General features: G+C 72.1%; 50 protein-coding genes (2 of these 50 only partly in view). 24 read left to right on the plus strand and 26 right to left on the minus strand.

The features are described 5' to 3' along the window. Positions 1–37, minus strand: the beginning of a protein-coding gene (locus tag ACH4VO_RS06520; RefSeq protein ID WP_360989254.1) for an ACT domain-containing protein. It extends 365 nt beyond the left edge of the window; the window shows 37 of its 402 coding nt (coding positions 1–37); the start codon lies at positions 35–37; the stop codon falls past the left edge of the window. A gap of 153 nt (positions 38–190) precedes the next feature. Here ACH4VO_RS06520 and ACH4VO_RS06525 point away from each other — a divergent pair, with 153 nt between their 5' ends. Both ACH4VO_RS06525 and ACH4VO_RS06530 read left to right on the plus strand, forming a co-directional pair. Then, positions 191–1,273, plus strand: coding sequence for a right-handed parallel beta-helix repeat-containing protein (locus ACH4VO_RS06525; protein ID WP_360989251.1), 1,083 nt, complete (start codon positions 191–193; stop codon positions 1,271–1,273). A gap of 34 nt (positions 1,274–1,307) precedes the next feature. Then, a complete protein-coding gene (locus ACH4VO_RS06530) occupies positions 1,308–2,396 on the plus strand; it encodes a methyltransferase (protein ID WP_360989248.1) in 1,089 nt (362 codons plus the stop codon). Positions 2,397–2,469: 73 nt separating this feature from the next. Here the strand turns inward: ACH4VO_RS06530 and ACH4VO_RS06535 are convergent, their stop codons facing one another. From ACH4VO_RS06535 to ACH4VO_RS06565, 7 genes are all read right to left on the minus strand, one after another. Beyond that, on the minus strand, positions 2,470–2,802 hold the full coding sequence (locus tag ACH4VO_RS06535) for a TcmI family type II polyketide cyclase (protein ID WP_360989246.1): 333 nt from the start codon (positions 2,800–2,802) through the stop codon (positions 2,470–2,472). 19 nt (positions 2,803–2,821) lie between these two features. Then, a complete protein-coding gene (locus ACH4VO_RS06540; RefSeq protein WP_360989243.1) occupies positions 2,822–3,301 on the minus strand; it encodes an SRPBCC family protein in 480 nt (159 codons plus the stop codon). Position 3,302: 1 nt separating this feature from the next. Next, positions 3,303–3,560, minus strand: a complete 258-nt coding sequence (locus ACH4VO_RS06545; RefSeq protein ID WP_360989241.1) for an acyl carrier protein — start codon at positions 3,558–3,560, stop codon at positions 3,303–3,305. Positions 3,561–3,576: 16 nt separating this feature from the next. Then, complete coding sequence (locus tag ACH4VO_RS06550; protein ID WP_360989239.1) at positions 3,577–4,827, minus strand: ketosynthase chain-length factor; 1,251 nt, start codon at positions 4,825–4,827, stop codon at positions 3,577–3,579. Then, the gene (locus ACH4VO_RS06555) at positions 4,824–6,092 is read right to left on the minus strand and encodes a beta-ketoacyl-[acyl-carrier-protein] synthase family protein (RefSeq protein WP_360989236.1); all 1,269 of its coding nucleotides are present in this window, start codon (positions 6,090–6,092) and stop codon (positions 4,824–4,826) included. Before ACH4VO_RS06555 ends, ACH4VO_RS06550 begins: the two co-directional genes overlap by 4 nt. After that, positions 6,089–6,523, minus strand: coding sequence for a cupin domain-containing protein (locus ACH4VO_RS06560; protein WP_360989234.1), 435 nt, complete (start codon positions 6,521–6,523; stop codon positions 6,089–6,091). Before ACH4VO_RS06560 ends, ACH4VO_RS06555 begins: the two co-directional genes overlap by 4 nt. A gap of 75 nt (positions 6,524–6,598) precedes the next feature. Continuing rightward, positions 6,599–7,708, minus strand: a complete 1,110-nt coding sequence (locus tag ACH4VO_RS06565) for a SchA/CurD-like domain-containing protein (RefSeq protein ID WP_360989231.1) — start codon at positions 7,706–7,708, stop codon at positions 6,599–6,601. A gap of 260 nt (positions 7,709–7,968) precedes the next feature. Between ACH4VO_RS06565 and ACH4VO_RS06570 the strand changes: the two genes are divergently transcribed. From ACH4VO_RS06570 to ACH4VO_RS06585, 4 genes are all read left to right on the plus strand, one after another. Further along, on the plus strand, positions 7,969–9,603 hold the full coding sequence (locus ACH4VO_RS06570; RefSeq protein ID WP_360989229.1) for an FAD-dependent monooxygenase: 1,635 nt from the start codon (positions 7,969–7,971) through the stop codon (positions 9,601–9,603). A 598-nt stretch (positions 9,604–10,201) separates the two neighbouring features. Next, entirely contained in the window at positions 10,202–11,491 is a 1,290-nt protein-coding gene (gene paaK / locus ACH4VO_RS06575) for a phenylacetate--CoA ligase PaaK (protein WP_360989226.1), read from the plus strand. 314 nt (positions 11,492–11,805) lie between these two features. After that, positions 11,806–12,390: a TetR family transcriptional regulator C-terminal domain-containing protein gene (locus ACH4VO_RS06580; RefSeq protein WP_360989223.1), complete on the plus strand. Its 585-nt coding sequence runs from the start codon at positions 11,806–11,808 to the stop codon at positions 12,388–12,390. A gap of 235 nt (positions 12,391–12,625) precedes the next feature. Further along, positions 12,626–13,390, plus strand: a complete 765-nt coding sequence (locus tag ACH4VO_RS06585) for a glucose 1-dehydrogenase (RefSeq protein ID WP_360989406.1) — start codon at positions 12,626–12,628, stop codon at positions 13,388–13,390. Between the two features lie 684 nt (positions 13,391–14,074). On the opposite strand, the gene ACH4VO_RS06590 is transcribed toward ACH4VO_RS06585, so the two are convergent. After that, positions 14,075–15,586, minus strand: coding sequence for an acyl-CoA synthetase (locus ACH4VO_RS06590; protein WP_360989220.1), 1,512 nt, complete (start codon positions 15,584–15,586; stop codon positions 14,075–14,077). A gap of 276 nt (positions 15,587–15,862) precedes the next feature. Between ACH4VO_RS06590 and ACH4VO_RS06595 the strand changes: the two genes are divergently transcribed. Further along, complete coding sequence (locus ACH4VO_RS06595) at positions 15,863–17,716, plus strand: serine hydrolase (RefSeq protein WP_360989218.1); 1,854 nt, start codon at positions 15,863–15,865, stop codon at positions 17,714–17,716. 82 nt (positions 17,717–17,798) lie between these two features. Here the strand turns inward: ACH4VO_RS06595 and ACH4VO_RS06600 are convergent, their stop codons facing one another. Then, positions 17,799–18,893, minus strand: a complete 1,095-nt coding sequence (locus ACH4VO_RS06600) for a LacI family DNA-binding transcriptional regulator (RefSeq protein ID WP_360989216.1) — start codon at positions 18,891–18,893, stop codon at positions 17,799–17,801. 223 nt (positions 18,894–19,116) lie between these two features. Between ACH4VO_RS06600 and ACH4VO_RS06605 the strand changes: the two genes are divergently transcribed. From ACH4VO_RS06605 to ACH4VO_RS06655, 11 genes are read left to right on the plus strand one after another with little or no spacing between them, the layout of a single operon-like run. Further along, on the plus strand, positions 19,117–20,385 hold the full coding sequence (locus tag ACH4VO_RS06605) for an ABC transporter substrate-binding protein (RefSeq protein ID WP_360989213.1): 1,269 nt from the start codon (positions 19,117–19,119) through the stop codon (positions 20,383–20,385). Between the two features lie 12 nt (positions 20,386–20,397). Then, positions 20,398–21,363, plus strand: coding sequence for a sugar ABC transporter permease (locus tag ACH4VO_RS06610; RefSeq protein WP_360989211.1), 966 nt, complete (start codon positions 20,398–20,400; stop codon positions 21,361–21,363). Further along, positions 21,350–22,267, plus strand: a complete 918-nt coding sequence (locus tag ACH4VO_RS06615; RefSeq protein WP_360989208.1) for a carbohydrate ABC transporter permease — start codon at positions 21,350–21,352, stop codon at positions 22,265–22,267. Before ACH4VO_RS06610 ends, ACH4VO_RS06615 begins: the two co-directional genes overlap by 14 nt. Positions 22,268–22,312: 45 nt before the next feature. After that, positions 22,313–23,077: an SDR family NAD(P)-dependent oxidoreductase gene (locus ACH4VO_RS06620; protein ID WP_360989205.1), complete on the plus strand. Its 765-nt coding sequence runs from the start codon at positions 22,313–22,315 to the stop codon at positions 23,075–23,077. Then, a complete protein-coding gene (locus ACH4VO_RS06625; RefSeq protein ID WP_360989202.1) occupies positions 23,065–24,852 on the plus strand; it encodes a heparinase II/III family protein in 1,788 nt (595 codons plus the stop codon). Before ACH4VO_RS06620 ends, ACH4VO_RS06625 begins: the two co-directional genes overlap by 13 nt. A 3-nt stretch (positions 24,853–24,855) precedes the next feature. Further along, positions 24,856–26,841: a hypothetical protein gene (locus tag ACH4VO_RS06630; protein ID WP_360989200.1), complete on the plus strand. Its 1,986-nt coding sequence runs from the start codon at positions 24,856–24,858 to the stop codon at positions 26,839–26,841. Positions 26,842–26,843: 2 nt separating this feature from the next. Then, positions 26,844–27,449, plus strand: coding sequence for a hypothetical protein (locus ACH4VO_RS06635; RefSeq protein WP_360989197.1), 606 nt, complete (start codon positions 26,844–26,846; stop codon positions 27,447–27,449). Further along, the gene (locus ACH4VO_RS06640; RefSeq protein WP_360989194.1) at positions 27,446–28,525 is read left to right on the plus strand and encodes a right-handed parallel beta-helix repeat-containing protein; all 1,080 of its coding nucleotides are present in this window, start codon (positions 27,446–27,448) and stop codon (positions 28,523–28,525) included. The genes ACH4VO_RS06635 and ACH4VO_RS06640 overlap by 4 nt, the downstream gene beginning before the upstream one ends. Further along, a complete protein-coding gene (locus tag ACH4VO_RS06645; protein WP_360989192.1) occupies positions 28,522–29,670 on the plus strand; it encodes an SGNH/GDSL hydrolase family protein in 1,149 nt (382 codons plus the stop codon). The genes ACH4VO_RS06640 and ACH4VO_RS06645 overlap by 4 nt, the downstream gene beginning before the upstream one ends. Positions 29,671–29,680: 10 nt before the next feature. Further along, positions 29,681–32,092, plus strand: a complete 2,412-nt coding sequence (locus ACH4VO_RS06650; protein ID WP_360989189.1) for a polysaccharide lyase 8 family protein — start codon at positions 29,681–29,683, stop codon at positions 32,090–32,092. A gap of 4 nt (positions 32,093–32,096) precedes the next feature. Continuing rightward, positions 32,097–33,071 (plus strand): alpha/beta fold hydrolase, encoded by a 975-nt coding sequence (locus ACH4VO_RS06655; RefSeq protein WP_360989186.1) that lies wholly within the window; start codon positions 32,097–32,099, stop codon positions 33,069–33,071. A 10-nt stretch (positions 33,072–33,081) separates the two neighbouring features. Here the strand turns inward: ACH4VO_RS06655 and ACH4VO_RS06660 are convergent, their stop codons facing one another. The 4 genes from ACH4VO_RS06660 to ACH4VO_RS06675 form a co-directional block, all read right to left on the minus strand. Next, positions 33,082–34,665: an NAD(P)/FAD-dependent oxidoreductase gene (locus tag ACH4VO_RS06660; RefSeq protein ID WP_360989184.1), complete on the minus strand. Its 1,584-nt coding sequence runs from the start codon at positions 34,663–34,665 to the stop codon at positions 33,082–33,084. Positions 34,666–34,776: 111 nt separating this feature from the next. Next, positions 34,777–37,053: a serine/threonine-protein kinase gene (locus tag ACH4VO_RS06665; protein ID WP_360989181.1), complete on the minus strand. Its 2,277-nt coding sequence runs from the start codon at positions 37,051–37,053 to the stop codon at positions 34,777–34,779. A gap of 162 nt (positions 37,054–37,215) precedes the next feature. Continuing rightward, a complete protein-coding gene (locus ACH4VO_RS06670) occupies positions 37,216–38,373 on the minus strand; it encodes a methyltransferase (protein WP_360989179.1) in 1,158 nt (385 codons plus the stop codon). Positions 38,374–38,432: 59 nt separating this feature from the next. Further along, positions 38,433–38,645 carry a hypothetical protein gene (locus tag ACH4VO_RS06675; RefSeq protein ID WP_360989177.1) on the minus strand — a complete coding sequence of 71 codons (213 nt, stop codon included), beginning with the start codon at positions 38,643–38,645 and terminating at the stop codon, positions 38,433–38,435. 243 nt (positions 38,646–38,888) lie between these two features. Between ACH4VO_RS06675 and ACH4VO_RS06680 the strand changes: the two genes are divergently transcribed. Further along, positions 38,889–39,713, plus strand: coding sequence for an endonuclease (locus ACH4VO_RS06680; RefSeq protein ID WP_360989174.1), 825 nt, complete (start codon positions 38,889–38,891; stop codon positions 39,711–39,713). Between the two features lie 274 nt (positions 39,714–39,987). Further along, on the plus strand, positions 39,988–41,103 hold the full coding sequence (locus tag ACH4VO_RS06685; RefSeq protein ID WP_360989171.1) for a chemotaxis protein: 1,116 nt from the start codon (positions 39,988–39,990) through the stop codon (positions 41,101–41,103). Between the two features lie 87 nt (positions 41,104–41,190). Here the strand turns inward: ACH4VO_RS06685 and ACH4VO_RS06690 are convergent, their stop codons facing one another. From ACH4VO_RS06690 to ACH4VO_RS06725, 8 genes are all read right to left on the minus strand, one after another. Continuing rightward, complete coding sequence (locus tag ACH4VO_RS06690; protein ID WP_360989168.1) at positions 41,191–43,605, minus strand: phosphoketolase family protein; 2,415 nt, start codon at positions 43,603–43,605, stop codon at positions 41,191–41,193. An 11-nt stretch (positions 43,606–43,616) separates the two neighbouring features. Further along, positions 43,617–45,035 (minus strand): NADP-dependent succinic semialdehyde dehydrogenase, encoded by a 1,419-nt coding sequence (locus ACH4VO_RS06695; RefSeq protein ID WP_360989165.1) that lies wholly within the window; start codon positions 45,033–45,035, stop codon positions 43,617–43,619. 147 nt (positions 45,036–45,182) lie between these two features. Next, entirely contained in the window at positions 45,183–45,644 is a 462-nt protein-coding gene (locus tag ACH4VO_RS06700; RefSeq protein ID WP_360989162.1) for an ATP-binding protein, read from the minus strand. A 152-nt stretch (positions 45,645–45,796) separates the two neighbouring features. Then, positions 45,797–47,893, minus strand: coding sequence for a xanthine dehydrogenase family protein molybdopterin-binding subunit (locus ACH4VO_RS06705; RefSeq protein ID WP_360989160.1), 2,097 nt, complete (start codon positions 47,891–47,893; stop codon positions 45,797–45,799). Between the two features lie 38 nt (positions 47,894–47,931). Then, positions 47,932–48,930 carry a xanthine dehydrogenase family protein subunit M gene (locus ACH4VO_RS06710; protein WP_360989158.1) on the minus strand — a complete coding sequence of 333 codons (999 nt, stop codon included), beginning with the start codon at positions 48,928–48,930 and terminating at the stop codon, positions 47,932–47,934. After that, entirely contained in the window at positions 48,927–49,493 is a 567-nt protein-coding gene (locus ACH4VO_RS06715; protein ID WP_360989156.1) for a 2Fe-2S iron-sulfur cluster-binding protein, read from the minus strand. The genes ACH4VO_RS06710 and ACH4VO_RS06715 overlap by 4 nt, the downstream gene beginning before the upstream one ends. Positions 49,494–49,528: 35 nt before the next feature. Continuing rightward, positions 49,529–49,924 (minus strand): hypothetical protein, encoded by a 396-nt coding sequence (locus ACH4VO_RS06720; RefSeq protein ID WP_360989154.1) that lies wholly within the window; start codon positions 49,922–49,924, stop codon positions 49,529–49,531. A gap of 404 nt (positions 49,925–50,328) precedes the next feature. Next, a complete protein-coding gene (locus tag ACH4VO_RS06725; RefSeq protein ID WP_360989151.1) occupies positions 50,329–51,294 on the minus strand; it encodes an LLM class F420-dependent oxidoreductase in 966 nt (321 codons plus the stop codon). A gap of 88 nt (positions 51,295–51,382) precedes the next feature. Between ACH4VO_RS06725 and ACH4VO_RS06730 the strand changes: the two genes are divergently transcribed. The 3 genes from ACH4VO_RS06730 to ACH4VO_RS06740 all read left to right on the plus strand — a co-directional run bounded on the left by ACH4VO_RS06730 (position 51,383) and on the right by ACH4VO_RS06740 (position 53,721). After that, a complete protein-coding gene (locus tag ACH4VO_RS06730; protein WP_360989148.1) occupies positions 51,383–51,724 on the plus strand; it encodes a DUF6479 family protein in 342 nt (113 codons plus the stop codon). Then, positions 51,717–52,790 (plus strand): cation diffusion facilitator family transporter, encoded by a 1,074-nt coding sequence (locus ACH4VO_RS06735; RefSeq protein ID WP_360989145.1) that lies wholly within the window; start codon positions 51,717–51,719, stop codon positions 52,788–52,790. The genes ACH4VO_RS06730 and ACH4VO_RS06735 overlap by 8 nt, the downstream gene beginning before the upstream one ends. Positions 52,791–52,896: 106 nt before the next feature. Next, positions 52,897–53,721 carry a VOC family protein gene (locus ACH4VO_RS06740; protein ID WP_360989143.1) on the plus strand — a complete coding sequence of 275 codons (825 nt, stop codon included), beginning with the start codon at positions 52,897–52,899 and terminating at the stop codon, positions 53,719–53,721. A 73-nt stretch (positions 53,722–53,794) separates the two neighbouring features. Here the strand turns inward: ACH4VO_RS06740 and ACH4VO_RS06745 are convergent, their stop codons facing one another. Then, a complete protein-coding gene (locus ACH4VO_RS06745) occupies positions 53,795–54,379 on the minus strand; it encodes a DUF6328 family protein (protein ID WP_360989141.1) in 585 nt (194 codons plus the stop codon). A gap of 70 nt (positions 54,380–54,449) precedes the next feature. Then, positions 54,450–54,986, minus strand: coding sequence for an isochorismatase family cysteine hydrolase (locus tag ACH4VO_RS06750; RefSeq protein WP_360989403.1), 537 nt, complete (start codon positions 54,984–54,986; stop codon positions 54,450–54,452). Positions 54,987–55,200: 214 nt separating this feature from the next. Here ACH4VO_RS06750 and ACH4VO_RS06755 point away from each other — a divergent pair, with 214 nt between their 5' ends. Then, positions 55,201–55,587 (plus strand): VOC family protein, encoded by a 387-nt coding sequence (locus ACH4VO_RS06755; RefSeq protein ID WP_360989138.1) that lies wholly within the window; start codon positions 55,201–55,203, stop codon positions 55,585–55,587. 57 nt (positions 55,588–55,644) lie between these two features. On the opposite strand, the gene ACH4VO_RS06760 is transcribed toward ACH4VO_RS06755, so the two are convergent. Together ACH4VO_RS06760 and ACH4VO_RS06765 are read right to left on the minus strand one after the other, a co-directional pair. Continuing rightward, positions 55,645–56,136 carry a GNAT family N-acetyltransferase gene (locus ACH4VO_RS06760; RefSeq protein ID WP_360989135.1) on the minus strand — a complete coding sequence of 164 codons (492 nt, stop codon included), beginning with the start codon at positions 56,134–56,136 and terminating at the stop codon, positions 55,645–55,647. 69 nt (positions 56,137–56,205) lie between these two features. Continuing rightward, positions 56,206–56,360 carry the 3' portion of a DUF1992 domain-containing protein gene (locus tag ACH4VO_RS06765; protein WP_360989132.1) on the minus strand. 250 nt of this gene lie beyond the right edge of the window, so the window shows 155 of its 405 coding nt (coding positions 251–405); its start codon lies off the right edge, out of view — the gene reads right to left on this strand; it ends in the stop codon at positions 56,206–56,208.

Genomic DNA, 56,360 nt, shown 5'->3' on the forward strand with positions numbered 1-56,360 from the left:
TGTGCAGCAGTCCTCGAAGGTCGCGCTCACCCGTCATGGGGCCACGCTACGGCCACCGGGAGTGGGGGCGCCCCTCGTCGCGGCCCCCTCTCCGGGTCACGGGCGGGGCGAGTAAGCCATTCAGGCACGCCATGTACCCGTACGCTCACCTTCCGTGGCAGTGGGCGGTGATCGCCCCTAGCTTCGGCTCATGAGGAAAAAACACATCACCTGCCTGGCGGGTATGACGGTCGCACTGGCCACGGCGCTGGGCGGGACGGCCGTCCCCTCCACCGCGGCCGGAACCGGTGGCCTCGTGGTGCGCCCGGGAGATTCGATCCAGAGCGCGGTGGACGCGGCCCGCCCCGGAGACACCGTCGTCGTCCTGCCGGGCACGTACCGCGAAAGCGTCCGGATCACCAAACCGGGCCTGACCCTGCTCGGCACGGGCGGCCGGACCGTGATCGTGCCGGCGGCCACGGGCACGAAGGCCGCCGGCACCTGTGCGGCGGCCGGCAACGGTATCTGTGTCGTCGGCACCAAGGGCCACACAGTCGACGGCGTCACCGTCCGCTCGCTCACCGTCTCCGGCTTCGCCAAGAGCGGCATCTGGGCGTCGTGGACCGACGGGCTCTCCGTGCACCGGGTGAACGCCCGGACCAACGGCGTCTGGGGCATCGCCCAGGAACGGTCCACGCGCGGTGACTTCCGGCACAACACCGCGACCGGCAACGGCGACGCGGGCATCTTCGTCGCCAACTCCGTGACTGAGGAGGGCGGGGCGACCGACACGCAGGGAACGAAGATCCGGGACAACGAGCTGAGCGGCAACCGCATCGGTGTCACGGCCCGGCGGGTCAGGAACCTGCTGATCGACGGCAACCACATGACCGGCAACTGCAGCGGGGTCTTCGTCGTGGGTGACGAGTCCAGGCCCGCGGCCGGGGCGATGACCGTCAGCAACAACCGGATCGTGGAGAACAACAGGTTCTGCGCGGCGACCCCCCGGCTGTCGGCCATCCAGGGCTCCGGCATCGTGCTCACCGGCAGCGAGCGTACGGTCGTGCGTTCCAACGTGATCCGGGGCAATGTCGGCTCCACCCCGCTCTCCGGCGGAATCCTGCTGTTCAAGAGCTTCGTGGGCGCGCTCAACACCGACAACACGATCAGCCGGAACCTCGTGCGGGACAACCAGCCGGCCGACCTCGCCAACCGGGACACCTCCGGTACGGGCAATACCTTCACCGGCAACGCGTGCGGGACGTCCGTACCGGCCGGACTGTGTGCCGAATAGCGGCTCACCGCCGCACGACGAGAAAAGAGACGGTATGACCACTGTGAGTCCCACCCCCGAGACCACTCCCGCCACCCCGACGTCCTCCTCGGCTTCGGCCGCCAGCGCCGGCCAGTCCCCTCCGCCGTCCATGCGGCTGAGGGAGCTCGCGTTCGGCGCGGCCTGCGCCGCGGCCGTGCGCGCGGCGGCGCGGCTGGGTGTCGCGGACGCGCTGGGCGATGTCCCCGCCTCGGCCGCGGAGCTCGCCCGGGCCGTCGGCACCGAGCCCGTCCCGCTGCGGCGGCTGCTGCGCGCGCTGTGCTGCTACGGGATCTTCGCCGAGAGGGAGGACGGCACCTTCGTCCACACCGAGATGTCCCGGCTGCTGCGCGAGGACGATCCCCACAGCCTGCGCTACATCTCCCTGTGGTGCACCGAGCCGTGGACCTGGGAGGTGTGGCCGCGGCTCGAGGACGCGGTGCGCACCGGTTCGAGCGTCTTCCCGGAGACGTTCGGCAAGGGCTTCTTCGACTATCTCCACGAGGACGCGGGCGAGTCCGCCCAGGTGTTCAACCGGGCCATGACCACGTCGAGCATGCAGTCCGCGCGGGACGTGGCCGAGCTCCTCGACCTCACCGGGGTGTCCTCGGTCGCCGACATCGGCGGCGGTCAGGGCCACGTCCTCGCCAGTCTCCTGGAGAAGTACCCGTCGCTCCACGGGACCCTCATGGACCTGCCCGGTGTAGTGGCCAGGGCGGACGCCCGGCTGCGGGACGAGGGCGCGCTCGCGGACCGGGTACGGATCGTGGCCGGGGACTGCCGTGAGGACATCCCCGTCGACGTGGATCTCTACATCATCAAGAACATCCTCGAGTGGGACGACGAGAGCACGCGCCGAGCCCTGGGCAACATCGTCGCCGCGGCACGTCCGGGCGCCCGCGTCGTGGTCATCGAGAATCTCGTCGACGACACCCCGTCGATGCGGTTCACCACCGCGATGGACCTGCTGCTGCTCCTCAACGTCGGGGGCGCGAAGCACACCAGGGAGAGCCTGCTCGGCCGGGTGTCGGAGGCCGGCCTGCGCGTCGGCGAGGTCAGGCCGGTCAACGCGTATCTGCACGCCTTCGAGTGCCTCGTGCCCTGACCGCGCTCCCTCACGCACCACGATCGCCCCGGGTCCGGCACGCAGGTGCCGGACCCGGGGCGATCGTACGGTGTCAGACGGAGGCGTCCCGCTCCCACCGGTAGAACTGCTGGGCCATCGCGTCCTTCGGACCGCGCCAGGTCTGCGGATCGTACGGGCTGACGAACGCGGTGAGCCGGTCGCTGATGGCCTTGAACTCCGGGTGCTCGGTCACCTTGGCGATCTCCGGGCCCGGGGGCCGGTCCGACTCGATCAGGTGCAGGTACACGTCCCCGAACTGGAAGAGTGTGCGCCTGTTGACTCCGACGAGGTGGGGCAGATCGGTGTTGTCGGACTGCGCGAACAGGTCCGCGATGTCCGGCGCGGACCCGGGCGCCATCCGGGCGACGATCAGTGCGTGGTGCATCTGGCTGCCTTTCGGTCCATCAGTTGGCGGGAACCGAGGCGGAGCGGCGTTCCCGGTCGCGCTGCTCGATCTTGTCGCGGATCAGCTCCATCTGGACGCGGGAGTTGCGGTTGATGTTGTCGGTCATCCACGCGTCGTCGACCGGCGCGTCGGGCCGCATCGCGAAGTCCTGCTTCCAGCGCATCCGGGTGCCGCCGGGGACCTCCGTGTACTCCCACCGGATGTCCATGTGCTGGAAGGGGCCCGGCTCGACACGCCGGGCCCGGACGGTCCTGCCCGGGCGGTCGGTGGTGCGCTCCGACACCCAGCTCCACACCTTGCCGTTGTCGTCGGGGTGCATGGTGAGGCGGAAGGTCGTCGTCTCGCCCTGGCGCTCGATCACTTCGACGGCCGCGTACTCGCTGAACAGCTGAGGCCAGTTCTCGAGGTCGTTCGTCATGTCCCAGACGAGATCCAGGGGCGCGGCGATGGTGATCTCGTTCTCGGTGTGGCCGGTCATGTCAGACTCCTGTCACGAGGTTGCTGTTCACGAGGTCGAGGAACTCGGCGGGCGTCCTGCAGCGGTCGGCCTCGGTCGGCAGGGGGCGGCCGTACCGGTTCTCCAGCGCGGCGACGATGCCGAGCAGGCCGAGCGAGTCGAGGCCGTACTCGTCGAATGTGGAGCCGGGACGGCTCTCCATCTGCGAGGGGTCGACGGTGAGTCCTGCGCCGTTCTTCATGAGCACGGCCAGTTCCGCATACGTCAGTCGATCGGTCATGAGGGACTGCTCCTTCTCATCCGGGGGTGTCGGTCGGCCGCCTCAGCACCAGGGCCGAATTGGAGCCCATGAGTCCTCGGCTCAGCACCAGGGCCGTCCGCAGCTCCGCGGGGCGTGCGCGGCCGGTGACCACGTCGATGTCGTGGCAGACGTCGAAGACGTTGGGCGTCGGGGGGATCAGGCCGTGTTCCATGGCCAGCACCGCGGCGGACGTGTCCAGAACGGGTGCTCCGCAGTAAGCGCGGCCGGTTCCGGTCTTGGGCGCCGTCACCGGGACGCGCCGACCGTGAGCGCCCAGGGCGTCGGCGATCGCCAGCGCCTCGGCCCGGTCCGCGGAAGGGACGCCGAGCGCGTCGGCGAAGACGACGTCGATCTCCTCCGGTGCGCACTCCGCCTCGCGCAGCGCCCCTTCGATGGCCCGGGCCAGTCCGCCGCGGGACTGCTCCCACCGGGAGGCTCCGGTGAAGGTGGCGGCGTGGCCGGCCAGTTCGGCACGGACCCGTGCTCCGCGGTCACGGGCCGCCGTCTCCTCCTCGACCACCAGCATGGCGCCACCCTCGGCAGGGGCGAAGCCACAGGCGTCCGCGGTGAACGGCCGGTAGGCACGGGTGGGTTCCTCGCAGGTGCTGAGGTCCTCGTAACCGAGCTGGCAGACCACGGAGTACGGGGCGAGTGGTGCCTCGGCCGCGCCGACGACGACGGCGCCCGTGCCGCGCCGGATGGAGCGCGCGGCGTGCATGATCGCGTCCAGTCCGCCGGCCTCGTCGCTGGCCACGACGGCGCACGGCCCCTTGAAGCCGCCGCGGATGGAGATCTGGCCGGTGCTGGCGGCGTAGAACCAGGCGATGGACTGGTACGGGCCGACGAAGCGGGATCCCTGTCCCCACAGCCGCTGCAGCTCGCGCTGCCCGAACTCGCCGCCGCCGGAACCGGCGGCGGTGACCACGCCGACGCTGAACGGCGCGTCCTCGTAGTCGGCCCGGCCGAGCCGGGCGTCGTCCAGGGCGAGATCGGCCGCGGCCATCGCGAAGTGCGTGAACCGGTCGGTCTGGACGAGGTAGCGCTCCTCGATGAGGGCGACCGGGTCGAACTCCCGGACCTCGCCCGCCACCCGCAGCGGAAGGTTCTCGCAGCCTTCCCGGGTCACCAGGTCGAGGACGCTGACGCCCTCCTGCGTCTGCTTCCAGAAGGCACCGGCGCCCGTCCCGTTGGGGGCGACGACGCCGATCCCGGTGATGACGGATCGCCGGTGTGTCCGGGTGTTCATGGGGTCCTCCCGCCTGATCGGGTCAGGGCGACGGCGGACTGGAATCCGCCGAAGCCGCTGCCGACCGAGAGCACGGTGCGCAGCTTCAGGGGCCGTGCGGTGCGCGGCACGTAGTCGAGGTCGCACTCGGGGTCGGCGGTCTCGTAGTTGGCCGTCGGGGGCACCGTCTGGTGGTCGAGGGCCAGGACGCACGCGGCGATCTCTATCGCTCCGATGGCTCCGAGCGAGTGGCCGACCATGGACTTGATGGAACTCATCGGCACCTTGTAGGCGTGGGAGCCGAGGGCCCGCTTCACGGCCGCCGTCTCGTGCCGGTCGTTCTGCTTGGTGCCCGAGCCGTGAGCGTTGACGTAGTCGACCTGCGAGCCGTCGATCCGGGCGTGGGCGAGAGCCGTGTTGATGGCCTCGGCCATCTCGAGCCCCTCGCCGGTCAGCCCGGTCATGTGGTAGGCGTTGCCGAAGGTGGCGTAGCCCGCTATCTCGCAGTACACCGTGGCGCCGCGGGCGCGGGCGTGTTCCAGCTCCTCCAGGACGAGCACGGCCCCGCCCTCGCCCATGACGAATCCGTCCCTGCGGGCGTCGAACGGCCGGGAGGCGTGCTCCGGGTCGTCGTTGTTCGCCGAGGTCGCCTTGATCGCGTCGAAGCAGGCCACCGTGATCGGGGTGATCGGCGTGTCGGACGCGCCCGCCACACAGATGTCGACACGGCCCTCCTCGATGGAGTGGAAGGCGTAGCCGATCGCGTCGAGGCCGGAGGTGCAGCCGGTCGACACGGTCTGTACGGGGCCGTGCGCGCCGACCTCCTCGGCGACCGCGGAAGCCAGGGTGCTGGGTGCGAACGCCCGCTCGAGGTGCGGGCCGGCCGGGCGGTGGTCGACGTCCCAGCGCGATCCGCTGCCGCTGACGGCGACGTAGTCGTGCTCGAGACGGGTGGTGCCGCCGACCGCGGTGCCGAGGGACACCCCGATGCGCCAGGGGTCCACTGTCTCCGTGTCGAGTCCGGCGTCTCCCAGAGCCTCCCTGGCTGCCACCAGGGCGAACTGTATGTACCGGTCGGAGCGTGCGATCAGTTCCGCGTCCAGGCCGTGCGCCACGGGGTCGAAGTCGCACTCCGCGGCGATGCGCGAACGAAAGGCCGCCGGGTCGAACAGGGTGATACCCCGTGTCGCGGTACGGCCGTTGGAGAGCAGGTCCCAGAACGCCGGGGCGCCTATGCCACCGGGGGCGACGACGCCGACCCCGGTGACGGCCACACGTCGGGTCATGACGCGGCCCCCGTTCGTTCCGGCGGCGCGCCGCGCTCGGCCACGTCGGTGATCTCTGTGTCGACGTGGCCGAGTTCGGGCCGCGGGGCGAGCGGACCGAGGTGGAAGACCATCCGCGCCTCCACGTCGCCCACGTTGCGGAAGCGGTGGCGTACGTGCGGGGGGATGAGCAGGCCCTGGTCGGGCCGCATCGGGTGCGTCTCGCCGTCCAGGTCGACTTCGAGGAGTCCGTTCACGACGTACACGAACTCTTCGGAGTACGGGTGGTAGTGCTCACCGATACGCTCACCGGGGCCGACGATGGCCAGTCCCATGAAGCCGCTGGTGGCACCCACCGCCGTGGGTGTGAGCATGGCGCGCAGGTCTCCTCCGCGCCTGCGGTTGGGCTGAGTCTCGCTGAGGTCCACGATGCGAGGCCGGTGCGTGGTCATGACTGCTCTCCTCGAGGCGCGTTGTGCGGTGTGCCGGCAGCCCGGGGCGGACCCGTCGTGCCGGAGTGAGGCGGTTCAGGACTCGGTGGCCCGGCGGTCGGTGATGAGGTCCATCTCGGCCCGGGCGAGGAAGCGCGCGGCCTCCTGGTCGGTGCTCGGCAGGCCGTTCGCACCGCCGTCGAGCAACCGGCCGAGCATGGCCGCCTTGCGGGCGCCGCCGATACCGAGGGCCAGTGCGGGCTCCGCGTCGAGCGGGCCGCTCATCTCGAGGAGCCGCACCACGACGTCGTCACGCTGGAAGATGGTGCTGCTGGCGATGCGAGTGGCGGGGTCGTCCGCCGTCTCCTCGTCCTGGCCGGCGAGCAGCCTGGCGAGCGCCATGCCGCAGCCTTCCTTGGCCTGGTAGAAGAGCGCGTGCCGCTGTACGTCCTCCGGGACGCGGCCGGATGTCACGTGATGGACGGTCGGAAGCGCCGCCCGGGTGAAGAACATGCGGGCGGAGTCCGGGTCGCTGAGGTCCCGGTCCTGCTCCAGATAGGGGTTGATGGCCTCCTCGACGGCCCTGACCTCGGGCTGGCGTGCCACGTGGCGCAGGGCTGCCAGCAGGTCGCCCTCGACCTCGACCGCCCGCACGACCCGGTTTCCGTGCATGAAGAGCGAGGTGCGGCGCAGCCGGGTGTTCTCGTCGACCCGGGCTTTCGGGGAGTCGTAGTCCGCGAGGATCTTCGCGACGATGTCCTCGGTGCCGGGCTTGACGGTGAACGTGAGGGCGTGCCGCACCACTCCGTCGCCCAGGCGCGGGGCCGGCTGGAGGCCGTTCTCCTGCGGGGTGGCGGCGTCGTTGTTGGCCGTCTCGCGCAGGACGCTGAACCGCAGCGAGCGGGTGTCGCGCACGCAGCTGTGCAGGGGCTGGACGGTCGCGACGTGCTCCTCGCTGTTCACCCAGGCGAGGAAGGGCGGCGCGCTCTCCCACTCGCTGGTGATGAGCCACTGCGAGGGGTTCTCGATGGACTGGCACAGCTGGTCGCTGATGTGCCCGGGGATGGACGCCACCTGGTTGCGCATGTGCTCGTACGCCTCGAGGAACTGCTTCTGGGCACCGTCGTGCAGGTCGAGCAGCAGGACGACCCGGAGCCTTGAACCGTCGAAGGCGGACTGCGATACCCGTTCCGATATGGTTGTCATCTTTGTCTCCTTCAAGACGGTGCGGCGACCGCGTCGAGTGGTCGCTCGTCATCCGTCAGCTTTTCGGGGAACCGGAGCGGCCTTCCCTCGCGGACGCGTGTGGTCCACCCCCGCATCGCGAGCATCGCTCCCGCGACTGATCGTGGAACGCCGCTACGTGCTGCGCGAGATTTATGAACCGTTCAGGTGAGGCGGTGGCCGAAGCCCTCGCAGAAGGGCATGGACACTGCATCCGTCGTGCGTCCGAGTTGGAGCAACTGATGAACGAGAACGTCGACCACCACGTACCCGTCCTTGTCGTGGGCGGCTCCCTTGTGGGCCTGTCCACCTCCCTCTTCCTGAGCCGGCTCGGCATCCGCCACCTGTTGGTGGAGAAACACGCAGGAACGTCGACACACCCGCGCGGCCGCGGCAACAACGTCCGCACGATGGAACTGTTCCGCACCGCGGGCGCCGAACAGCTGATCCGGGACGCGGCCTCGGTGCTGGCGGACAATCACGGGATCCTGCAGGCCGGGTCGCTCACCGGTGACGACCAGGAGTGGCTGTTCAAGGAGATCGACCCGGGTGGCGGGCTCGCCCGCTTCAGTCCCAGCGGGTGGTGTCTGTGCAGCCAGAACGACCTGGAGCCCGTGCTGGTCGAGCACGCCCGGTCCCAGGGAAGCGACCTGCGCTTCTCGGCCGAGCTGCTCTCGTTCGAGCAGGACGGGGAAGGTGTCACCGCCCTGGTCAAGGATCGGGGCACCGGGAAGCACACGACGGTCCGCGCGGACTACCTCGTCGCGGCCGACGGACCCCGCAGCCCGATCCGCGAGCAGTTGCGGATCGGGCAGTCGGGCCCGGGCGACCTGTTCCACAACGTGAGCATCACCTTCCGGTCCGAGCGGCTCGCCGCCGTGGTGGGCGACCGGCGCTTCATCGTCTGCTACCTCACCCACCCGGAGGCGGACGGAGCGCTGCTGCCGGTGGACAACGAGAAGCAGTGGGTCTTCCACGCGCCGTGGCAGCCCGAACGGGGTGAGACGCTGGAGGACTTCACCGACGAGCGGTGCGTGCAGCACATCCGCAAGGCGGTCGGTTCCCCCGATCTCGATGTCGAGATCACGGGCAAGGCACCCTGGCACGCCGCCGAGCGGGTCGCGGAGCGCTACGGGTCGGGCCGGGTCTTCCTGGCGGGCGACTCGGCGCACGAGATGTCCCCGACCGGCGCGTTCGGTTCTAACACCGGTATCCAGGACGCCCACAATCTCGCGTGGAAGCTCGCCGCCGTGATCAACGGCGAGGCCGGGCCGGGGCTGCTGGACACCTACGAGGCGGAGCGTCTGCCGGTGGCGAAGGCGACGAGCGAGCGGGCGTCCGCCCGGTCGGCGGAGCACAGCCACCCGGGTTACGCCGGCACGCCCGGACCGGGCGGCGGCCCGAAGGGCGGGATGCTCACGATCGCACTGGGGTACCGCTACGTCCGGGGCGCCGTGCTCGGCGTGGAGCCGGGTCTTCCGGTGGTCCCCGAGCGCATGGCCCTGACGGGTGACCCCGGCACCCGGGCGCCCCACCTGTGGATCCGGCGGCAGGGCACCCGCCTCTCGACCCTCGACCTCTACGAGCAGGCGTTCGTCCTGCTGTACGACGCACGGCATTCCGAATGGCGTGATGCGGCGTCCCGGGCGGCGGAGCGGCTGGCGGTACGGCTGGACGCCTATGGCATCGGTTCGGGCGAGGGCGCCGACCTGGTGCCCGAGGACGGGGCCGACTGGACCGCGGCCCACGGCACGAGCACCGAGGGAGCCGTCCTCGTACGCCCCGACGGCTTCGTGGCCTGGCGGGCGGCGGGTTCGGTGGCGGACCCGGGGGCCACGCTGGACGAGGCTCTGACGGCGCTGCTCCACCGGGGCTGACGGCCGGCACCGGACGCCCCGCGGGCCGACGTACCTGACGGTGCGACGGTTCGCGGGGCGTCCGTCGGTGAGGCGTCCGTCGGCGTGCCTCGGCCGGGGCCTCGGGGGCGGGTCTGTACCTGCTCCCGTCCGCCGGCCGAACGTGACCTGCCGATGTACCGCTTCACCGGCGGGCGTGCGGCCGGCGGGGTGCGGGTCCGCGATCCCGTCGCGGGTGCGAAGGACCGGGCCGGGCGCCGGGCAGCGACTCGGGCGGGGGCGGTGCGGCCCGGCAGCCGCGCGGCCGCTTCTCCGGCCTGCCGGGCCGGCTCGGGCGTCCCGGAGAGGGCCGCCATGACGATCGCCCCCTCGGCGGGCAGCACGTAGGCGATCGCCGTCCCCGCCGGCTGTCGCGCGGCGACGGTGAGACCCGCCGCTGCCAGTGGCCGCTGGACGGCGGCCCGACGGAGCCCGGGACCGAGCAAACTCGGCTTCTGATCCGGTATGCGCCCGTCCACGGGCGTCCGGCCTCTTGCCACAGCGCCCGGCGTGCTGCGTTACTGCTCCCAGGAATGTCGACCGAATGATCGGTCGACCGTTCGGGGAGAGGAGCACCCGCATGACGGCGCTGCTGGACGCGGCCGAGCGGCTCGGCCGCGACGAGCTGGGAACACTGCAGTTGCAACGGCTCCGGGCCACGCTGCGGCACGCGTACGACAACGTCGCGTTCTACCGGACGGCGTTCGACGCGGCGGGCGTGCGGCCCGAGGACTGCCGTACGCTCGCTGATCTCGCCCGGTTCCCGTTCACCGTCAAGGCCGACCTGCGCGACAACTACCCGTTCGGGATGTTCGCCGTCCCCGAGGACCGGGTCCGCCGGATCCACGCCTCCAGCGGCACCACCGGCCGGCCCACGGTGGTCGGATACACCGAGCGCGATCTGGACACCTGGGCCGACGTCGTGGCCCGGTCCATCCGGGCGGCGGGCGGACGCCCCGGCCACAAGGTCCATGTGGCCTACGGCTACGGACTGTTCACCGGCGGGCTGGGGGCGCACTACGGGGCGGAGCGCCTGGGCTGCACCGTCATCCCCGCGTCCGGTGGGATGACCGCCCGTCAGGTGCGTCTGATCCAGGACCTCCGGCCCGAGATCATCATGATCACGCCTTCGTACATGCTCACGCTGCTGGACGAGTTCGAGCGCCAGGGAGTCGATCCCCGTACGACGTCGCTGAAGGTCGGCATCTTCGGTGCCGAGCCCTGGACCGAGCGGATGCGCACCGAGATCGAGGAGCGCTTCGCCATCGACGCGGTCGACATCTACGGGCTGTCCGAGGTGATGGGGCCGGGCGTGGCCCAGGAATGCGTGGAGACCAAGGACGGACTGCACATCTGGGAGGACCACTTCTACCCGGAGGTCGTCGATCCGTTGACGGGTGAACTCCTGCCGGAAGGCGAGGAGGGCGAGCTGGTCCTCACCTCGCTCACCAAGGAGGCCATGCCGGTGATCCGCTACCGGACCCGGGATCTGACGCGGCTGCTGCCGGGTACGGCACGCGCCTTCCGGCGGATGGCGAAGGTCACCGGGCGGAGCGACGACATGGTGATCCTGCGCGGGGTGAACCTCTTTCCCACCCAGGTCGAGGAGATCGTGCTGCGGACGGCGGGAGTGGCGCCGCACTTCCAACTGCTGCTGACCCGCCAGGGACGTCTGGACTCACTGACCGTACGGGCGGAGGCCCGGACCGGAGCGACTGCGGAGGAGCGCGAGGCGGCGGCCCGGGCGATCGCGGGGGCCGTGAAGGACGGGGTCGGCGTCAGCGTCGGCGTCGAGATCGTCGATCCGGAGACTCTTGAGCGGTCGGTCGGAAAGATCAAGCGGATCGTGGACCTCAGAGGGGCCGTCTGAGGGGACCGGGACGCGCTCACCGGGCCGGGACCGGTGGGCGCGGTCCCGTCGTTCCGGGGCCACGGTACCCGTACAGCAGGTTCGGGCCGGACGTGAGCAGCCGTCCGGTTCCCGGCCCGGGCCCCGAACCACCCGGTCCGCAGGGCGAGTCGGCCTCGGCGCCGGCGCGAGGCGGGGGCATCCCTGCCCCTGGCCGCCGCTGCGGAGATCCCCCTTGCCCGAGCAGGCCCGGGACGATTATGCCGACAGCGTCCCCGTGAGCTGCTTCACCACAGTTCTTTACCGATCGTTCTGTTATCGCCTAGAGTTCACGCGTGGCCAGAAACAAGGAATTCGACCCGGAAGCCGCGCTGCAGTCCGCCCTGGAACTGTTCTGGCGGCGGGGCTACGAGGCGACGTCGATGGCGGACCTCGTCGGACACCTCGGCATCGGGCGCGCCAGCATCTACGCCACCTTCGGCAACAAGCACGAGCTGTACCTGAAGGCGCTGGACCGGTACAACGAGACCCGCGACGCGGGCCTGCTGAACGAACTGTCCCAGCCGGGCCCCGCACTGCCCGCCGTACGGACGGTGATGCGGCGCTTCGCAGCCGAGGCGAGCTCCGAGGACCAGCGCGCCAGAGGATGCTTCGTCACCAACACCGCCGCCGAACGGGGGGCGCACGACACAGCGGCGGCTCGCCGGGTCGAGGCGAGCTGGGACCACCTCGAGACGCTGCTGCGCTCAGCACTGACGCGGGCCCGCGCACAGGGTGAGCTGCCGGCGGACCGCGATCCGCGCGCGCTCGCACGGATGCTGCTGGTCCTGATGCAGGGCCTGCGGGTGGCCGGCAAGGCGTCGAACGACCCGGGCCGGGTGCGGGACGCCGCCGAGCAGGCGCTGAGACTGCTGGACTGAGCGACATCCTCCGCCAGGAGGGGCCTCACGCGGGCGCCCTCCTGGCGGAGCCAGGACGTAATTATGGAATGATCAGTCAAATATCAAGGACGGAAGGGACGGGAAGTAGTGACGGGCAGGCGGAGCCGGAACAGAACACCACCGCGGTCGCCTCGACCGGGCCCACGCCCGCGCTTTCGCCATCGCCACGCTTCTCGACACCTGCGCCCCGGTTCCGACCAAGGGATTCATGACCATGACCGCACGCTTCACCGGCAGCACCGTCCTCGTCACCGGCGGGGGCTCCGGCATCGGCCGGGCCACGGCACTCGCCTTCGCCGCCGAGGGGGCGTCGGTGGTCGTGGCCGGACGTACCGCCGTACCACTCGACGAGACGGTCGCCCTGATCGAGAAGGAGGGCGGTTCGGCGGCCGCGGTCACCGCGGACGTGACCCGCTCCCAGGACGTCAGGGCCTTGGTCCGCCGCACCGTGGACCACTTCGGCAGTCTCGATGTCGCCGTCAACAACGCGGGCGTCTTCCGGGGCGGCACGCCCGTGGCCGACCTTTCCGAGCAGGACTGGCGCACTCTGCTCGACATCAACGTCACCGGTGTGCTGCTCAGCCTCCAGGCCGAAGTCGCCCAGATGCGCGACCAGCCCACCGGCGGCGCGATCGTCAACATCGCCTCCAACCTCGGTGCGCACAGCCGTGTCCCGGGCGTGGCCGGCTACGTCGCGACCAAGGCGGCCGTCTCCGCCCTGACCCGGGCGGCCGCGCTGGACCACATCGCCGACGGGGTACGCATCAACGCCGTCAGCCCCGGCCCGTCCGCCACCGCCATGTCCCTGCGGCCGGGCGAGACGGACGCCGGCCGTGCCGCCCGGATGAAGGGCGCCGTGCCGCTGGGCCGGGTCTCCTCCACCGCCGAGGTCGCGGCGGCCGTGCTGTATCTGGCCTCGCCGGATGCCGCGTCCGTGGTCGGCAGCGACCTGGTCGTGGACGGCGGCGCCTCCGCCTGACCGCCGGCCCGGTCGTACACCGGTTCCACCCGGGTACGGGCCGGGTACGGGCCCGGAAGGCTTCCCAGGGAAGGAGGGCAGCGGCACCGGCGTGGAGTTGCCGTTCCCGTGGTGTGCGAAAGCGCGGTGCCGGAGCGGGTGCGGGTCCGGTTCCCTGAGTGCCGAGACCGCGGACCGGAGTGGGGGCGGGCGATTGACTTCGCCGGTGCGTGAATCGTCATGATCTCGGTGTTGATCCCGGTGCGCCCTGCGATGCCAAGCTGAAGCCCCGTCCGGCCCGGTGCGTAACGAGAGGCGGTCTCCCCGTGGTCATCTTCGGGACGAGGAGCGGTTCGGTCCAGGGTTTCCGGGCCTCCGCCGACGTCATTGCCGTCCTTGGTATCCCCTACGCCGCTCCACCGTTCAGTGCCAACCGCTTCCGGGCACCCTTTCCGGTCCTGCGTCCGTGAGCCGGACGGGCGCCTCGGCAGCCTCGAACGCTTCTGCCAGTGGCTCGGCGCCGGTGCGGCCGGGCCGGGTCCGCCACACGAGCCGGCTCTGTCCCGTGGCGCCGGCCCCGGGCGTGGTCCGGTCGGGGTGCACGGGTACGGGAATGCCACCAAGTAGGCGATCCCGAGCGGCCGGCGCACGCGGTCTCCGCGGACGGAGCGGACGCTGCCGGCGGTCGTGCTCGCGCCCGCGCCCTCAGGACCCGGTGTGCGAGAACCGGTCCCGTAGCTCCCGCTTGAGGATCTTGCCGCTGGCGTTGCGCGGCAGCCGGTCGACGAACAGGACCTTCTTCGGAGCCTTGAAGGGGGCGAGCCCCTCGCGGGCGTGGGCGATGAGTTCGGCCTCCGTGACCTCGCCGCGCAGCACGACGATCGCGGTGACGGCCTCGATCCAGTGGTCGTCGGGCAGTCCGACGACCGCCGCCTCGGCCACTGCGGGGTGGGTGTACAGCGCGTCCTCCACCTGCCGGGAGGCGATCAGCACGCCCCCCGAGTTGATGACGTCCTTCACCCGGTCGACGACCGTGAAGTAGCCCTCGGAGTCGCGCACCGCGAGGTCCCCGGAGTGGAACCAGCCGTCGCGGAACGCCTCCGCGCTCTCCTGCGGCTTGTCCCAGTAGCCCTGGCACAGCTGCGGGGAGCGGTAGACCACTTCGCCCGCCGTCCCGTCGGGCACCTCCTTACCCTGCTCGTCCACGACCTTCGCCTCCACGAAGAGCACGGGCCGGCCGCAGGAGTCCATCCGGCCCTCGTGCTCGTCGGGGCCGAGGACGGTGGCGAGGGGGCCGATCTCGCTCTGCCCGAAGCAGTTGTAGAAGGCCAGCCCGGGCAGCCGCTCACGCAGCCGCTCCAGCACGGGCACCGGCATGACCGACGCTCCGTAGTAGGCCTTGCGCAGTGCTCCGAGGTCACGGGTGGCGAAGTCCGGGTGACCGGCGAAGGCGATCCAGACGGTGGGCGGGGCGAAGAGGCTGTCCGCCCTGCCCGCCTCGACCAGGTCGAAGACTCGGTCCGCGTCCGGGGAGTCAAGGATCGTGTTCTCGGCGCCCACCGCGAGGTACGGCAGCAGGAACACGTGCGTCTGCGCGGAGTGGTAGAGCGGCAGCGCGTGCACGGGGCGGTCGGTGGCGCGCAGGTCGAGGGCGGTGATCGCGCTGACGTACTCGTGGACCAGGGCGGCGTGGGTCATCATCGCCCCCTTGGGCTGGGCGGTGGTGCCGGAGGTGTACAGCAGCTGCACCAGGTCGTCGGCGCCGGGGGCGCGTTCCGGAGTGAAAGGCCGGGGGGTGCCCAGCTCGCCGAGGAGCGAGTCCGGGGCGTCGCGCAGGGGGCGTACGGCGTGGCCCGGGGGCACCCGCCCGGCGAGGCCGGGGTCGGTGAGGACGAGGGAGCTGCCGGACTGCCGGAGGATGTAGGCGAGATCGTCGCCGGTGAGGTTCTGATTGACCGGCACATGGACCAGCCCGGCGCGCGCGCAGGCCAGGAAGGCGATGAGGTACGCGTCGGAGTTGTGGGCGTAGCAGGCGACCCTGTCCCCGGGGCGCAGCCCGTCGGTGCCGGTCAGGACGGCCGCCGCCGTGCTGACGGCCGCGTCCAGGGCCGCGTAGCTCCAGGACCGGTCCGCGTACCGCACGGCGGTGCGCTCGGGGGTGCGCCGTGCGCTGCGCGCCACGACTCCGTCGACTGTGCTGCTGCGTACACCTGTCATGACGTGATCCTGTGCGTCGGGGCGCCGGGGGTCAAGGGACCGGGGGGGCGACAGCTCCGGCGCCCGGACAGGAAACACCTTTTCGCAGCCGCGAACGCTCACCCGCGCCGGCGGCCGATAGGACTGACGCTTCGTCAGATCCTTTGTTGTGCAAGGGAAGCACGCAGGGGCGGTGGCGACAGTAATCTCTGCTTCGGCAGGAAGTTTCACTGTCGGGCGAGATCTCGAAAGTTACTTTCGCGCTGGTGCTGTCGACCTGAGGGGAAGGGATTTCGGATGGCCGGGAACGTGTCGGACCGGGGAATGAGCCGTCGGAGGATGGGCGGCGGGATACTGGCGCTGGGCGGAGCGCTCGCGCTGGCGCCGCTCCCCTTCGCGGGGGCGGCGGGAGCGGCTGCCGGCGCCGAGCGGGGCACGGAAGCGGCGGGTACGGGAGCCGGGACGGGTATGGGATCTGGGTCGGGCGGACCGACGCTGCGGCGGGGCTCGGCCGCGCGTGCCGGGCTGCTGGCCGGCCCTCTCGAGGAGCTCGTGGCGGACGCGGAGAAGTACCTCGCCGACTCCCCCGCGCACCCCTGGTACGCCGGCGCGGTGCTCCTCGCAGGACGCGGGGGGACCGTGGCCCTGCACCGGCCGATCGGGAAGGCGGTGCGCTACGCGGCCTACGACGAGAAGACCGACACGGGCGTGGAGTTCCCGGCGGACCAGCAGATCGCGATGGCCGAGGACACGGTCTTCGACCTGGCGTCGGTCTCCAAGCTGTTCACCTCGATCCTCGCGGTGCAGCAGATCGAGCGGGGCACTCTGACGCTGGAGGCACCGGTCGCCTCGTACCTTCCGGACTTCGCGGGCGGGGGCAAGCAGGACATCACCGTCCGGCAGTTGCTCACCCACACCTCCGGGTTCCGGGCGTGGATCCCGCTCTACAAGGAAGCGACCCGGGAAGGCAGACTCCGCCTGCTGTGGAACGAGGTGCCGGCCTCCGCCCCCGGGACCGCGTACCGCTACTCCGACCTCAACCTCATCTCGCTGCAGCTGGTCCTGGAGGAGATCACCGGTCGCACTCAGGATGTCCTGCTCCGCGAGGAGATCACCGCTCCACTCGGGATGCACCGCACGCGGTACAACCCGCCCGCCTCGTGGAAGCCGAAGATCGCCGCCACGGAGGACGCCCGGCTGCCCTGGTCGGGCCTGGAGCGGGGGCTGGTCTGGGGCGAGGTGCACGATGAGAACGCGTACAGCCTGGACGGGGTGGCCGGCCACGCGGGCGTCTTCTCCTGCGCCTGGGACCTGGCGGTCCTGGCCCGTACGCTGCTGAACGGGGGTGTCTACGGGCGGTCCCGAATCCTGTCCGAGGAGTCGGTGGACCTCCTGTTCACCGACTTCAACACCGCGTTCCCCGGTGACGAGCACGGTCTGGGCTTCGAGCTGTACCAGCACTGGTACATGGGGGCGATGGCCACCCCGCGCACAGCCGGCCACACGGGCTTCACCGGTACCAGCCTGGTGGTCGATCCGACGACGGACTCGTTCCTGATCGTGCTGGGGAACTCCGTCCATCCGGTAAGGAGTTGGCGGTCGGGCAGTGCGCCGCGGGTGGCCACGGCCAACCGGATGGCCCGCGCGGTACCGGTCCGCCCCGCGCACGGCCGTACCGCCTGGTTCTCCGGCATGGCGAGCTCCGCCGAGGCCACACTCGCGCTGCCGTCGCTGCGGCCGGCCTCCCCGCGCCCGGTGCTGAGCTGTGCGCTGTGGTGGGACACCGAGCCGGGCTCCGACTTCCTGCGCCTGGAGGCCTCCTCGGACGCCGGGGTGTCGTGGCGGCCGGTGCCGTTCAGCACCGTCCCGGGCGAGGGGGACGACGCGGGGGAACCCGTGTCGCACACCACCGGCTCGGTGTCCGGGTGGTCCGGGCGCGTCTGGCACCGGCTGGAGGCGGACCTGGCCGCCTGGCGCGGGAAGGACGTCCTGCTGCGCTGGCGGTACTCCACCGACCGGTTGTACGTGGGACGCGGCGCGTACGTGGACGGCCTCCGGGTCCGGGACGGGAGCCGTGCGCTCTTCGACGAGACCAGGCCGGGCGACGCGCGGCGCGTCGAGGCGACGGGATGGACCGTGTCGAACGACTGACCGCTGGCTACCGGCCGGTGGGCCGGGCTCGACGGCCCCCGTCCGGTCCTCCGGCCTGGCGGGGGCGGTCCGTCGTCCGCCGTCAGCGCGCGGCGGGGAGGGCCGCTCCCGTCGCGGCGAGGGCCGGACCGGCGGCGGGTGCCTGCGCCGTCGATTCCCGCACCACCAGCCGAGGCCTGATCAGCAGGGACCGACCGGCCGAGGGTGCGGAGTCGATCCGGGCCCTGAGCTGCTGGAAGGTCTCGGCGGCCATCTCCGGGAGCGGCTGGCGGACGGTGGTGAGCGGCGGTTCGAAGAGATCGGCGAGCAGGATGTCGTCGAAGCCCACCACCGAGACGTCCCGGCCGGCGGTGAGACCGGCGTCCCTGACGCCCCGGCAGATGCCGATCGCGCACATGTCGTTGATCGCGACGAATCCCGTGGGCGGGTGCGGCCGCGCCAGAAGCTCCCGGGCCGCGTTCCGACCCAGCTCCGCCGCGTCCTTGTCCCCGAACTCGGTGGTGTCCGCACCGGGCCAGACGATCGCGTCCGCGGGATCCAGGCCCGCCGCCTCCAGGGCCGCCCGGAATCCGCGCAGCCGCTCCCGGCGGTTGACACTGTTGACGGAGCCGGAGACGAACGCGAGTCTGCGGTGGCCCAGACCGACGAGATGACGGGTGGCCAGCTCGGCTCCCATCGCGTTGTCCACGCTGATGCTGGCCAGTGACGAGGGGTCCCCCGCCTGCGCGGTGCGGTCGAAGGCCACCATTCTGAGCCCGCGGCTCAGCAGCGGCGTCATGTGCTCCAGCGAGGGCAGCGAGGAGCACAGGACCACGCCGCTGACCCCGTCCGCGAGCAGTTCCTCACCGTACTTCAGCTCCCGGGCCGGATCGCGCTCGCTGTTGCAGAGCAGTACGTGGTAGCCCTCGGCCAGCGCGATGGCCTCCAGTTCCCGTGCCAGCGCGCCCCAGAAGGGGTTGGCCACGGACGGCACGATGAGGCCGATGACCTTGATCCGGCCGGTCCGCAGCATGCGGGCCGCCCGGTTGGGACGGTAGCTGAGCTCCTCTATCGCCCGCTCGACGCGAGCCAGGGTGGCCGCCTGCATACGGTCGGTCCGTCCGTTGAGGACGTTGGAGACCGTGCTCGCGGAGACTCCTGCGGCCTCCGCGACCTGATGGATCGTTACCCCGCTCATGCCACCTCCGGTTCGGAACCACTGCCAGCCTAGTGTACCGATTTACTGAACTCACTCCACCGGTACACCCGTTAATCTCCCTGAAAATTCTTGTGCATCAGCTGTTGACGCCGCTCTCGGCTCGTTCTTAGTCTCAGTGCATCGATTTACCAGCACTTCCCAGCCAGATGCGGGACGTCCTAGCTGGATCGATCCACTGACTCCACCTCAAAAGGGGTGTCCCATGGAACTCAACAGACGATCCGTGCTCGCCGCCATCGGCGCGGGTACCGCAGCCGCCGCACTCTCCGGCTGCGGCGGCGGCTCGGCGACGGCCGGTTCGGCCGACGGCCCCGCCGAGGGCGAGATCACTCTGCTCACCCCGATCTACGAAGGTTCCGACGGCAAGACGCTGCTGGAACAGAAGATCATCGGCGGTTTCCGGAAGAAGTACCCGGACGTCAAGGTGAACGTGGACTACACCACGTACGCCCAGCTCAACGAGAAGATCACCACCGGTCTCGCGGGCGGGATACTGCCCGACGTGCTGATGATGGGCGTCGGCTGGATCCCCCCGTTCGCCGCGAAGAAGGCCATCGCCGAACTGCCGGAGAAGCTGGCCACCGCGCACGACTACGAGAAGCGCGTGCTGGAGCCCTCGCGTTACGACGGCCGGCTGTACGCACTGCCCGTCGTCCTCGACACCCGCATCGTCGTGTACCGCAAGGACCACTTCGCCGAGGCGGGTGTGCGCAAGCCCCCTGCCGACTGGGCCGAGCTGCGGGCGGTCGCCAAGCAGCTGACGGGCGGCGGGCGCATCGGTTTCGATCCGTTCTCCATCGATCTGCGCCAGTGCTGGGAGACGTTCCTCTTCGCCAACGGCGGTCAGCTGTTCAGCGCGGACGGCAGGAAGGTGCTGTTCACCGACGGACGGGGTGTCGAGGCGCTGCAGTTCTTCAAGGACCTGATCAGGGACGGCTCCGCCGACTACGCGAAGAAGACGGACGCCGGTGCCCCGTCGAACGTACAGACCGGCAAGGCCTCCATGATGATGACCACCAGTGCCCTGTGGAAGCAGGTCACGGAGCAGAACCCGGAGCTGATCGAGAACGACAGGCTCGGCTCGTTCGTCCTGGCCAACCGCAGGCCGGCGATGCTCCAGGGCGGCACACTGGTCACCCGGTCCGCACGGTCCCGGCACCCGGCGGCGGCGCTCGCCCTGGTGGAGTACCTGGCGTCGCCGGACTCCATCCTCGGAGCGGCGCGGCAGCGTGGTTCAGTGCCCGGTCTGCGCGACCTGAACGAGACGGGTTACGTCAAGGAGAACCAGTTCGTCGACCTCTCCCTGCGGAACCTGGAGCACGCCGTCTCGGAGGGCGGCACCGCGGCCTGGATGGAGATCCGCGAGAAGATCAAGCCGACGCTGGAGCCCGCGATCGTGGGCGGTCAGTCCGCGAAGGACGCCATCGCGGAGCTCGGCCGTCTCGCCGAGGCCGCCATCGGCCGGATGTGAGGAAGCGTCACTGTGGGAACGACAACCGTGGTGAAGGCCCGGCCGTCCCGGCCGCCTTCCCCCGCTGAGAAGACGGAGTCCGCGCGTCCGCGCCGTGCACCCACCGGTCCGGGGCGCCGCCGCCGCCGGGCTGGCATGCTCATGGTGGCGCCCGCGCTGCTGCACGCCTCGCTGTGGATAGGCCTTCCGGTCCTGGTCTCGGTGGCGCTGGCCTTCACGAAGTACGACGTGCTGACCGCTCCGGAGTTCGTGGGCCTGGCCAACTTCCGGGACATGCTGGACGACGCGGTCTTCCGGAAGTCCGTCGTCAACACCCTGCTGTACACCTTCTTCACCGTGCCGTTCGGCATGGCGCTGGGCCTGCTGGTCGCGCTCGCCCTGCACACGGGGCTGAAGGCACGCGGCCTCTTCCGTACCGCCGTGTTCCTTCCGCAGGTCACCGCCACCGTCGCGATCGCGCTGGTCTGGCTCTGGATCTACAACCCGGGCAACGGTCTGCTGAACGCGCTGCTGTCGTTCGTGGGCATCGACGGGCCCGCCTGGCTCTCCTCCACCACATGGGCGCTGCCGTCGGTGATCGTGGTCGGCATCTGGCAGGGCATCGGCATGAAGATGCTCATCTACCTGGCCGCGTTGCAGTCCTTGCCGAAGGAGCTGTACGAGGCGGCCTCGGTGGACGGGGCGTCCAAGGTCAGGCAGTTCTTCTCCATCACGCTGCCGCTGCTGAAGCCCGCGACGTTCTTCGTGCTCATCACCTCGATGATCAGCGCGTTCCAGTCCTTCGACCAGATCTACATCCTGACCGACGGCGGGCCCGCCAACAGCACCACGATGATGACGTACGAGATCTACAAATCCGCCTTCCGGGAGTTCCGCGTCGGTTACGCCAGCGCGCAGTCACTGGTGCTCTTCGTGCTGCTGATGGGCTTCACCCTGGTCAACCGGCGGATCATGGGAGGCAGTCGTGGCCACAGCTGAGCTGCGCGAGCCGGCCGCCGCGCCCAAGGTCCGGTCCGCTCGCGGACCGGTGCCCGCCGGACGGATCGCGCTGTACCTGACGTTGTCCGCGGTCTCCCTGCTGATGGTGGTGCCGTTCGTCTGGATGGTCCTCACCTCGCTCAGGAGCCCGGTGGAGATCGCCTCGCCGGACGCCGGACTGCTGCCGGAACACTGGGAATTCGGCAACTACGTGGACGCGCTGAAGGCGGCGCCGTTCGCCACGTACGCCCGTAACAGCTTCGTCATCGCGGTCAGTCACACCGTGCTCAACGTGCTGGTCGCCTCCATGGCCGGATACGCGCTGGCGCGCATCAGGTTCCGCGGCAGCGAGGTGATCTTCCTCCTCTTCATCGCGGCCCTGATGATCCCGACGTACACCAAGGTGCTGCCCGAGTTCCTCATCGTCCGCTTCATGCCGCTGGCCGGCGGCAACGACATCCTCGGGCAGGGGGGCAGCGGCTGGCTGGACAGCTGGTGGGCGCTCATCGTCCCGGGGGCCGTCACCCCGTTCGCGGTGTTCCTCTTCCGGCAGTTCTACCTGGACCTGCCGGTGGAGCTGGAGGAAGCGGCCCGGCTCGACGGTCTCGGCGAGTTCCGGATCTACTCCCGGATCATGTCTCCACAGGTCAAGCCCGCCTTCATCACGGTGGCGCTGCTGACCTTCGAAACCTCCTGGAACAACTTCCTCTGGCCGCTGCTGGTGACCCACTCGGACAGCATGCGGGTGATCCAGGTGGGTCTGTCCGTCTTCAAGACGGAGAACGGCACCCAGTGGCACTTCCTGATGGCGGGCACCACACTCGCCACCCTGCCCATGGTCGTCCTCTTCCTCATCGGCCAGCGGTACTTCGTCCAGGGCTTCGCAACCGCCGGTCTCAAGTGACCGGTCCCGGCTCACCGCGAGCCGGTCACCGAAAGGGCTACACCCATGTCTGCTGATCTCAACGGCTCCCGCGCGCTCGTGACGGGGGCGGGGCACGGAATCGGCCGTGCCATCGCCGTCGCGCTCGCCGAGGCCGGCGCCGACGTCGCCGTCCACTACCACTCCTCCGCCGACGAGGCGGCCCGCACGGTCTCCGCGATCGAGGCGCTGGGCCGCAGGGCCAAGGCTTTCCAGGCGGACGCGACCGTCACGGCGGAGGTCGACCGGATGGTCGAGGAGGCCACCGGCTTCCTCGGCGGCCTGGACGTCCTGGTCTGCAACGCCGGACATCTGATCGGCCGCGAGACGATCGCGGAGATGTCCGACGACCACTTCGAGCAGGTCATCTCGGTCAATCTCACCTCGACGTTCCGCACGGTGCGGGCCGCGCTGCCGCATCTCACGCGGTCGGCCGCCGGGCGCGTCATCACCATGTCCTCACTCGCGGCCCACAACGGCGGCGGCCCGGGGTCGGTGGCCTACGCCGCCGCCAAGGCCGGGGTCCGGGGCTTCACCAAGGGGCTGGCGAAGGAACTCGCCGGCACGGGTGTCACCGTCAACACGGTCGCCCCCGGCTTCATCAAGGGCACCGCCTTCCACGACACGTTCACCGCGCCCCAGGCGCAGGAGGCGATGGAGGCCGGCATCCCGGTCGGCCGGGCGGGCACGCCCGAGGACGTGGCCCACGCCGTCGTCCACCTGGCGTCGCCCGCCTCGGGGTTCCTGACCGCCACCACGGTGGACATCGACGGTGGCGTATGGCCGCGTTGAGGCGGATCGCCCGGGAGCGGGGCGGCTGGTGGCACGCGTACGTCTGCCCGGCGCACGGGGTCGAGCTCGACCACGGTGACCTGCTCGGCGGGGTCTTCCCCGACGGCGGCGCACGGTGTGCGCACGGCTGCCGGGTGGACACGGAGGCGGTGCGCGCCGCCTGGCTGGTGCTCTCCCACCAGGCGTGGGCCCGGCACCTGCGGGTGCTCGCCCACCGGGGCGACCGCGCGGAGGCCGTCGCCCGGCTCGTCGAGTACGCCGAGGTGTACGCGGGCCTCGCAGCGGAGCAGCACGCCGAGGCGCAGACGTGGATGCTGCGGGGCCGCCTCTTCCACCAGGCGCTGACCGACGCCATCTGGGCGGTGAACATCGGGCACACCGTGATCACCCTCGCCGGGACCGGCACCGACGACCTCGCCGTGCTGGTGCCGTTCCTGGAGGACCTGGAACGGGCGGCGCTGGACGCCCGCTCGGTACTGACCGGCCAGGGGCAGCTCGCGTCGAACTACACGGCGTGGCTGAACGCGGCCGGTGCGACGGCGAGCCGGGCGGCCGCGGCGGCCCGCGGCCGTGCGTGGAACGGCGCGAAGGAGTGGCTGGAGGGCGAGCACGGGCTGTACGCGCATCTGCGGTCGGCGGTCGCCGGGGACGGCTGGGAGTGGGAGGGCAGCACCTATTACCACGGGTTCGTGCTGCGGGCGGCCCTGCTGGCGCTGCGCACCGCCGATCCGGCGGCGCTGCCGGCCGATGTGGTGGCGGTGCTGACCGGGATGACGGACGTACTCGCGGTGATCGCGACGCCCGGCGGGATCCTGCCCGCCCTGCACGACGGCCCGTACCTGCGCCGTCCGCTCGCGCTCGAGTGGCTGGAACTGGTGGCACTCGCCCAGCAGTTGGTGCCCTCCTGCGCGCTGGACGCGGTGGCCTCCCGGGCCCGGGAGGAGCTCGGCGCGTACGACGACGGGCTGGACCGGGAGCTCGGCGGCTGGTTCGCCGGGCCGCCGCTGCCCGAACGGCCGGCGTCCGGCTCCGTCAGCGTCTTCCCGGCGGCCGGTTACGGGGTGGTGCGCGGGGGCGGCGTCCACGCCCTGCTGGACTTCGGCCCGCACGGCGGTTCGCACGGGCACCGGGACAAGCTGTCGCTGTATCTGTACGGGGACACCACGCCCTGGCAGCCGGACCCGGGCCAGGTGCCGTACGCGCATGCCGAGTTCCGCGAGCTGTACACGTCGACGCGGGCGCATCCGGCGTTCCGGGTGGACGGCGCCGAGCAGGCCGAGTGCGCGGGAGCCCTCCTCTCCTCGGACGCCCGCTCGGTGACCGCCGAGGTCACCACGGCGTACGACGGGGTCAGGGCGGTGCGGCGGGTGGCCGCCGGTCCCTGCTACCTCGTCGATCTGCTGACGGTGTCGGGCCGGGAGGCGCACCGCGTCACGGCCCAGCTGCGCCCGGGTACGGCGCTGGACATCCAGGCGCAGAGCGCCGGACCCGTGCGCACCACGTGGTACGGCGAGGAGACCCTGCACGGCTGGCACGCCCACACCCCGGGCGTGCCGGTGCGTCCGGTGGCGCGGCCGGCTCCCGGGCCGGCCGACGATCCGCAGCGCACGCGCACCTGGGTGGACTTCACCGGGGAGGGGGACCGGCTGGCCTTCGCCTCGGTGTACCAGGCCGCGTCGGCGCAGCCCGCCGTGGCCCGCGTCCGGTTCGACGGCGAGGAGCTGACCGTGGAGCTGGCGGACGGCACGAGCGCCTGTTTCGGGACGGAGGGCTGACCGTTGCTGCTCTCTGCCACCCCGCCGCCCGGACCGCGCCCCGCACAGGAGGTACGGCTGCGGGAGGAGGCCGCCCGCCACCGCGGCCTCACCCCGCCCCGTACGCACCCCCTGGCCAGCATCACCTGGCTCGGCCCGGCCGCCTCCAACCCCGCGCTCGCCTACCGCGTCAGCGGCGACCGCGCGCACCTGGAGGAGAGCCGGCGCTGGATCGAGGCGGCGGTCCGGCTGCCGCACTGGGGCCGGGCCCACATGCCGGACCACGACCTGGACGCGGGCTGGCTGCTGCACCACCTCTCGCTCGCCTACCGGTGGATCGGTGACGAACTACCGGACGGGGTGGGCGCGCTGCTGCGGTACAAGCTGCTCCTGCAGGGCCGGCGCATGTACGAGTTCGCGGTGGCGAGCGAGGGCGGCTGGTGGTCGTCCTCGTACTGGCAGAACCACAACTGGATCTGTCACGCGGGCCTGGCGACGGCCGGCTACGTCCTGGGCAAGGAGCAGTGGACCGCGCGGGCCAAGGACAACCTCGGGACCGTCCTGGACCTGATGCCGCGCGACGGCTCGCACGCCGAAGGCGTCGTCTACTGGCGGTACGGGGTGCCGTTCCTCGCCGCCCACCTGGATCTTCTCCAGGAGGCGGAGGGGATCGACTGGTGGGAGCGCGGCGGGTTCCTCGCCGCCACCTTCCGCTACCGGCTCCACCAGACGGCACCCGGTTTCGCGTACAACGTCGACCACGGTGACTGCCATGACCGGCGCAGCGGCCACAGCGCGGGCCTGTACTACCGGCTCGCCGCCCGGTTCGGCATCCCGGAGGCGCAGTGGATGGGTGACCTGGCCTCGGGCGAACTGCTGTGGGCGGAGGCCGCGGAGAGCGGGGTGCGGCCGGGCATCCTGCCGGAGGCGTATCTGGAGTACCTCTGGTTCGACCCGTCCGTGCAGGCGGCCCGGCCGGCGGAGACGCGCGCCTTCTTCCCGGACCTCGGTCTGCTCACCGCGCGGACCGGCTGGGAGGACGGGGACACGCTGGTGTCGTTCAAGGCGAGTCCCGGCGGGGGTCACACAGCGTGGGAGGCCTCGGCGGCGCACCGGGCGGAGCGCGGCTGGGACACCCTGAACCAGGGGCACCACCATCCGGACTCCGGGTCGTTCGTCCTCGTCTCGCAGGGCGCGTTCCTCGCCGTGGACGAGGGCTACAGCAACCGCAAGCGGGCGGCGCACCACAATCTGCTGCTGGTGGACGGGCAGGGGTACGCGGACGAGGACCGGTACCACGTGTACCGGGACATCCCGTACGAGCGGCAGGCCCGGCAGCGGGACGTCCTGCTGGGCTCGGAGGAGGGCTGGGCGCACGCCACGGCGGAGATCGCCGCGATGTACGACCCCGCTCTCGGTCTCCGGCGCCTCGACCGGACGCTGGTGTTCACCCCGTCGGGGCGCCTGGTCCTGCTCGACCTGGCCGAGGCGGACGAGCCGCGGGAGTGGACGTTCCTGCTGCAGACGGACCGCCCGACCGAGCCGCGGCCGGACGGCGGCCGGCTGATCAGGTCGGGGGCCGCCACCGCTCTGGTGCGGCGGTTCTCCCCTCGGGACGCGCCGACCGTCACCGAGGTCACCGAGGTGGAGGCGAACCCCACGTCGAGTACGCCGGAGCTGCGTCTGACGCGGACGCTGCACACCCTGCGCACGACGGCCCCCCGCTCACGGGACGGGCTCTTCCTCACCGCCGTGACTCCCGGGCCGTCGGCGGCCGGCGAACAGGTGGACTGCGCGGACGGCCACGGAATCGTGTTCGGGCGGGGGGAGGAGAGCGTGTTCCTCTCCCCCGTCGCCCGCCGCATCCGTTCCGGGGCGCTGAGCGCCGACGCCGCCGCCGTCCTGTTCGCCGCCGGGGGTGCACCGCACGTCGTGCGGTGCACCCGTCTGGAGTTGGAGGGCGCCGTGCTCCTCGACGTGCCGCGCCCGTACACAGGAAAGGTGGGCTGACCATGCAGGCGACCGTGCCCGCGTCCGGCCGGACGGCGCTGCTGCGCGGTCTGGAGTTCCTCGCTTATCCGGCCGCGGCCGGGGCCGCGTGCACCGTGCTGTCCCTGGGCGTGGTGACCTGGCTGCCCGCGCTGGCCGCGATGGGGTACGCCCTGCAGCGGTGGCGCGTGGACGGGGACAGCCGGGTGTTCGCCGGGACGCTGGCCGCGTTCCCCCGCTACTGGCGGGCGCTGTGGCGGCACGGGCTGCTGTCCACGGTCCTGGCGGCGGTGCTCTGCGCGAACACCGTGTTCCTGCTGGGGCGCACGGAGCCCTGGAACTTCGTCGTACTCGCCGCGCAGGTGGGCATCACCGCCGCGCTCGTCATCCATCACGTCGCCCTCGCCGCGGAGGCCGGCCGGGCGCCCGGCGGCTCGGTCCGCTCCTGGACGGCGGGCGCCCTGGCGCTCGGCTTCGGCTCCGCCGCCCGGGGCACCGCGCTGCTCGGCGCGGCCGTGTCCGCCGTCCTGCTCTCCCTCGTCGTGCCGCTGGGCCCGCTGCTGCTGGGGCCCAGTGTTCCCGTACTGCTCGCTCTGTCCTTCGCCGATCCCAGGAGGCACTCCTCATGAGCCGTTCCCTGCGCACCCTCGTCGTCGCCGCCCTCGCGGCGGGCATGCCGCTCCTCCTCGCCCCGCCGTCCACGGCCGGTGAGGCGGCCACCGCCTACTACGTCTCCCCGTCCGGCAGCGACGCCGCTGCCGGAACGTCGGCGGGTGCTCCGCTCGCCACGATCCAGAGGGCGCTGAACCTGGCACCCACGGGTTCGGTGGTGAACCTCGCCCCGGGCACCTACCGGCAGGACGTGGTGACCCGGCGCTCCGGTGTGACGATCACGGGCCCCTCGACCGCGGTGGTCAAGGGGGCCGGTGACAGCCGGATCATCCAGGTACAGCACGACTCGACCACGCTGAGCGGCTTCACCGTGGACGGGCTGCACGGTTCCTCCGGCGATGTGGCGGGTTACCGGCTCAAGCTCATCTATGTCATGAGCACGACTCCCGGGAACGGCGTCGGTGCCCTTCACATCACCGGGATGACACTCAAGAACGCCGCCGACGAGTGTGTACGCCTGCGCTACCTGGTCACCGGAGCCGAGGTGAACGACAACACCATCAGCGACTGCGGGGTCGCCGACTTCAGGTTCGGCGGAGGAGGCAAGAACGGCGAGGGGATCTACCTCGGCACCGCCCCCGAACAGCAGGGCGCGAACGGCGCCCCGGACGCGGCGGCCGACATCAGCAGGAACAACCGCATCCACCACAACACCATCACCACCCGCGGTAACGAGTGTGTCGACGTGAAGGAGAACTCGACCAACAACTACGTCGAGTACAACGACTGCGGCGGCCAGAAGGACCCCAGCTCCGCGGGGCTGGACGCGCGCGGCAGCGGCAACATCTTCCGCTACAACACCGTGCACGACAACGTCGGCGCCGGCGTCCGCCTCGGCGGTGACACGGCGACCGACGGCATCGACACCAGCGTGTACGGCAACACCGTCACCGGGAACGCGGGCGGCGGCATCAAGTTCATGCGCACCCCGCAGGGTCCGGTCTGCGCCAACACCATGAGCGGCAACACCGGCGGCGACGCGGTCGGCACGTACGCGAGCGCGTACGACCCGACCGGCGCGTGCCCGCGGTGACCGGGGGGAACCCCGCCAGACGGCGGGTCCTGGGAGCCGCGGCCGCCGGACTGGCCTCGGCGGCCGTCGCGGCCCCCGCGGCCCACGCCGCGCGGAGCGGCGGGGCGGGCCGGCCGCGGTGGGCCACGTCCTGGGCCACTGCGCAGACCGCGCCGACCCCGGCCGACACCGTGGCGAGCGCGGGACTGACCGACGGCGTGTGCACGGCGGTCGTCCGGCTGTCCGCAGGCGGCGGGGTGCGGCTCCGGTACGGCAACGCCTTCGGAGCCGTACCGATCCTCGTCGGGCCCGTGACGGCGGAAGGGCGGGCCGTGACGTTCGGCGGGCAGCGGCAGGCGTGGCTGGCCGCCGGCGCCTCCTTGACCAGCGACCCCGTCGAAGGGCTGACCGTCCCTCAGGGCTCGGCGCTGACCGTGCGCACCCGGCTGCCGGGGCCGACCGGTCCGCTGTCCTTCCACCGCAACACCCACGCCTCGCACAGCGTCGACGGGGTCCGCACCACCTCGGTGTTCCTGCTGACCGGTGTCGAGGTGACCGGCGCCCACGGCCCCGTGGTGGCCGTGCTCGGCGACTCCATCGCGGAGGGGGTCGGCACGCCCGACGACGCCGACCTGCGCTGGCCGGACCAGCTGGCCCGGCGGTTTCCCGGATCGGCCGTCGCCAACCTCGGCGTCAGCGGCAACAGGCTGCTGCTGGACGACGCACGGTTCGGGCCGGGCGGGCAGGCGCGGTTCGACCGCGACGTCCTCCCGCTGCCCGGGCTGCGCACCGTACTCGTCCATCTCGGCGTCAACGACCTCCAGCAGCCGCCCTCCCTCACGGACCCCGCGCACCTCCTGGCCGGCTACCGCCAGCTGGTGCTGCGGGCCAGGAACGCGGGGCTGCGGACCGTGGGCGCGACCATCACCCCGTTCGAGGGATGGATCCGCTGGACCCCGGAGCTCGAGTCGGTCCGACAGCACGTCAACCGGGCCGTACGCACCGGCCGGCTGTTCGACGCGGTCGCCGACTTCGACGCCGCCCTGCACGACCCGGCGCGCCCGTCGCGCCTGCTGCCCGCCTTCGACAGCGGCGACGGCCTGCACCCCGATCCCTCCGGTCACGCCGCACTCGCCGCGGCCGTCGACCGCCGACACCTCCAGTGAGGGCCCCCTCGTGAACCGACACACCACCCACGGCGGCACCAGCCGCCGCACCGTCCTGGCCGGAGCGGCGGCGCTCGGCGCGGCCGTCACCCTCCCCCTCACCCTCGCACCCGCGACCGCGCAGGCCGCCACCGGCGACGCCGCCACCCTGCGCGCCCGCTGGCACACCCTCCTCACGGGCGGCCCCGGTCTCGACCTGGCGGACGAGCGGATCGCCGCAGCAGTGGCCCGCACCGGCCGGGCCGCGGCCACCGCCGCGAAGGGCCTGGACCCCGCCCGCACCGACGGGCTCTTCGCCGATCTGACCAGCACCACGCTCTCCAACCACGTCACCACGTCATTCAAGCGCCTCGCCACGATCGCCACGGCGTGGGCCGTGCCGGGCACCCCGCAGTACGGCGACGCGGCCCTGCGCGACCTGCTGCTCAGCGGCCTCGACTGGATGCTGACGCACCGTTACGGGCCCGGGCACGCACGCTTCGACAACGACTGGGACTGGGAGATCGGCTCGGCGCTCGCGCTCAACGACGCGGCCGTCCTGCTGTACGACGTGCTCGGCGGGGAGCGGCTCGACCGGATCACCGCGGCGGTGCGGCACTACACGCCCGACCCGAACCTGTGGCGGGCGGACCGGCAGATCGCCACCGGTGCCAACCGCGTCTGGGTCTCCACGGTGGTCGCCGTCAACGCCGTGCTCCGGGACGACGGGGAGTCGCTGGCCCGGGTGCGTGACGCTCTTTCGGACGTCGAGGGTTCGGGTGCCAACAGCGTCCTGGCCTTCAACGACCGCGCGGACGGCACCACGGGCACCGGGGAGGGCTTCTACGCGGACGGCTCGTTCCTCCAGCACTACAAGCACCCGTACAACGGCGGCTACGGCAAGGAACTGCTCAACAGCCTCTCCCGCCTGCTCAACCTGCTCGCCGGCACCTCCTGGACGGTCACCGACCCCGACCTCGACCACATACGCGGCTGGGTCGAGGACGGATTCGACCCGCTGCTGGCCCGCGGCGACGTGATGGCGTCCGTGTGCGGGCGCGAGATCGCCCGTCCCAGCAAGCAGGGCCACGCCTCGGCGCAGACGGTCGTCGAGGCCGTTCTGCGGCTCGTCCCGAGCTTTCCGGGAGAGACGGCCGACCGGTTCACCGCGCTGGTCAAGCAGTGGATCGCCGAGGACACCTACCGGGACTTCCTCTCCGTCACGGACCTCGCCTCGCTCGTCGCCGCCCGGAAGGTCCTCAGCTCACCGGTCCCTGCGCGCGGCCCGCTCGTCGCCCACAAGCAGCACCCCCGCATGGACAAGGCGGCACACCACCGGCCCTCGTTCGCGCTCGGCATCTCCGCCTACTCCTCCCGGATCTACAACTACGAGTCGATCCAGAACGAGAACCTGCACGGCTGGCACCTCTCCGACGGCATGGTGCTGCTCTACACCGATGACCTCGGGCACTACAGCGAGGACTACTGGCCGACCGTGGACCCGGCCCGCCTCCCCGGCACCACCGTCATCGCCGGCCGCCCGGCGGACGCGGCGGGCCAGCGCACCACCAGCACCGCCGACTGGACCGGTGGCACGGCGCTGCCCGGCACGACGCTCGGGGCGTACGGCATGGAACTGCGGGCCCATGGGAGCTCCCTGCACGGCTTCAAGAGCTGGTTCTGCCTGGACGACGTGATCGCCTGCGTCGGCTCGGGCATCACCGCGGACGCGGGCACGGCCGAGACGGTCGTGGAGAACCGGAAGCTGCGCGATCCGGGGGCCGCCCTGCTCGTCAACGGCACGGTAGCCCCCACGGCCGCCGGCTGGTCGGCCCGGCTCTCCCAGGTGCGCTGGCTGCATCTGGCCGGTACCGGCGGGTACGTCTTCCCCGAACCGGCCACGCTCGAGGGCCTGCGCGAGGACCGCACCGCGACCTGGCGGGAGATCAACCTCAAGTACGGCACCGACACCCCTGTCACCCGTCCGTACCTGACGCTGTGGCAGGACCACGGAACCGCGCCGGACGGGGCCGGATACTTCTGGCTGCAGGCCCCGATGGCCTCCGCCGAGCGGACCGCGCAGTGGTCGGCCGCCCCGCCGGTGCGGCTGATCGCCCGCACCGCCGCGGTGCACGCGGTACGCCGCTGCGCGGACGGCCTGCTCGCCGCGAACTTCTGGAGCGCGGGCACCGTGCAGGAACTGACCTCGGACGGCCCGGCCTCCGTACTCGTACGCCCCGAGGGGAAGACCGTGACGGTCTCGCTCTCCGACCCGACCCAGCTGCGGTCCTCGGTCGTGCTGCACCTGGACCGGCGTGACCTGCGCGTCGAACGCGCGGACCCGGGCATCGCCGTGGCACCGGCCGGGGTGGGCGTCCGGATCACCGCCGACACCTCGGGCCGCCACGGCGCAACCCTCCACCTCACCCTGAAGAGGAGCTAGAGCCTTGCTGTTCGACATGCCTCTGGACCGGCTGCGCGACTACCGGCCGGAGCCCGAGGAACCGGCCGACTTCGACGCCTTCTGGGCGAAGACGCTCACCGAGACGGCCCTTCACCCGCTGGACGCCGCGTTCGTCCCGTACGACGCCGGCTTCGCGACCGTCGACGTGTTCGACGTGACGTTCCGGGGCTGGGGCGGCCAGCCGGTGAAGGCCTGGCTCCTGCTGCCCCGGGCGCGTACGGAGCCGCTGCCGGCCGTGGTGCAGTACATCGGCTACAACGGCGGCCGGGGCATCCCGTACTCCTGGCTCACCTGGAGCGCGCTCGGCTACGCGCACCTGGTCATGGACAACCGGGGCCAGGGCGGGGGCGGCAAGAACACCGCGGACACCCCGGACATCGGCCCGGAAGGACACGGCTCCTCGTCGCCCGGATTCCTGACCCGGGGCATCGAGGACCCCTGCCGCCACTACTACCGGCGGCTGATCACCGACGCGGTGCGGGCGGTGGACGCGGCGAAGGCGCACGCCGCGGTGGACGCCTCCCGGGTGGCGGTGGTGGGCGGCAGCCAGGGCGGCGGGCTCGCGCTGGCCGCCGCCGGCCTGCGGGACGACGTGGTGGCGGCCGTCGCCGACGTGCCGTTCCTCTGCCACTTCCGGCGTGCCTCGCAGATCACGGACGCCGGACCGTACGCGGAGATCGCCCGCTGGCTGTCCGGGCACCGGTTCCGGACCGAGGAGGCGATGGCGACCCTGTCCTACTTCGACGGGGTCAACTTCGCGGCGCGGGCGTCCGCCCCGGCGTGGTTCTCGGTGGGGCTGATGGACAGGATCTGCCCCTCCTCCACGGTCTTCGCCGCGTACCACCGCTACGCGGGTCCGGCCGAGATCGAGGTGTTCACGTACAACGGGCACGAGGGCGGCGCGGAGTACGACCTGCCGCGCAAGATCGGCGCCCTGCGGGGGGTGTTCGGCCGGTAGGCGGCCGCGGTCACCGGCCCAGCGCCGCCATGGCGGCGTTGTGGCCGGGCACGCCGCTGACGCCGCCGCCGCGCACCGCTCCCGCCCCGCACAGCAGGACGTTGGCGTGCGCCGTCTCCACCCCCCAGCGGCCGGTCTCCCCGGTGGCGTACGGGAAGGCGAGGTCGCGGTGGAAGATGTGGCCGCCGGGCAGCCGCAGTTCCCTCTCGAGGTCGAGGGGGGTCTTCGCCTCGATGCACGGCTCGCCGTTCCCGTCGCGCGCCAGGCAGTCGGTGACCGGCTCGTCCAGGTGGGCGTCGAGTTCCGCGAGCGTGGCCGCGAGGAGTTCTTCGCGCGTCCCCGCGTTGTCCGCCGCAAAGAGCCGGGCGGGCGTGTGCAGGCCGAAGAGGGTGAGGGTCTGGTAGCCGCGGGCCGCGAGGGTGGGGCCGAGGATCGACGGGTCGGTCAGTGAGTGGCAGTAGATCTCGGACGGCGGCGCGGCGGGCAGCCGGCCCGCCGCCGCGTCCCGGTAGGCGTCGGCGAGCTGCCCGTACCCCTCGGCGACGTGGAACGTACCGGCGAAGGCCGCGCGCGGGTCGACGGAACGGTCGCGCAGCCGGGGCAGCCGGGTGAGCAGCATGTTCACCTTCAGCTGGGCACCTTCGGCGGGAGGCGTGGGCGGGCGCTCTCCGAGGAGGGCCGCGAGCGCCCGCGGTGACGCGTTGACCAGGACCCGGCGGGCCGCGACGACGTGGTCCGCCCCGCCCACGCGCACGATGACCTCGGCCCGTGTCCCGTCCGTCTCGATTCGGGTCGCCTCGTGCCGTACGCGGATCTCGGCGCCGGCCGCCCGGGCGGCCCCGGCCAGCGCGTCGGTGAGCGCGCCCATGCCGCCGACCGGGACGTTCCAGTCCCCGGTGCCGCCGCCGATCACGTGGTACAGGAAGCAGCGGTTCTGGACCAGCGACGGATCGTGGGCGTCGGCGAACGTGCCGATCAGCGCGTCGGTCAGCACGACCCCTCGGACGAGGTCGTCGGTGAAGTGCTCCTCGACCGCCACGCCGATGGGCTCCTCGAAGAGCGAGCGCCAGGCGGCGGTGTCGTCGATCAGCGCCCGCAGGGACGCGCGGTCCGGCAGCGGCTCGGTGAGGGTGGGGAAGACGCGCTCGGCGACCCGCCGGGTCATGCCGTAGAAGCGCTGCCACGCCTCGTACTCGCGGTCGCCGCCGGTGAGCGCGGCGAAGGACGCCCGGGTCGCCTGCGGGTCCTCGCCGACGAGCAGTCCGGTGGGCCGCCCGCCGCGCACGGCCGGGGTGTACGAGGAGACGGCGCGTCCGCGTACGGCGAAGCCGAGCCCGAGGTCGCGGACGATCTTCTGCGGCAGCAGCGAGACGAGGTAGGAGTAGCGGGAGAGCCGGGCGGCCACCGCGGGGAACGGGCTCGTGGACACGGCGGCCCCGCCGGTCGCACCGAGGCGTTCCAGGACGAGGACGGACTGCCCGGCGCGGGCGAGGTAGGCGGCGGCGACCAGGCCGTTGTGGCCGCCGCCGACGACGACCGCGTCGTAGCTGTCGTGCGCGGGCCTGCCGGGCGGATGGCTCTCGTCTGCGGACATGCCCCTTGGTAGCACGGGAGGATCACGGGTGGCCAGACGGCGGGAACGGGTGCGGGGGCGTCCTGCTGCGCGACCTCTTCCGGGCCCGGCGGGCGGGGGCGTGACCTGCCGTCAGTGCTGCGGGATGCCGGGCCGGCCGCGCAGGGCCGCGACCCGCCGGTAGAGGTCGACGGCCTCGGTGCCGCGGCCGAGCTGTTCCAGGCAGTGCGCCTCGTCGTTGCGGCCGGCGAGGGTGTCCGGGTGGTCGGGCCCCAGCACCCGCTCCCGGGCTTCGGCGACGCGCCGGTAGTCGGTGAGCGCCTCGGCCCACCGCCCGAGCCAGCCGAGGCCGACGGCGACCTCGCGGCGGCTGACGAGCGTGTCGGGGTGGTCGGGGCCCAGGGTGCGTTCCCGGATCGCGCACACCTCGCGGGCCTCGGCGAGCGCCTCCTCCCAGCGGGCGGTCCGGCCGAGATTGACCCCGAGGCCGTGCCGGGCGCGCAGGGTCTCCGGGGCGGCTGGTCCGTCCACCCGGGTGCGGTCCGCGACCAGGGTGCGGTACAGCTCCAGCGCCTCCTCGCCGCGGCCCAGCCGGCCGAGGCTGATGCCTACCTCGTAGCGGGCGGCCAGGGTGTCGGGGTGGTCGGGGCCCAGCGTCAGGGCGCGCGCCCGCGCGACGTCGCGGTAGGTCTCCAGGGCTTCGGTCCAGCGGCCCGCCCGGCCGAGCGTGTACGCCACTTCGTACCGCGTGGCCAGGGTGTCCGGGTGGCCCTCTCCGAGCAGCCGGCCGCGGGCGTCCGCGACCTCGCGGGCCATGCGGTACGACTCCTCCAGGCGTCCCAGCCTGCTGAGGTTGAAGGCCAGGTTGTGACGGCAGCGCAGGGTGTCCGGGTGGTCCGGTCCCATGGAGCGGACCCGGGACGCGAGGACCGCCGCGTACACCTGGTGGGCCTCGAAGTGCCGGCCGAGCTGACCGAGGACGTACGCCGTCTCCTGCCGGGCGGCGAGGGTTTCCGGGTGATCGGGCCCCAGGGTGCGCTCGCGGCCCTCGGCGACCCGGCCGAACTCGCGGAGCGCCTCCGCCGGATGCCCGGTACGGCTGAGGGTGAAGCCGACCTCGTAGCGGCTGGCCAGGGTGTCGGGGTGGTCGGGTCCGAGCGCCTCCTCGCGCAGGGAGGCAACCGTGCGGTGGACCTTTCCCGCCTCCTCCCAGCGGCCCAGGCGCGCGAGGTCGAGGCCCGCGCTGTGCTGGCCGGACAGGGTGGAGAGCAGCTCGGGCGAGGGGGCGGGGTGTCCGCCGGACGCCTGGGGCCACGGGGCCGCGAGGGCGGGGAGGCCGCCCGTGGGGGCCGGCAGCGCGGTCCCCGTCGTCCATGCGCCGGTGAGCCCGGCCGCGACCTCGACGGCCGGCGGGAGCGAGCGGGCCGTGCCCGTCGCCTTGTGTCCCGTGGTCATGTGGCGGGTCCACGACGGCAGCGGCGGCACCGCCGCGACGGGGGCGACCGCGGCGACGGGGGCGACCCGTACCCGTCCGGTCCCTCCGGCGGCGGGCTGCTCGCCGGTCCGGCCGAGTGCGATGCGCCGCCGCAGGTCGTCCGCGTCGGACGGCCGTTCCTCGGGCGCCTTGGCGAGCAGGTCGAGGACGACCCGGTCGAAGAAGCCGGGGAGCTCGGCACGGTGGGTGCGCAGGGGTTCGGGCTGGGTGTCGCGGTGTCCCACGAGCACGGCCCAGGCGTCGTCCAGGTCGAACGGGGGGACCCCGGTGGCGATCTCGTAGAGCACGCAGCCCAGGGAGTAGAGGTCGCTGCGGTGGTCGACCTCCCCGCCGCTGATCTGCTCGGGCGACATGTAGTGCGGGGTTCCCATGGCGATGCCGGTGACGGTGAGGCGTGAGGTGAAGCCGGCGTCGTGGCCGAGCCGGGCGATGCCGAAGTCGCAGATCTTCACGGTGCCGTCGTCGAGCCGCATGATGTTGGCGGGCTTGAGGTCGCGGTGCACGATGCCCTGCCGGTGGGTGTAGCCGAGGGCGTCGGCGACCTGTTCCGCGATGTCCACGACGTCGGGCACCGGCAGGGGGTGCTGCTTGTTGTCCTCCAGGAGCTGACTGAGGTTGCGTCCCTCCAGCAGTTCCATGACGAGGTAGAGCACGCCGTCGGACTCGCCGAAGTCGTGGACGACGGTGACGCCCCGGTGCTGGAGCGCGGCGGCCACGCGCGCCTCGCGGCGGAAGCGTTCACGCAGGACGCGGGTGAAGGACCGGTCGTGCTGGGGGCCGGTCGGTTTGAGGCATTTGACGGCGACCTGGCGCCCCAGGGATTCGTCGCGGGCCCTCCACACCTCGCCCATACCGCCGCGCCCGATCAGATCGAGCAGCCGGTACCGGCTCTGGATCAGCCTGGTGTCCGCCATCGCCTGCTGTCTCCCCCGTTGCATCGCCTGCTGCTGCGTCCTCCCCGGCCCGTCCAGTATGGCGCCCCGACTGCCGAGTTCGTACGGGGCCGGGCGGCACGAGGCGGCGCAGCGTGGCGGCGACGCGGCGCAGCGCGGTCTCCCACCGCCTGCGGGGCCGGGTCAGCGCTTGACGGCCCGCAGGACCACGAACTTGGGGTCGCCCGCCACGGTGGTGCAGTTGCCGAAGGTCCGGCGCAGCTGGGTGTGGTAGCCGAGGTGCCGGTTGCCGACGACCCACAGTTCGCCGCCCTGGCGCAGCGCCGCCTTGGCACCGTGGAACATGGTCCTGGCGGTGGCGTCCGTGACCGCCTGGTGGGAGTGGAAGGGCGGGTTGGTGAGGACGAGGTCCACGCTCGCCGGGGGCACGTCCGCCATCGCGTCGCCGACCAGGAACCGCGCCTCGGTGTCCGTCCCCGCGTTGGCCCGGAAGGTCTCCTCGGCGGAGGCGACCGCCTGGTAGGACTCGTCGATGAAGGTGAGCGACGCCTGCGGGTTGGCGAGGGCGACGGACGTACCGACGACGCCGTTCCCGCAGCCGAGGTCCACGACCCGGTCGGGGCCCGTCCGTCCGGGCAGGTGCTTCAGGAAGAAGCGGGTGCCGATGTCCAGCCGCTCCGCGCAGAAGATCCCGGCGTGGTTGGTGACGGTCCGTCCGGAGACCGCGCCGACGTCCCCGGGCAGGTCGTAGCGGTACGGCCACGGGCTGGGGACCCGGGGCAGCGCCGGGTCGGGGGTGCAGTGGATGAGCCGGGCCTTCTTGACCGCGAGCGAGGTCCGGGTCGGGCCGACGACGCGTTCGAAGAGCTTGAGGGTGGAGGTGTGGATCTCCTTCACCATGCCTGTCCCGATGACGGTGGTCCCCGCGTGGACGGCGGGGGCGAGCCGGTGCAGCTGGTCCTCCAGGAGCGCGAGGCTCTTGGGCACCCGTACGAGCAGGAGGTCGACGCGCTCCGGCGGGGTGTCGCGTACCGAGAGCATCCGCACCGAGTCCGGCGAGACGCCGTTGCGGACCAGGTTGGCCAGGGTGGCGCGCTGCGCCAGGTACGAGTCGGTGATCTGTACGGGGCGGTGCGCGGCCAGCGCGGTGGTGAGGGCGCCCCAGCGGTCGCCGACCACTGCCACGGTGCCCGTCAGGCCGACCGGTTCGCTCCCCTCGCCGCCCGCCAGCAGGTTGAGCAGGTACTCGTCGGCGGCGTCCCACGCACGGAACGGGTCGCGCGGGTTCTCGGGATGGCGGGCGAGGTCGAATCCACCCTGGGGCGTCGTCAATCGGTTCATGTTGCGTTCAGGCTAACCGAGGGGGCGGGGAGCGCCTCGCACGCTCCCCGCCCCGGGTTCTACGGAAGCCGCTTGTCGATGGCCGACCTGCCCTCCTCGGCCAGCCGGCGCTCCGCCCATTGCAGGTTCTCCGGGTTGAGGTCCCGGCCGGAGGCCAGGACCAGGTCCTCCGCGGTGGGCTGATCGTTCCCGCCGGTGTGCAGCAGACGGTCGGGAGTGACCTCCCGCACCTCCGGTCCGGATACGGATAGGGATTCGGGCTCTTCGCTCATACCGCCTCCTCGTCCTTGCGGCAATTCTCGCGCCGGGGTGGCGTCACCGCATCCGATGCCGGCCCGTGCGCCGCGGGGACGCCACTTGACTTGCACATGATAAATACGCAACGTTCACATGACAGCACCCTGCGTGTGGAAAGCTCCCGGCTCATCAGCCGTCGTCCGGCGGCCGGGAGGCCGTCCCGCAGAGGTCCGCGGGGCGGGAGAACTGCCGCCGGACCATCCGAGAGGACACCCCCCATGTCCGGTCGCCGTCGCATCTACGCGCGTCCACTCCTGGCCGCAGCCGCCTCGATCGCCCTGCTCACCGGTTTCGCGGCCACCGCTCCCGCCGCACCGGCCGCCACCCCGGCCGCCTCCGCCACCGCTCTCACCAGCCTGGACGACACCTACTACCAGAACGCCCTGGGCAAGACCGGCACCGCTCTCAAGAGCTCGCTGCACACGATCATCAGCAAGCAGAGCACGCTCACCTACAGCCAGGTCTGGGAGGCACTCAAGGCCACCGACGAGGACCCCGCCGACTCCTCCCACGTGATCCTCCTCTATACCGGGCGTTCGCAGGCCAAGACCGCCAACGGCGGCGATGTCGGCGACTGGAACCGGGAGCACGTCTGGGCCAAGTCGCACGGCGACTTCGGCACGGCGACGGGTCCCGGCACCGACATCCACCACCTGCGGCCCGCGGACGTCCAGGTCAACTCGATCCGCGGCAACAAGGACTTCGACAACGGCGGCAGCGCCGTGGCGGGCGCGCCCGGCAACTACACCGACGGCGACTCCTTCGAACCGCGCGACGCGGTCAAGGGGGACGTCGCCCGGATGATCCTCTACATGGCGGTGCGCTACGAGGGCGACGACGCGTTCGCCGACCTCGAGCCCAACGACAGGGTGAGCAACGGCTCCGCCCCGTACATGGGGCGGCTCTCGGTGCTGAAGCAGTGGAGCCAGGAGGACCCGCCGGACAGCTTCGAGCAGAAGCGCAACAACGTCATATTCGACCGTTTCCAGCACAACCGGAACCCGTTCATCGACCACCCGGAATGGGTCGAGGCCATCTGGTAGGAACGCGGCCCGGTAACGGCCCGCACACAGCGCCCTGACGGGGACCGGCCCGAAGCCGTGCGGGCCGGTCCCCGTCAGCGGCTGGAGGCGGCCGGCCGGCCTGCGCGGGAAGCGCGGCGAGCGCGGACCGTGGATCTCACACATACCTCCGGGCGAGCAGGGAACATTCGCTCACCCTAGGATCAAAAGGTATGAATTGACTCGTCGAACGGCCACGCCCACTGCGGGAGCGGGCCTCCGGCACCGCGGACCCTGAGCCCTCCAGGAGGGAACGATGGATACGGACGCCCTGACCGCCGGACTGTTGCGGGAACTTCGAGCGACCAGGCCCTATCCGGCCCTGTCCCTGACGATGCCGACCCACCGCCGGGCACCGGACAACGTCCAGGACGCGGTGCGGCTGCGCAATCTGGTGGCGGAGGCCGGCAGCCGTCTGGAGGCCGACCCGCGCGTCACCCATGAAGCGCGGACCGCCGTCAAGGCGCAGCTCGACCGTGCGGTGGCCGACGTGGACCAGCGCCGGGCCCTGGACGCCCTGGTCATCCTCGCCGACACGGACGGGTACCAGATCTGGCGCCTGCCGCGGACCGCACCCGAACGGGTGGTACTCAGCGACAGCTACCTCACCCGCAACCTGGTCGCCGCCAAGGCACGGTCCCAGCTGTTCCGGGTGCTCAGCTTCTCCGCCGAGTACGCCGCGCTCTGGTCGGGGACCCACGAGGGCCTGCACGCCGAGCGGACGGGCGGATTCCCGATGACGGCACCGCACGAGGAGCCCAACCCGCAGCGCGAGGAGCGCATCGGCGACACCCCGAGCACCTACAGCAGCGAGGACGCGCGCCAGTTCATGCGGGGGGTCGACGAGAGGATGCGCGCGGTGCTGGCGGCCGAACCGCGGCCGCTGTTCCTGGTCGGCCTCGCTCCCGCGCTCGCCCTGCTCGACGAGGCGGGCGGGTGCTGCGGTTCCGCCGTCGCCCGGGTGGCGAAAGGGACGACCGCGGAGACGACGGCGCCGGAACTTCTCAAGGACCTGCGCCCCGCCCTCGACGAGTGGCGGGCGCGGTCCGCGGCACGGGTCCAGGAGAGGCTCGACAACGCCCGCAGCAGCCGCTCCTTCGCCGGCGGCCTCGACGAGGTGTGGGCCGCCGTCCGGGAGGGCCGGGCGGGGCTGGTCGCGGTCGAGGAGCACTACCAGCGGACGGTCCGGGTGACCGAGGGGCATCTGGAACCGGTGGACCCCTCCCAGGTGACGGCGGCGGACGGCGAGGTCCGTGAGGACATCGTCGACGAGCTCGTCGAGGCGGCGCTGGACAGCGGCTGCGAGGTGGTGTTCACCGCCGACGACTCGCTCGCCGACCACGACCGCGTCGCGGCGGCCCTGCGCTTCTGACGCCTCGGACGCCGCGTGCCGCCCGGGCGCCGGGCCGGGGCGGGCACGACCCGGCCCGGCCGGCATCCGGCACCCCTGCCCGCGGACTCAGCCGTCCCAGGACCAGTCGGCCACCTCGGGCAGGTCCGTGCCGTGTTCCCGGATCCAGGCGTGGTGGCGGGTACGGACGTCGGCCATCATCTGGCGTACGGCGACGGCCCGGGGGCCCAGCCCCGGCACCCGGTCGGTCACGTCCATGACCAGCCGGTAGCGGTCGAGGTCGTTGCGGAGCACCATGTCGAACGGAGTGGTGGTCGTGCCCTCCTCCTTGTAGCCCCGCACGTGCAGGTGCGGATGGCCGGCCCGCCGGTACGCGAGCCGGTGCACCAGCCACGGATAGCCGTGATAGGCGAAGATCACCGGCTTGTCCCGGGTGAAGAGGGCGTCGTACTCCGCGTCCGGCATCCCGTGCGGATGTTCCTCGTGCGGCAGCAGCCGGGTCATGTCGACGACGTTGACCACGCGTACGGCGAGTTCCGGCAGGTGCTTCCGCAGCAGACCGGCCGCGGCCACGATCTCCAGGGTCGGTACGTCCCCCGCGCAGGCGAGCACCACGTCGGGCTCACGGCTGCCGTCGTCGGTGCCCGCCCACTCCCACACACCGGCTCCGCGCGCGCAGTGGGCGCGCGCCTCGTCGAGCGTGAGCCAGTCGAAGCTCGGCTGTTTGCCGGCGACGACCACGTTGACGTAGTCGCGGCTGCCGAGCACGTGCTCGGCGGTGGACAGCAGGGTGTTGGTGTCCGGCGGCAGGTAGACCCGGACGACCTCGGGGCTCTTGTTGAGGATGTGGTCGACGAAGCCGGGGTCCTGGTGCGAGAAGCCGTTGTGGTCCTGGCGCCAGACGTGCGAGGTGAGCAGGTAGTTCAGGGACGCGACGGGCCGCCGCCAGGCCAGCCGCCGCGAGGTGCGCAGCCACTTGATGTGCTGGTTGACCATCGAGTCGACGATGTGGGCGAAGGCCTCGTACGAGGAGAACAGTCCGTGCCGTCCGGTGAGGAGGTAGCCCTCCAGCCAGCCCTGGCAGAGGTGTTCGGAGAGCACCTCCATCACCCGGCCGTGCCGGGACAGGTGCTCGTCGGTGGGGAGGGTCCCGGCCTGCCAGGCCTTGCCGCTGGCCCGGTAGAGCGCGTCGAGACGGTTGGAGGCGGTCTCGTCCGGGCCGACGACGCGGAAGTCCCTGCGCCCTTCGGTGGCGGCCATGACGTCCTCCAGCAGGCCGCCCAGGACCCGGGTGGGCTCGTGCATGACCGTGCCCGGCCGGTCGACCCGGACGGCGTGGTCCTCGAGCGGAGGGACCGGCAGGTCGCGCAGGAGCAGCCCGCCGTTGGCGTACGGGGTCGCTCCGAGCCTGGCCGTGCCCTCGGGGATCCAGCGCAGGACCTGCGCCGTCGGCCGGCCCGCACTGTCGAAGAGCTCCTCCGGCCGGTAGGAGCGCATCCAGGCCTCGAGGGCGCGCAGGTGGTCGGGTTTTTCCCGGACGCCGGACAGCGGTACCTGGTGCGCGCGCCAGGTGCCCTCGACGGGCAGCCCGTCCACCTCGCGGGGGCCGGTCCATCCCTTGGGGGTGCGGAGCACGATCATCGGCCAGCGGGGGCGTTCGGTCGCTCCGTCGGCGCGGGCGGCCCGCTGGTACTCGGCGATGCGGTCGAGGGCGAGGTCCAGGGCGGCGGCGAGCGCGCGGTGGACCGTGGCGGGGTCGTCCCCCTCGACGTGGACGGGGTCGTGTCCGTAGCCGCGCAGGAGGGCGTCGAGTTCGTCCCCGGGGAGCCGGGCGAGCACCGTGGGGTTCGCGATCTTGTAGCCGTTGAGATGCAGGATCGGCAGGACGGCCCCGTCGTTGACGGGATCGAGGAACTTGTTGGAGTGCCAGGACGCGGCGAGCGGCCCCGTCTCGGCCTCGCCGTCGCCGATCACGCAGGCGACCAGCAGCTCCGGATGGTCGAAGGCGGCACCGTAGGCGTGGGTGAGCGCGTATCCGAGCTCGCCGCCCTCGTGGATGGAGCCGGGGGTCTCGGGGGCGACGTGGCTGGGCACCCCGCCGGGGAAGGAGAACTGCCGGAACAGTGCGCCCATCCCGGCCGCGTCCCGGGTGATGTCGGGGTACGTCTCCGAGTAACTGCCCTCCAGCCAGGAGTTGGCGAGCACGGCCGGTCCGCCGTGGCCCGGGCCCCAGACGCAGAGGGCCTTCCGGTCGCGTTCCTTGATCACCCGGTTGAGGTGGGTGTGGACGAGGTTGAGCCCGGGGGAGGTTCCCCAGTGCCCCAGCAGGCGCGGCTTGATGTGCTCCGGTGCCAGGGGCTCCGTCAGGAGCGGGTTGGCCATCAGGTAGATCTGCCCGACGGCGAGGTAGTTGGCGGCGCGCCAGTGCGCGTCGAGCGCCGCGAGTTCCGTGTCGGACAGTGCCGAGGCGGCCGGTGCGGCCGAAGGTGCGCGAGTGGCGGACGGGGCTGGGGCGTCGGTCATCAGCGTCTCTCCTAGCGGGCGTCCGGCTCGGGGCCGTACCAGACGGTCGTGGCGTTGCAGAACTCGCGGATGCCATGGCCCGCCAGCTCCCGGCCGTACCCGGAGCGCTTCACTCCGCCGAAGGGCAGGGCGGGGTGGGAGGCCGTCATGCCGTTGAAGAAGACACCGCCCGCCTCCAGGTCGCGTACGCAGCGCTCCCTCTCCGCCTCGTCCCGCGTCCAGACGTTGGAGCTGAGCCCGAAGGGGGTGTCGTTGGCGAGTTCCACGGCCTCGTCGAGGTCCGCGACACGGTAGAGCGTGGCCACGGGGCCGAAGCTCTCCTCCCGGTGGATGCGCATGGCGGGGGTGATGCCGGTGAGCACGGTCGGGGTGTAGAACCATCCGCGCTCCAGGTCGCGGCCGAGCCCCTGCGGCCGGCCGCCTCCGCACAGGACGGTGGCCCCCTTGCCCACGGCGTCGTCGACGAGCTCCTCGAGGTCCGCGCGCCCCTGTTCGCTGGCGAGCGGGCCCACGTCGGTGGTCTCCTGCAGGGGGTCCCCGACGCTCAGTGCGCGCATCCTGGCGGTGAACCGTTCGGCGAAGTCGTCGTACACGTCGGTGTGGATGATGAAGCGCTTGGCGGCGATGCACGACTGTCCGTTGTTCTGCGTGCGGGCGGTCACCGCCGTCTCCGCGGCGCGGGCGACGTCCGCCGAGGACAGGACGAGGTAGGGGTCGCTGCCGCCCAGTTCGAGCACGGTCTTCTTCACCTCGTCGCCCGCGATGGAGGCCACGGAGCGGCCGGCGGGTTCGCTGCCGGTGAGCGTCGCCGCGACGACCCTGGGGTCGCGCAGGATCGCCTCGATGGCGCCCGACCCGACGAGCAGGGTCTGGAAACAGCCGGCGGGGAATCCGGCCCTGGTGAACAGGTCCTCGAGGTACAGGGCGGTCTGCGGCACGTTCGAGGCGTGCTTGAGCAGGCCGGTGTTGCCGGCCATGAGCGCGGGCGCGGCGAAGCGCATGACCTGCCAGAGCGGGAAGTTCCACGGCATCACGGCGAGCACGGGTCCCAGCGGGCGGTAGTGGACCCGGGCCCGGGAGGCCCCGGAGTCCTTCACGTCGGCGTCCCCGGGGTACTCGTCGGCGAGCAGCCGTTCGGCGTTCGCCGCGTACCAGCGCATGGCCTTGGCGCACTTGGCGGCCTCCGCGCGGGCGGCCGCGACCGTCTTGCCCATTTCGGTGGTCATGGTGCGGGCGATGTTCTGCCGGTCCTCGTCGAGGAGGTCGGCTGCCCGGTTCAGCAGGCGGGCCCGCTCGTCGAAGCCCGTGGTGCGGTAGCGGCGGAACGCCCGGTCGGCGGCGTCGAGCCTGCGCTCGATCTCCTGCTCGTCCAGGGCGTCGAACGTCTTGAGTGTCTCGCCGTTCGCGGGATTGACCGTCGCGATGGGCATGGCTGTGGCCTCCTTGCATCGGTTCTTCGACCGTGCCGCGCCACGCTCCGCCGCGCAACGCGGCCCCCGTGCACACGTACCCGGCCGGCGCGGATCATGCGTACGGAGTCGTACGCCTTCCGCGCCGGCCGGGTCGCCGGCGGCACCTCAGACGAGTTCGGCGGCCGGCTGGGGACGGAACGCGTCGCCCCCGGGGAGCGGCGTGCGCGGCAGCAGTCCGGTGGTGTGCGGAGCCTGGGCGTAGCGCGTGAACCAGACGACCTTGCCGTCCGCGGTCCGGCAGGTGCCCCAGCTGTCACTGAGGGCCATCACCCGGCTGAGGCCGCCACCACCGCCGCTGAGCAGTCGGGGCATCCGGGATCCGTTGTCGGCGACGGACACCGTGAGGTGCCGGCCGGTGTAGCGCAGTTCGACGACGCACCTGCTGTCGTCGCCCACATGCCTGCGGACGTTGCTCAGGAGCTCCTCCGCGGCCCGGCACACCGGCCGGACGTGCAGATCGAGACTCCAGTGGCGAAGGTGCGCGGCGACTATGCGCCGGAGCTGGGAAACGCGCTCAGCCGACACCTGCAGTTCGACCTGGTAGTGCCGGTCGAGTGGAACGGTCATCGTCGAGGCTCCTCACCGCGAGGCCCACGTGCTTCACCCCGTTGAACCAACGACCCCCGAACACGAAACGTGAGCAGTCATCACTTCTGGGTCACTCATCAGGGTGACCCGGGTGCGCCGGTTGCGCAACCGAGAGGCGCGTTCGCCGCGGATCACGGCAGGTAGGGCAGCAGCTTGTCCGGCGTGAGGGGCAGGGTGCGGAGCCGGGCGCCGGTCGCGTGCCGTACGGCGTTGCCGAGGGCGGCGGCCGTACCGACGATGCCGATCTCGCCGATGCCCTTGCTGCCCATGGGGTTGAGGTGGGGGTCGTCCTCGTCGATCCAGTGGACCTCGACGTCGGGGACGTCGGCGCAGGAGGGCACGTGGTAGGAGGCCAGGTCCCGTTCGGTGAAGTCCCCGTACACCGCGTCCATGGTGCTGCCCTCGGTGAGGGCCATGCCGATTCCCATGACCATGCCGCCCATGAACTGGGAGCGTGCGGTGCGGGAGTTGAGGATGCGTCCGGCGGCGTAGACCCCGAGCAGCCTGCGTACCCGCACTTCGCCGGTGACCGAGTCGACCGCCACCTCCGCGAAGTGGGCGCCGAAGGCGTGCCGGGCGTACGGGGACTTCCGCGCCGCCTCCTGCGTGCTGTCGGCCGTGGCGGTGACGCCCTCCGCCGGGAGCGGTCCGTCGTGCACGGCGAGCTTGCCCACCAGGGCGGTGGCGGCCTTGTGCACCGCCGTCCCCCAGGACGCCGTGCCCGAGGATCCGCCGGCCACGGAGCCCCGGGGCAGGTCGCTGCTGCCGATGTCGATCCGGACGTTCTCCTGCGAGGTGCCCAGCGCGGAGGCGGCGATCTGCGCGAGGACGGTGCGGGCGCCGGTGCCGATGTCGGTGGCGTTGACGCCGATGCGGAACGAGCCGTCGGGAGCGGCGTGGGCACGGGCCGCGGACGGCGAGAGGAGTACGGGGTACGTCGCCGCGGCGACCCCCGTGCCGAGCAGCCAGGGTCCCTCCTGGTGGGAGGCGGGGCTCGGGTCCCGGTCGTACCAGCCGAAGCGCCGTGCCCCTTCCTCGAGGCAGGCGGTGAGGTTGCGGCTGCTGAACGGGCGGCCGCTGTCGGGTTCGTCCGCCGGTTCGTTGCGCAGGCGCAGTTCGACGGGGTCGAGCCCCAGCGCGCAGGCGAGTTCGTCCATGGCCGACTCCAGGGCGTACATGCCGGAGGCCTCCCCCGGGGCGCGCATCCAGGAGGGACTGGGGACGTCCAGGGGAGCCACCTGGTGCGTGGTGCGGCTGTGGGGGGAGGTGTACATGACGCGGGCGGGTACGGCGGCCTGCTCGACGAACTCCTTGACGGTCGAGGTGTGGGTGGCGATCTCGTGCGCCAGGGCCGAGATGACCCCGTCGCGGTCGGCGCCGATCCGCACCCGCTGCACGGTCGGGGCGCGGTGCCCCACGAGTGCGGGCATGTACCGCCGGGGCACGGAGAGCTGGACCGGCCGGCCGGTGTGGCGGGTGGCCATCGCCGCCAGGACGGCCTGGGGGCGCGGGGTTCCCTTGGAGCCGAATCCGCCGCCGACGTGTTCGGAGATGACGGTGACGCTGTCCCGGTCGATCCCGAGGGCCTGGGCAAGGCTCTCGCGTACGACGGTGGAGCCCTGGCTGGAGTCGTGGACGGTCAGGTGCCCGTCGGCCCAGACGGCGGTGGAGGCATGCGGTTCCATCGGGTGGTTGTGGAGCCCGCCGAGCGTGTACGTCGCGTCGACGCGGACGGGCGCGGCGGCGAACGCGCCGTCGAAGTCGCCGCGTTCACGGACCGCCGGGTATCCGCCGTTGGCCTTCTCCGGGGTGTAGAGGCCCGGGTGGCCGCCGCTGAGCACGGCGTCGTGGCCGGTGGTCACGTACTCGACGTGGACAACGCCGGCGCCCTCCCGGGCCGCCTCGAGGCTCTCGGCCAGGACCAGGGCCACGGGCCAGCCCCGGTGCGGCACCCGGTCGTTCTGGAGGACGGCGAGGACCGGGTCGTCGGGTTCCTCCAGCCGGGGCGCGTTGTCCGGGGTCAGGACGGTGTGGACGCCGGGCAGGGCGAGCGCCTCGGCGGTACGGACCGCGGTGACGCGGCCCCTGGGCACGGCGGCCGGGACGATCCAGCCGTACAGGCAGCCGGGCGGGGCGTGCTCCGCGGCGTAGCGGGCGGCGCCGGTGACCTTGTCCCGGCCTTCGAGGCGGACGACGGGCGCGCCCAGCGGCTGGGGGGCGTGGCTCATGGCGGTGGTCCTCGGTTCGTCGGTGGGGTGCGGGCGGTTCAGTCGGCCGGTGCGGCCCGGCTGGCGAGTTCGGTCAGGGCGCTGACGGCCAGACTCCGGGCCAGCGCCACCTTGAAACCGTTGTCCCGCAAGGGTCTGGCGGCCTCGAGTTCCGCCTCCACCGCCCGCGCGAAGGTCTCGCGGTCGGCGGCTGCCCCGCGCAGGACGTCCTCCGCGGCCCGGGCGCGCCACGGGCGGTGGGCGAGCCCGCCGAAGGCGAGCGAGGCGTGCGCGACACGGCCGTCGCGCACCGCGAGCACCGCGGCGACCGAGGCCAGCGCGAAGGCGTACGAGGCACGGTCGCGGGCCTTGCGGTACAGGGACACCGCCCCGTCGGGACGGGGCGGCAGCACCACCTCGGTGATCAGCTCCCCCGGCCGGATGACCGTGTCCTGGTCGGGGTTGTCGCCGGGCAGCCGGTGGAAGCCGGTGACGGCCACCGCTCGTTCGCCCTCCGGCCCGTGCAGCAGGACGGTGGCGTCGAGCGCCGCGAGGGCGACCGCCATGTCCGAGGGATTGGTCGCGACGCAGTCCGGCGAGTGGCCGAGCACGGCGAGGTCGCGGTGCACCCCTTCGCGGGCCGGGCAGCCGCTGCCGGGGATGCGCTTGTTGCAGGGCTTGGTGACGTCCTGGAAGTACGGGCAGCGGGTGCGCTGGAGAAGGTTCCCGCCCGTGGTGGCGGTGTTGCGGAGCTGCCCGGACGCCCCGGCGAGCAGGGCCTGCGACAGGGCGGGGTGGTCGGCCCGGACGTCGGGATGGGCGGCGAGGTCGCTGTTGCGTACGGTCGCGCCGATCCGGAGGCCGCCGTCGTCCGTCCGGGTCACGCGGTCCAGCGGGAGCCGGCTGACGTCGATGAGCAGCCCGGGCGTCTCCACCCCGAGTTTCATCAGGTCGACGAGGTTGGTGCCGCCCCCGAGGAACCGGGCCTCGGGGTTCGCGGCGCTCGCCCGGACGGCTTCGGCGACGGAGGCGGGACGCAGGTAGGCGAAGGGTCTCACGGGGCCACGTCCTCGATCGCCCGGACGATGTGGGGGTAGGCGCCGCACCGGCAGAGGTTGCCGCTCATCCGTTCGCGGATCTCGTCCGCACCGAGCGCTGCGGGTCCGTCGGGGACGTCCGCCGTCCGCGGGGTGACGTGGGACGGGAATCCGGCCGCCGCCTCGTCGAGCATGCCGGCCGCCGAGCAGATCTGCCCCGGTGTGCAGTACCCGCACTGCAGGGCGTCCCTCTCCAGGAAGGCCGCCTGGAGGGGGTGCAGCCGGTCGCCGTCCGCGAGGCCTTCGACGGTGGTGACGCGGGCGCCGTCGTGGGCGACGGCGAGAAGCAGGCAGCTGTTGGCGCGTCGTCCGTCGACGAGCACGGTGCAGGCGCCGCACTGGCCGTGGTCACAGCCCTTCTTCGCGCCGGTCAGCCCGAGGTGTTCGCGCAGCGCGTCCAGGACGGTGGTGCGGTGGTCGAGGGTCAGGGTCCGATCGGTGCCGTTGACGCGCAGGGTGAGCGTCGAGCGGCCGTCGGCCGGAGCCTGTGCGGCGGTGCCGTGCCCGGCGGGAGTGGGGTGCATGGACGTGTACCTTCCGGGGTCCGGTCGTGCGGTCGTCACGCGGCGCGGTGGCTCTCCAGCCGCAGCCTTACCTCCTGTTCCTGGTCTCCGGCGGCGGTGCCCACGACCCGGACGGCGAAGGCCTCCGAGAGGTGCTCACGGAGGCGGCCGACCGCCCAGTATCCGCCCTGCGCCTCCACCGTCACCGGCGTGGACAGCCGGGCGGGTCCGGCGCCGGTCTTCGGCTCGGTGACGTCGACGGTGGCCGTCCATACGGTCGGGCGCTCCGGGGAAGCGTCCTCGGGCGCGTCCCCCGCCGGCCGGTCGGAGGCGAAGGTGCGGCGCAGCACGTCGAACACGGTCCGTGCGTCCTCCTTCGGGCAGCCGGTCACCGCCACGACGACGTCGCCGCTCTCCTGGTGTTCCTGCGTCTGCTCGGGCGTGGTGTTCACGCTGGTTCCTTTCACTGGAGTGCCGGGGAGCACTGCCCGGCACTGCCCGTGCGCCGGGGGACCTGGTGTGGGCACGGTCCGGCAGCGGGCCCGGCCGGTGGCTGAGCGCATCGCGTACTCCCCTCGCGTTCCCACCCGCGTCCGGGGGATTCCTTCCAGGCTGACCCCGCGACCGCGTCCCGGCGACACGAGCCGGGGCCGCGGGCCGGGCAGGCCGGGTCCCGGGCGTGTCCGCGGGGAGGCGCCGTCTGCCCGGGGGGCGGGCCCTCCGGCGTCCGGTGCGTGCGAGCGCACGGCGGAGGGTGGATCCGACACCTGGGGTACCGGATCCACCCGATCAAGCGGCGCACGTGCGTGCGAGGCGTCGCTCGGCAGCCGGTATTCCGGATACCCGCCTGCGGCCCTCAGAGTTCGCGCAGCGCCGGGAGGAGCGTGCTCCTGGCCCAGTCGATGAAGGGCCGCTGGTGTCCTCCGCCCACCTGGACCAGGGCGACCTCGGTGAAGCCCGCGTCGCTGTAGGCGCGGACGGCGTCGACGAACGTCTCCACGTCGTCGCCGCACGGGACGGCGTCGGCGACGTCCTCCGGCCGGACGTGCTGGGTCGCCTGCTCGAAGCCCGCCGGGCCGGGCACTTCGGAGTTGACCTTCCAGCCGCCGACCGACCAGCGGAACTGGTCGTGGGCGCGGGCGATCGCGGCGTCCCGGTCGGGGTCGTAGCAGACGGGCACCTGGCCGACGCGGGGCTTTCCGGCGCCGCCCTGCCGGTCGAACGCGTCCAGCAGGCCGCTCTCCGGTTCGGTGGCGATCACCAGGTCACCCAGCCGCCCCGCGAGGTCGCACGACTTCGGCCCGGAGACCGCGATGCCGATGGGCACGCGCTGCTCGGGCAGGTCCCAGAGCCTGGCGTTCTCGACATGGAAATGGGTGCCGCGGTAGCTGACGCTGTCGCCGTCGAAGAGCGCCCGGATGATCTCCACGGCCTCCTCGAGCATCTCCAGACGCACCGGGGCCGTCGGCCATCCCGCGCCCACGACGTGTTCGTTGAGGTTCTCGCCGGAGCCGAGCCCGAGGCGGAAGCGCCCTTCCGAGAGGAGCTGGAGCGTTGCCGCCTTCTGGGCGATCACGGCGGGGTGGTAGCGCGTGGTCGGGCAGGTCACGTACGTCATCAGGGGGATCCTGGATGTCGCCTGGGCCGCCGCGCCCAGCACGGACCAGGCATAGGGCGCGTGTCCTTGGGAAGCGAGCCAGGGGAAGTAGTGATCGGAGGTGACGGAGAAATCGAAGCCCGCCTCCTCCGCCGCCACCACGTCCTGGACGAGTGCGCGAGGGCCGGACTGCTCGGTCATCATCGTGTAGCCGATTCGAACCATGCGAAACTCTTTTACCGTTACATCGCCACAAAACATGAATTCATGTCAATGGCTGTCTGCGAGCGGGTCTCCGGGGTACCCGCCATGCATGGACGTAACGAACGCAGCATGGGAATCGCTCGCCTCCACCGGTGGTAGCGGGGGGCCGGGCGCGGTCGGCGTGATCATCGGCATCATCGGACTGTGTGTGGTGCTGCTGCTGATCGGGGGCTTCTGGTTCGGGATGAGGCGGCGCGACAAGGAGTCACGGCCCCCGCGCCCCGAGGAGCAGCCGCCGCGTCCGGCGCACCGGACCGAGGTCCGGGAGAGCCGCCGGCACGGCTCGGACGACCACTTCCCCGAGAACGGCCGGGCCCTCACGCCGTACGAGCTCAGCGAACGCGGTAACGAGGTCATCCCACGGCCGGAGGACGATCAGCGGCGTGACTGATTCCGACATGACCGACACAGCCGGCATACCGGCAGGCCGGCCAGCGGCCGACGCGGTGAAGTCGTCCGGGCCCGTGGCGGAACGGGACCGGACGGCCGCTCCCGGGCGATCCGCCTTCCGCGGGCGTACGAAGGACGAGGGAACCGGGGAGAGGGAACGACCGGAGTCGGACCGCCGGACCCGCGTCACCGTTCTGGTCGCTCTGGCGGCCAACATCGTGATCGCGGCGGCCAAGGCCGCGGGCGGTCTCCTCTCCGGCTCCCCCGCCCTCCTGTCGGAGGCCGCCCACTCCGTAGCGGACAGCGTGAACGAGATCTTCCTCCTGGCCGCTCTACGGCGCAGCCGTCGGCCTCCCGACAGCCGCCACCCCTTCGGGTACGGCAAGGAGCGGTACTTCTGGTCGCTGCTGGCAGCGGTGGGAATCTTCGTCGTGGGGGGCTGCTTCTCGGTCTTCCAGGGCGTCGAGGCGCTGAGCCGCAACGAGCAGGAGTCCCCCGACGGATACACGGCGGGCCTGATCGTCCTCGGCGTGGCCTTCCTCGCCGAGGGAGGATCCCTGCTCCGCGCCCTGCTCCAGCTGCGCGGGGAGAAGGACGGCGCCCGCGACCCCGCCCTGCGGACGGTGATAGCCGAGGACGGCACGGCGGTGCTGGGAGTGGCGCTCGCCATGGCAGGGATGGTCCTGCACCTGGTCACCGGGAACGTGGTGTGGGAGGCGTCGGCCTCCCTGGCGATCGGCCTGCTGCTCGTCCACGTCGCCTTCCGGCTCGGCAGGGACGCGCGCGACCGGCTGATCGGAGAGTCCGCCGACGCCGGACTGCGCCGCAGCATGCAGAAGTTCCTCACGGCCCAGGCGGAGATCGACAACGTCGCCGCCCTCTTCACCATGGGACTGGGCCTGGACTCGGTGCTGGTGGCGGCCAGGATCGATCTGGCACCCGGGATCGACAGCGAGGAGATCGAGCGGGTCTCCGTCCGGATCAAGCAGTCGATGGCCCGCACGTGGCCGGAGGCCGAGCACATCTTCCTGGACATCACGAACGCTCCCCCGCGGGGCGGCGTGTGAACGCCGCCCCGCGTGTTGCGGGAGGCGGTGGAGCGCCGGAGGCTGGTCCTGGCCCCGCGGCACCGAAGAAGTCATGCCGCAGAGACGAACAAGAGGCAGTGGGACCATGACCGCTAGCGAACCGCGGACCGCGCCGGAGCCGGCGCCTCTGACGGGTGCCACCGCCCCCTGCTGGGTCCATCTGGTGACTCACGAGCTGGAGGCGGCACAGCGCTTCTACGGCGCTGTTCTGGGCTGGACCTTCCGCCCGGCCCCCCTGGGCAAGGACTTCACCATGGCCCGCTCCGAGGGCGTGCCGGTGGCGGGTATCGGCGCGGTCGCGTCCGCCTATCAGGTGGCGGTGGCCTGGACGCCGTACTTCTCGGTCCGCGACGCCGACGTGGCCTCGGCCCGCATCCGCGAGCGCAGCGGCACGGTGGCCGTGGGCCCCCTGACCGTCGGTCCGGGGCGGGCGGTGCTCGCCGCCGACCGGCACGGCGCGTCCTTCGGCGTCTGGGAGTGGACGGGCCGGGCCGCCTCCCTCTCGCCGTCCGGCCACCGGGCGCACGCCTGGCTCAGACTGCGCACCCGGGACGCCTTCGACGCCGCCATCTTCTACGGCGAGGTGCTCGACTGGGCGAGCGGGGAGCCGGGCGGGTGCGAGGTGGCGTACGTGCGGGACGAGGTGCTGGTGCGCTGCGCCGGGCGTCCACTGGCCCGGATCAGCTCCGGGGCGGTGGAGGCCGCCCCCGACCCGGTGGTGCGTCCGCACTGGCAGGTGCAGTTCCCGGTGGCCGATGTGGCGGCGACGGTCGCGGCGGCGGAGCGGCACGGCGGCGTGGTCATGGAGCGGCGCGCCGTCCCGCACGGCAGCGAGGCGACACTGCGTGACCCGGACGGCGGGCTGTTCACGGTGACGGACGTACGCAGTCCGGCGGACTCGGACGACTGAGGACCCGCGGCGTGTCCGGAGTCCCGCAGCGCGTCGGACACGACCGCGACGGTGGCCGGGGTCCCGCAGCGCGTCAGACCGGGCCGGGACCGTCCTCGTCGCGGGTGTCCCGGCTGCCTCGTCCGGGCCGCCGGCCGTCGCCCCGGAGGAGGGCCCACAGCGGGAACCCGAACCAGCAGGCCAGGAACCACAGGGCCATCGCACCCACCAGCCACAGGGCCACCGTGTTGTGCAGCGCCACCCGCATGATGAGCAGCAGGGCGCTGCACATGGTGCAGAAAAGCAGCCCGAGCCCGAGCTTCGTCATACGCGAGGCCCAGGTGACCGTCTGCGGCTTCATCCGCCGCCCGGTGAGCAGCCGGTGGTACGACACCGGCCCGATGAGAGCGGCGGCCGTGCCGGACCCGAGCATCACCGTCACGACGTAGATGGTGCGGTCGGTGGTCGAGAGTTCGGCGAAACGGGGCTGGAAGACGACGGCGAGCAGGAAGCCGAAGAGGATCTGTACGCCCGTCTGGGCCACACGCAGCTCCTGGAGCAGATCGCCCCACCGGCGGTCCGCGCGCTCCTCCTCCGTCTCGCGGCGGCCGCTGACCGGGTTCACCCCGGGCCGCCCGGCCCCGTCCTTCTCACTGCCGTCCGCCGGTATCTGTGCCATCGGTTTCCTCCGCCACGTCGTACACGAGGTCGTACTCGTGCCCCGCGGCCGCTGCGTGAATCCCGCCCGGTCACAACTCGACGGTGTCCACCGTCGAGATCTCCGCCCCCATGTTGCGCCGCATCATCACGAGCGCCGCCTCGGCGAGGTCGGCGTGGATATGGGCGACGGCGTCCTCGGGGACGGTGACCCCCAGGTACCGGATGTGCGCGTCGAGTGCGGAGTAGAGAACGCACTGCTCGGTCACCTGGCCGCACAGGACGACGTGGTCCACGTCCAGTTGGTTCAGGAGGTAGGCGAGCGGCGTCTCGTAGAAGACCGAGTGCCTGGCCTTCACCACGAAGAGGGAGGAGTCGTCGGGCCTCACCGGCTCGACGAGTTCCGGGTGGGCGCCGGCGAGGGCCTGGTCGACGATCTCGCCGTGGTGGGACCGCCATTCACCGAAGTTGTCGTTGACGTAGATCACGGGCACCTTCTCCGCCCTGGCCCTGGCGATCAGTCTCGCGATCGCGGGAGTGGCCCGGCCGACCGACGGGAGAAGCAGATCCGCGTCGGGGTGCTCGTAACTGTTGATCATGTCGATGACGATGACGGCGCGCTTGCCCATGCCCTCCATGGTGGCATCCACCGGCGTGTTCACCACGCGGGGACGGCCGGGCCCCCGCCACGTGGCCGCCCCCGGCCGCCGTCGCGGGCCGCGCCGGGCCCTCGACGTGCCAGGACCGGCACGACTAAGATCGCGGGTACGGCATCGCGCGTCGGTCACCGGCCGGGTGAGGCGTGGAGGTAGCCCGTGAGATGCCTGTTGGAGGCATTCCACAGTGTCGGTCGAGTTGAATCACACCATCATCCACTGCCGGGACAACCGCGAGTCCGCGGAGTTCCTGGCGCACGTTCTGGACCTCACCCCCGGAAGGGAATGGGGACCTTTCATACCCGTCGTCCTGGCGAACGGCGTCACGCTGGACTTCGCGACCGTTCCCGCCGGATCGATCACCGCGCAGCACTACGCGTTCCTCATCTCGGAGGCGGAGTTCGACTCGGCCTTCGCGCGCATCAAGGCGCAGGGCACCGCGTACTACGCCGATCCTCACATGAAGCACCCCGGCGAGATCAACCACAACGACGGCGGCCGCGGCGTGTACTTCCCCGACCCCAGCGGGCACGGGATGGAACTCATCACCCGTCCGTACGGCGGCTGGTCGTAGCAGGACCGCGCGGGGGCAGGGCGGTCCGGGGCCGGGTGACCGGCGGGACCGCCCGGCTCACGGGCCGTCGGTCGTGAGGCTGAGTTCGGGCCTGTCCCACATCACCGCGGGCGGGGCGGCCGCGACCGTACCGGTGCGGCGGGCCCCCACACTGCGGTAGAAGCCTTCGGCCGGGGGGTGGGAGACGACGCGCACCGCGGCCAGCCCCGCCCGGCGTGCCTCCTCCCGCAGGTGACCGACGAGCAGCCGCCCGATGCCCAGCCCCTGGGCCTCGTCACCGACGAACATCAGGTCGAGCTCCGGCGGGGACAGGACCAGCGCGTAGAAGCCGAGCACCCGGTCCTGCGCGTCCACGGCGGCGAAGACCCGGTGCGTCTCGATGTAGTCCGGGCCGACCCTGTAGCCCGCGACCATCGGCGCCCAGTGGCCCTCGTAGGCGCGGGACCCGGTGACCAGACGGGTGAGCCGCCGGGCGTCACGCGCCACGGCCCGCCGGACCCGCACCTCGCCGCGCCCGGCGCCACGCGCTTTCGTCATGCTCGATCTCATGGACCGAGTATTACGCCTCGCAGGGACCGCGCAGACACCGGAGGGGCGCCGCGGCCGGCCCGGGCCGGGTCAGTCCGTGTGCCTGCGCGCCTGCCACTCGGCCGCGGCGGCGTCGACGTCGAAGGGGACGAGGTTCAGCGGCGGACCCTCCGGCGGCATCAGCAAAGCTCTGCGGATCTTCTCGTTCACCTCGGTGAGCATGCGCCGGACCTCGGCCTCGGACC

This window comes from Streptomyces sp. NPDC020780 (genome assembly GCF_044334475.1).
In the GTDB taxonomy this organism is placed as follows: domain Bacteria; phylum Actinomycetota; class Actinomycetes; order Streptomycetales; family Streptomycetaceae; genus Streptomyces.

What these genes read in the sequence shown, in the direction of transcription:
- ACH4VO_RS06525 (WP_360989251.1), top strand. Translation starts at nt 191, where the DNA reads ATGAGGAAAAAACACATCACCTGCCTGGCGGGTATGACGGTCGCACTG.
- ACH4VO_RS06530 (WP_360989248.1), top strand. Translation starts at nt 1,308, where the DNA reads ATGACCACTGTGAGTCCCACCCCCGAGACCACTCCCGCCACCCCGACG.
- ACH4VO_RS06535 (WP_360989246.1), bottom strand. Translation starts at nt 2,802, where the DNA reads ATGCACCACGCACTGATCGTCGCCCGGATGGCGCCCGGGTCCGCGCCG.
- ACH4VO_RS06540 (WP_360989243.1), bottom strand. Translation starts at nt 3,301, where the DNA reads ATGACCGGCCACACCGAGAACGAGATCACCATCGCCGCGCCCCTGGAT.
- ACH4VO_RS06545 (WP_360989241.1), bottom strand. Translation starts at nt 3,560, where the DNA reads ATGACCGATCGACTGACGTATGCGGAACTGGCCGTGCTCATGAAGAAC.
- ACH4VO_RS06550 (WP_360989239.1), bottom strand. Translation starts at nt 4,827, where the DNA reads ATGAACACCCGGACACACCGGCGATCCGTCATCACCGGGATCGGCGTC.
- ACH4VO_RS06555 (WP_360989236.1), bottom strand. Translation starts at nt 6,092, where the DNA reads ATGACCCGACGTGTGGCCGTCACCGGGGTCGGCGTCGTCGCCCCCGGT.
- ACH4VO_RS06560 (WP_360989234.1), bottom strand. Translation starts at nt 6,523, where the DNA reads ATGACCACGCACCGGCCTCGCATCGTGGACCTCAGCGAGACTCAGCCC.
- ACH4VO_RS06565 (WP_360989231.1), bottom strand. Translation starts at nt 7,708, where the DNA reads ATGACAACCATATCGGAACGGGTATCGCAGTCCGCCTTCGACGGTTCA.
- ACH4VO_RS06570 (WP_360989229.1), top strand. Translation starts at nt 7,969, where the DNA reads ATGAACGAGAACGTCGACCACCACGTACCCGTCCTTGTCGTGGGCGGC.
- paaK (WP_360989226.1), top strand. Translation starts at nt 10,202, where the DNA reads ATGACGGCGCTGCTGGACGCGGCCGAGCGGCTCGGCCGCGACGAGCTG.
- ACH4VO_RS06585 (WP_360989406.1), top strand. Translation starts at nt 12,626, where the DNA reads ATGACCGCACGCTTCACCGGCAGCACCGTCCTCGTCACCGGCGGGGGC.
- ACH4VO_RS06590 (WP_360989220.1), bottom strand. Translation starts at nt 15,586, where the DNA reads ATGACAGGTGTACGCAGCAGCACAGTCGACGGAGTCGTGGCGCGCAGC.
- ACH4VO_RS06595 (WP_360989218.1), top strand. Translation starts at nt 15,863, where the DNA reads ATGGCCGGGAACGTGTCGGACCGGGGAATGAGCCGTCGGAGGATGGGC.
- ACH4VO_RS06600 (WP_360989216.1), bottom strand. Translation starts at nt 18,893, where the DNA reads ATGAGCGGGGTAACGATCCATCAGGTCGCGGAGGCCGCAGGAGTCTCC.
- ACH4VO_RS06605 (WP_360989213.1), top strand. Translation starts at nt 19,117, where the DNA reads ATGGAACTCAACAGACGATCCGTGCTCGCCGCCATCGGCGCGGGTACC.
- ACH4VO_RS06620 (WP_360989205.1), top strand. Translation starts at nt 22,313, where the DNA reads ATGTCTGCTGATCTCAACGGCTCCCGCGCGCTCGTGACGGGGGCGGGG.
- ACH4VO_RS06625 (WP_360989202.1), top strand. Translation starts at nt 23,065, where the DNA reads ATGGCCGCGTTGAGGCGGATCGCCCGGGAGCGGGGCGGCTGGTGGCAC.
- ACH4VO_RS06635 (WP_360989197.1), top strand. Translation starts at nt 26,844, where the DNA reads ATGCAGGCGACCGTGCCCGCGTCCGGCCGGACGGCGCTGCTGCGCGGT.
- ACH4VO_RS06640 (WP_360989194.1), top strand. Translation starts at nt 27,446, where the DNA reads ATGAGCCGTTCCCTGCGCACCCTCGTCGTCGCCGCCCTCGCGGCGGGC.
- ACH4VO_RS06660 (WP_360989184.1), bottom strand. Translation starts at nt 34,665, where the DNA reads ATGTCCGCAGACGAGAGCCATCCGCCCGGCAGGCCCGCGCACGACAGC.
- ACH4VO_RS06665 (WP_360989181.1), bottom strand. Translation starts at nt 37,053, where the DNA reads ATGGCGGACACCAGGCTGATCCAGAGCCGGTACCGGCTGCTCGATCTG.
- ACH4VO_RS06670 (WP_360989179.1), bottom strand. Translation starts at nt 38,373, where the DNA reads ATGAACCGATTGACGACGCCCCAGGGTGGATTCGACCTCGCCCGCCAT.
- ACH4VO_RS06675 (WP_360989177.1), bottom strand. Translation starts at nt 38,645, where the DNA reads ATGAGCGAAGAGCCCGAATCCCTATCCGTATCCGGACCGGAGGTGCGG.
- ACH4VO_RS06680 (WP_360989174.1), top strand. Translation starts at nt 38,889, where the DNA reads ATGTCCGGTCGCCGTCGCATCTACGCGCGTCCACTCCTGGCCGCAGCC.
- ACH4VO_RS06685 (WP_360989171.1), top strand. Translation starts at nt 39,988, where the DNA reads ATGGATACGGACGCCCTGACCGCCGGACTGTTGCGGGAACTTCGAGCG.
- ACH4VO_RS06690 (WP_360989168.1), bottom strand. Translation starts at nt 43,605, where the DNA reads ATGACCGACGCCCCAGCCCCGTCCGCCACTCGCGCACCTTCGGCCGCA.
- ACH4VO_RS06695 (WP_360989165.1), bottom strand. Translation starts at nt 45,035, where the DNA reads ATGCCCATCGCGACGGTCAATCCCGCGAACGGCGAGACACTCAAGACG.
- ACH4VO_RS06700 (WP_360989162.1), bottom strand. Translation starts at nt 45,644, where the DNA reads ATGACCGTTCCACTCGACCGGCACTACCAGGTCGAACTGCAGGTGTCG.
- ACH4VO_RS06705 (WP_360989160.1), bottom strand. Translation starts at nt 47,893, where the DNA reads ATGAGCCACGCCCCCCAGCCGCTGGGCGCGCCCGTCGTCCGCCTCGAA.
- ACH4VO_RS06715 (WP_360989156.1), bottom strand. Translation starts at nt 49,493, where the DNA reads ATGCACCCCACTCCCGCCGGGCACGGCACCGCCGCACAGGCTCCGGCC.
- ACH4VO_RS06725 (WP_360989151.1), bottom strand. Translation starts at nt 51,294, where the DNA reads ATGGTTCGAATCGGCTACACGATGATGACCGAGCAGTCCGGCCCTCGC.
- ACH4VO_RS06730 (WP_360989148.1), top strand. Translation starts at nt 51,383, where the DNA reads ATGGACGTAACGAACGCAGCATGGGAATCGCTCGCCTCCACCGGTGGT.
- ACH4VO_RS06740 (WP_360989143.1), top strand. Translation starts at nt 52,897, where the DNA reads ATGACCGCTAGCGAACCGCGGACCGCGCCGGAGCCGGCGCCTCTGACG.
- ACH4VO_RS06745 (WP_360989141.1), bottom strand. Translation starts at nt 54,379, where the DNA reads ATGGCACAGATACCGGCGGACGGCAGTGAGAAGGACGGGGCCGGGCGG.
- ACH4VO_RS06750 (WP_360989403.1), bottom strand. Translation starts at nt 54,986, where the DNA reads ATGGGCAAGCGCGCCGTCATCGTCATCGACATGATCAACAGTTACGAG.
- ACH4VO_RS06760 (WP_360989135.1), bottom strand. Translation starts at nt 56,136, where the DNA reads ATGAGATCGAGCATGACGAAAGCGCGTGGCGCCGGGCGCGGCGAGGTG.